Raw genomic sequence first — 41908 nt, forward strand, 5'->3', positions numbered from 1 at the left:
CAGATATTGCAATAGTTTATCAGCCCATTCCCGAACTACAATAAAAGTATATGTGTGAATATGTGAATATTTTTGCTTTATGTCAGTTTTAGCAGCGATCGCAGTTTTGGCTATTTTGATCTTAGTGCATGAGTTTGGGCATTTTATCGCCGCACGTTCTCAAGGGATTTACGTTAACCGATTTTCCTTGGGTTTTGGACCAGTAATTTGGAAATATCAAGGATCACAAACAGAATATGCTATCCGTGCCTTTCCCTTGGGTGGCTTTGTCGGCTTTCCTGATGATGATCCAGATAGCGAAATTCCGCCCAATGATCCCAATTTACTGCGTAACCGTCCGATTTTAGATCGAGCGATCGTTATCAGCGCCGGAGTAATCGCCAACTTAATCTTTGCTTATTTAGTTCTAGCTCTACAATTGGGTATCGTTGGTGTACCAGAATCATTTCAATATCAACCTGGTGTAATCGTCAAACCAGTTAACGAACAATCAGTAGCTTACCAAGCCGGAATTAGAGAAGGAGACATTATTCTGGCTATAAATGGTCAGGAACTACCTGCAAACAAAAATTCTACCTCATTGCTGACCAAAGAAATCCAAAATAACCCAAATCAACCAATTAGTCTCAAACTCCAACATCAAAACCAAGAATTATCCCTGAAATTAACACCAAAACTCGGTGCTGACGGCAAAGGTGTAGTAGGGATTGAACTTGGACCCAATGGAAAAGCAGTTTATCGTCGTCCCCAAAATACTGGAGAGATTTTTAGCCTTGCAGCTAATCGCTTTCAGCAGTTATTCGTCGGCACACTCCAAGGTTTTGGCCAGTTAGTAACTAATTTTGGACAAACAGTGGGACAAGTTTCTGGTCCAGTTAATATCGTCAAAATTGGCGCGAAATTAGCTGCTGATAATAGTGCTAACTTATTATCCTTTGCCGCAATCATCAGTATTAATCTAGCAGTGATTAATATTTTGCCTTTACCTGCTTTAGATGGTGGACAATTGGCTTTTTTAGTAATTGAAGGTTTACTAGGCAAGCCTTTACCTACCAAGATTCAAGAAGGTGTAATGCAAACTGGTTTAGTGCTAATCTTAGGATTAGGCATTTTTCTAATTGTTAAAGAAACCACCGAATTAACTTCCCAGTTAGAATGGGTGCAAAAATTGTTGCAGTGAGCGTAAATCGTAAATCTTTATCTAAAAAGCAACGGGCTACAGAAATTCTTAAACGCCTAAAGCTGCTTTATCCAGATGCAACCTGCTCTTTAGATTATTCAACACCTGTGCAGTTGCTGGTGGCAACTATTCTTTCCGCTCAATGTACTGATGAGCGAGTGAATAAGGTTACACCAGCATTATTTACTCGGTTTCCTGATGCTGAGAGTTTAGCCAATGCTGATTTGACAGAATTAGAAGAATTGGTGCGTTCCACTGGATTTTATCGCAATAAAGCCAAGAATATCCAAGGCGCTTGTCGGATGATAGTCAGGGAATTTAACTCAGTAGTTCCCAACCAAATGGAACAACTTTTAAAACTTCCTGGTGTCGCCAGAAAAACTGCTAATGTAGTTTTGGCTCATGCCTATGGTATTAATGCTGGGGTGACAGTTGATACTCATGTTAAACGCCTTAGTCAACGTTTAGGTTTAACTAAATATACTGAACCAGTCCCGATTGAGCAAGACTTAATGAAATTATTACCCCAACCAGACTGGGAAAATTGGTCAATTAGCCTAATTTATCACGGTCGGGCTGTGTGTAAGGCACGTTCTCCTAGTTGTGATATTTGTGATTTGGCTGATTTATGTGCGATGAATAGGGAAATTACTTAATAGTCTGTCAAGAACCAATTGACGGGTAAATAAATCTTCTTTCTTCTTTCTTCTTTCTTTCCCTCCGGGACGCTACCGCGGTAAGCGGAGCTATGCCGTAGGCTTTACGCGCTCTTTGCGTCCTTTGCGGTTCATTTCCTCTTTATCCCTCAAAATGTATTTGAGAGACTACGAGTTTCAGGAATCCTATATTAGTCCGGTGCGTCAGATAGAGAAAATCTGTTGTCTGCTTAATTATCGGGTCTGACGCACCCTACCAGAGATAAAATAATAATCCTTATGCAATAGATTCTGTCAATGCGTAACTCCTAAACTCATCTAATTTTTGGTTGAGAACCATGAGGAAATTACTGATAGGCTTAACCTGCATAGTAACTAAAAATTAAGATTTTTTAAAGATCCTGGTTAATTCCTGTAACGATAAGTATTATATGATGTGTCACTATAGTGAGTTAAGCTAAATTGTGGTTTCTCGCTGAACTTCAACATTTAGGCATCGAAGCTAATAGAATTTACTGGTGGGCAGATATTAGAATGAAATATTTTTATAGTAGGTTAATTGCTTCTAAGTCAAAAAGTTGGCATAGACACCTCTTATATTTGATTATTTTTACAATTGTATTGAGTGGTTGTTCCATAACTTTTTCAGAGGAAGACGAGGAAGTTAATACTCCTCAAAGTCCATCATCTAATTCTACGAATACTAATTCTCCTACTCCTACTCCTACCGATTCTATAACTGAAACTGATCCAGAAAAACAAATATATTCTAAGTCAACAGAGCTAAAATTACGTTGTGGTCAAACTTCTAATTTTCAAAACTTTGAAATAACTAGCAAATGCCCTTCACAAAAAGATGGTAGACGCGATAAATCAATTGTGACTTTTTCATTTCTGAATAAATCTCCCCAACATTCATATCTAACCTTTGAGGGAACTGTAAGTATTTCTTTTAATTCAGGTGTTGTGGATAAAGACTACAAAAATTATACATACTTTAATAGCAAAGAAGCATCTGTATTTCATAGTACGGCTAAACTTAATCCCAACCAAGCAATCAAAATAGATACAGTTATCAATAATGTTAATGATGAGTTTACTTTTAAACTAGGAATCGGAAAAGTAAAAATTGATTTTGCTGAATCTAAAACAATTAGTCTCAAATGCCCCGATTACGGAATTGCTGGAGATGCAGCTTATGGTGTTGGATTTCAGTTATCTTGTTTACGCGATATGGCAAGAGTGCATTTTGTGAATTTTGACAATAACGCAAGTCAAGCAAGAAGTGTGAAATTAGAACAAGTTCAAAGGGGAATATTATGGATATATACTAAAACTAATTTTCCTCCAGGAACTTATGGTGGTGTAGGTGTAAATTTATTACGCAGTTCTCGCGGAGAATCTGGTAATTATCAAGCTCAAATATTTTCTCCTTAATTATTAACAAAATTTAGGCACAGAGTTTGATATTACTTCTCAAGCGTCTTTGAGAATTTAAGGAATTATTAATTCGTTGTATAATGTAATGATAATTATCATGATTTCAAATCAATTGTTAATATTTAATTTTTATGTCTGAATTATTACAAAAAGTAAGAGTAGTTGACCCAGTTTCAGGAACTGATCAAGTAGCTGATGTATTAATTGTTGATGGTTATATTCAAGCGATCGCTCCCAATTTGGCTGATTTTAGTCCTGATACCGTAATTCGAGATTGTCGAGGATTGGTTCTGGGTAATGGATTGGTGGATTTGTATAGTCATTCTGGTGAACCGGGTTTTGAGGAAAGAGAAACCCTTGATTCATTTTTACAAGCTGCGGCTGCTGGTGGATTTACGAGAGTGAGTGTTTTACCAGATACGTCTCCACCAATTGATAATCCGGCAGTTGTGGCACAGTTGCAGAGAAAAAGTTCATTAGAAGGGGGTTTACCTTCACCTAGCTTGCACATCTGGGGGGCAATTACCCTAGATTTAGCTGGTAAGCAGTTGGTGGAAGTAGCAGATTTAGCGGCTGCGGGGGTTGCGGGTTTTACTGATGGTCAACCTTGGGAAAATTTGGCTTTGCTGCGACGGGTATTAGAATATTTCCAGCCCTTTGGTAAACCTGTAGCTTTTTGTCCATGCGATCGCTCACTGATGGCTAATGGGGTGATGCGGGAAGGTGCGGAGGCTTTGCGTTTGGGTTTACCCCCTGTCCCAGCTATTGCGGAAACTACGGCTATTGCCGCTTTATTGGAATTGGTTGCTACCATTGGCACACCTGTACATATTATGCGGGTGTCTACAGCCCGGAGTGTGGAATTGATTGCTACGGCTAAGTTCCAAGGTTTACCTATCACCGCCAGCACTACTTGGATGCACTTGTTACTTGATACCAAAGCTGTTAAGAGTTATCATACTGCGTTGCATTTAAACCCACCTTTAGGTAATCCCAGTGATGTGGCGGCTTTGCGTGGGGGGGTACGTGGGGGAGTGATAGACGCGATCGCTGTTGATCATGCACCGTACACTTATGAAGAGAAAGTCCAGGCTTTTGCAGAATCACCAGCCGGGGCTATTGGCTTGGAGTTGGCGTTACCTTTATTATGGCAAAATCTGGTGGAAACGGGAGAATTTACTGCGTTAGAATTATGGCGGGCTTTGAGTAATCAACCGGCGATGTGTTTGCAGCAAAGTATGAGGGCGATCGCTGTGGATGAAAAAGCTGAATTAACTTTATTTGATCCTCAAGAAGTTTGGCAAGTTAATCGAGAAAATCTTTTTTCTCTTTCTAGTAATACTCCTTGGTTTGGTGAAGAAGTTATTGGTCGGGTGATTAAGGTTTGGTGTTGAGTTATAAATAGGACTCGGAATAAACGAACCACAGAGGCACAGAGAACACAGAGGAATAGTTTTATAGCTGACAAATTGCTTTGAGGACTTGCAATAATTGTGTTGAACGTTCTCTTTCCATGAAGTTTAATAATGGCATCATCTGGTAAGTTGGTGATTCTTTTTGGTGAATATGGACAAATTGATAATATTGTCCGTTTGTCACTAATCCCCACACTGAATTTTGTTTTTCTAAACTTTGATAAGCATAAGTTAGTAATTGAGGTAAGCCAACTGATGGTGCAATACTACTATTTTTAGATTCAATCAAAAGAATCCAAAAGTGAGCATTAGCTTTGTTGGTTTTAGCTTTAGTTACAGCTAAAATGTCTAATCTGCCTTTAATGATTTTATCTTCGTCTTCAATTTCAATTTCTTCTATATTTTCTTCTAAAATTATCTCGATAGGATAGCGATAAAATCCAGCTAATCTCATTAATGGTGCAAGTACCAGAAATTTCACCTGTCCTTCAGATACCTTACCTGCTGTTAGGTAATGCCGAAAGTCGTCTCGTATTTCTGTAAGTTCTTGTTGTTCGGTTTCTGTAAGTGGTTTTAGAGATAATAAAGGTGTGAAAGATTCTGCATATTCCTCTTGAAAATCAAACAGACGTTGTACTTCTACCAGTGATAAATTACGGACATTAAGAATTGTCATAATGTATATTTTTTCCTTGAGGGACTTCCAAACAAAAAACACTCAACCACCTAACGCAAAAAACCTCTCAAATCCTCATTCCTCTGTGTTCTCTGTGTCTCTGTGGTTCGTTAATCCGGCTTATTTGTTTATGATATCTCTATTTTTACCCAATGTAAATTATACAAACTTAGATGTAATGTTTTTTAACAACGAGAAAAATATTTTCTCAAACAGATAAAACATAATGTATGATATTTTTGGGATTTTAAATTATGTCAATAAATATCAATATAGCTGGTAGATTTTTCGAGTAAGAAATAATGCTGAAAAATAGCCATATTTGATACAAGTTGAATTTTACAAAATAGCGTTTTGATTACAACTTAAAAATAAATTAAAAGCGAGAATGGGGGCAGGAAAAAACACTGTTTATTTGCGCTCGGAGACGAATGATGGTAGCGATCTCAGAGAACGTTCAGCATCGGTTAACTATACAAACTGTAGAAATTGCTCCTAACACTACGGCGATTCGCTCTCTTGATTGGGATCGCGATCGCTTTGATATAGAATTTGGACTGCAAAACGGCACAACCTATAATTCATATTTAATTAGGGGCGAACAAACTGTTTTAATTGACACTTCACATCAGAAGTTTCGTGAACTGTATTTAGAGACTCTCAAAGGTCTTGTTAACCCCAAAACAATTGATTACGTCATTGTTAGCCACACAGAACCAGACCACAGTGGCTTAGTAGAAGATGTATTACAATTAGCACCAAGAGCGACTGTTTTAGCTTCTAAAGTAGCCCTTCAGTTTTTAGAGGGTTTGGTACATGATCCTTTTTCTAAGCGGATTGTCAAAAGTGGCGATCGCATAGATATTGGTAAAGGACATGAAATTGAATTTGTCAGCGCACCTAACCTACATTGGCCTGATACCATTTTCAGTTTTGATCGCAAAACCCAAATTCTCTACACCTGCGACGCTTTTGGGATGCACTTTTGCGACAATCGCACCTTTGATGAAGATTTAGAAGCCATTGAAGCCGATTTCCGCTTTTACTACGACTGCTTAATGGGACCCAATGCGCGTTCATTGTTAAATGCAATGAAAAGAATGGGAGATTTAGGCAAAATCCAAATTATTGCTAACGGACACGGACCCTTATTACATCACAACCTAGATGTTTTAACCGACTGTTATCAAAGTTGGAGTCAAAGACAAACCAAAGCCGAAACTATAGTTGGTTTATTCTATGTTTCCGATTATGGTTATAGCGATCGCCTAGTTCACGCAATTTCTGAAGGTATCCAAAAAACCGGAGTTGGTGTAGAACTGGTAGACTTAAATACTGCTGGACTACAAGAAATTCAAGAAATAGCCGGAAGAGCCTCTGGGATTGCCATTGGGATGCCCCCCACCACCTCCACTGTAGCCCAAGCAGGGATTAGTTCACTATTATCTGTCACCAAAAATAAACAAGTAGCAGGTTTATTTGAATGTTACGGTGGCGACGATGAACCCATTGATACCTTGCGACGGAAATTTATCGACTTGGGTGTAAAAGAAGCCTTTCCAGCGATTCGGATTAAAGAAGTTCCTAACGATTCCACCTACCAACTGTGTACAGAAGCCGGTACAGACTTGGGACAATTGCTGATGAAAGAACGCAACATCAAGCAGATCAAGTCCCTCGACGTGAACATGGAAAAAGCCCTGGGACGGATTAGTAGCGGCTTGTATATTGTCACAGCCAAAAAAAGCGGCGTTAGCGGGGCAATGATCGCTTCTTGGGTGACACAAGCCAGTTTACAGCCTTTAGGGTTCACCATTGCGGTAGCCAAAGATCGCGCCATTGATAACTTACTACAAATAGGCGATCGCTTTGTCCTCAATGTCCTGGAAGAAGGAAATTATCAAGACCTGAAAAAGCACTTCCTCAAGCGTTTACATCCCGGTGCAGACCGATTTGCTGGTGTAAAAACCCAAACCGCCAAAAACGGTTCTCCCATCCTCACCGATGCCCTCGCATACATGGAATGCGAAGTAGTCAGCAGCATGGAATGTAGTGACCACTGGATTTTATACTGCATCGTCGAAGATGGCCGTGTATCTAAACCAGATGGAATTACAGCAGTGCGTCATCGCAAAGTAGGTAACTACTACTAAGGATGATTGGTGATTAGAAAAACTTCCATCCATTAGACATCTTCTAGAAAGAATGTAGAGACGTTTTCTAGAAGAAATGTAGAGACGTTCCATGGAACGTCTCTACAAAGGTTGTTAATTCTAAAGGTATGTCATCTCTACAAGGGTTGTTAATTCTAAAGGTATGTCATCTCTACAAAGGTTGTTAATTCTGAAAATATGTCAAAAATCAGGACAATTACCAATCACCAATTACCAATCACCAATCACCCATCACCCATCACCATGAACAGATATTTCACAATTTATATGAAACTATGAAACCGCTAGATTCTTTTTCTGACATTCTTACATCGGCTAAAAATTGGTTTTCTCAAGTATTCTCTTCACCAAAAAAAACTATGAGCGATTCCAAACCACGGGACGTACAAATTTTACCTATTGCTACTAACACAAAAGTTCTCAGAGCGCGGAGTTGGTCACGTCTACGGTTTGAAATTGAATATGCACGATTAAGAGGAACTACTTCCAACTGCTATTTAATAGAAGCCGATAAAACTGCACTGATTGATCCTCCAGCCGAAGGCTTTACAGCAATTTACCTAGAAGCATTAAAAAACACAATCCAGTTTAAAAAGTTGGATTATGTGATTCTTGGTCATTTTAATCCTAACCGTGTACCCACACTAAAAGCGATTTTAGAACTTGCACCTCAAATCACCTTTGTTTGTTCTTTACCTGCTGCGGCTAACTTACGAGCAGCTTTTTTAGACCAAGATATCAAAGTTTTGGTAATGCGCGGTAAAGAAACATTAGATTTAGGCAAAGGTCACGTTTTAAAATTCTTACCTACTCCTAGTCCTCGTTGGCCAGAAGCGTTATGTAGCTACGACCAACAAACCCAAATTTTGTTTACAGATAAATTATTTGGCGCACATATCTGTAGCGATGAAATATTTGATGAAAATTGGGAAAGCTTAAAAGAAGACCAACGCTACTACTTTAATTGCTTAATGGCTTCCCAGTCCACCCATGTAGATGCAGCCTTAGAAAAAATCTCCGACTTACAAGTGAGAATGTATGCTGTTGGTCATGGACCCGTAGTGCGTACTGGTGTCATTGAACTGACAAAAGCTTATGCTCAGTGGAGTGATGCTGAAAAAAACCGGGAAATATCTGTGGCGTTACTTTACGCTTCAGCTTATGGAAATACTGCCATTTTAGCACAGGCTATAGCTTTGGGTTTAACTAAAGGCGGGGTTGCAGTTCAGTCTATTAATTGCGAATTTGCACCACCTGATGAAATCCGCACCAATTTAGAAAAAGCGGATGCCTTTATTATTGGTACTCCCACCATTGGAGGCCATGCACCGACTCCTATTCATACTGCTTTGGGTATTGTCCTTTCTACTGGTGACAATAGCAAATTAGCCGGGGTATTTGGTTCTTACGGTTGGAGTGGTGAAGCCTTAGACATGGTGGAAGGTAAACTGCGGGATGCTGGATATCGCTTTGGTTTTGACACCTTGAAAGTGAAATTTAAACCTGACGAAGTGACTCTCAAATTGTGTGAAGAACTTGGTACAGATTTTGCACAAGGCTTGAAAAAGGCGAAAAAAGTGCGTGTACCTCAACAATCTGCTACTCCTGTAGAACAAGCAGTGGGACGGATTATTGGTTCTGTGTGCGTAGTTACCGCCAAACAAGGAGATGTTTCTACAGGTATGCTGGGGGCGTGGGTTTCGCAAGCTACATTTAATCCACCGGGAATTACAGTAGCGATCGCTAAAGATCGAGCAGTAGAATCTCTCATGTATCCCGGCGGAAAATTTGCCTTGAATATCCTCCCTGAAGGCGTTCACACAGAATACATGAAGCATTTCCGCAAGCATTTCGCCCCCGGAGAGGATCGATTTGCTAACTTCCAAACCGCAGAAGCCGACAACGGTTGTACTGTTCTCACCGATGCCTCTGCATACTTAGAATGCTTGGTTAGTGAACGGATGGAATGTGGCGATCATTGGGTAATATACGCAACAGTTGATAATGGTAAATTGCTCAAACCCGATGCTGTAACTGCTATTAATCATCGCAAAGCAGGTACACATTATTAATTCCTAAACATTATAAATTATCCAACCGTCTTTGAGCATATTCAAGGCGGTTTTATTTTGTTTTTTATTGAAGATATGAATTTAATTAGAAGTGGGTAATCTAAATCCAAGAGCAAATCAAGCCAAGTTTGCAGGTATATTCCCTTAGAAGTTCTATAAAATTGCTCCTTCCTAAATATCGTAATACTCAATACTTACCTACTAAGTTTTAGAGCCATGAATCCAGAACAATCCCAAAAAATCATCAGCTACTTTGTTGAAGAATCACAAGAATATCTCAACATAATTCACAGAGGTTTAGTGAATTTACAAAATACAATTGATGACAAGGAGGAATTAAATATCATGTTTCGGGCTACTTTTAGCCTCAAAGGTATGGCAGGAATGCTAGGATTTACTAGCATCATGGAAATTGTATATCCTTTAGAAGATTGTCTAAGATTACTTCATTATCCGATTATTGCAGACGAAGCACTAAAATTATTCTTCTTGTATATTTATCATACAATCAAAAGATTAGTCCTCACAATTAAAACAAATGAGGGTTTAACAGCAGAAAAAGTAGCTGATATTACTTTCAATCTTGATGCTATTTTTACCATCCTCAATTCTCATTTACTTCTACTGATTGATAAATCAAACTACAAAGCTAAGATTAGCAGCATAAATACCTCACACACCTGGGGTTATGACATACCATTAAAAATAATTTTACTAGACACTAAACCTTTTTTATGTAGAACCTTTGCCGATTATTTTGAAGGCTTACCTAATGTACAAATAGTCAATGGTACTTTTGAAGATTTGCCTTTCTTTGATTGTGTAGTTACTGCGGCTAGTTCTTTAAATTCCGCTAATAAAATTGATGGAGCAATTCTCAACTTTTTTGGAGAAGATGTAGTAAATTCATTACAAAAAAGCATCCATGAAGAATATTTAGGAGATCAACCGATAGGTACATCCTTAATTGTCGAAACAAATCATCCTTTACACCCGTTTCTTGCTCACGCTCCAAGTTTGAGAATGTCAATATCTATGGCTGGAAATGATCATGTTTATCAAGCTATCTGGTCAACATTATTAGCAATTCGTAAACATAATCAATACTGTAATTGTTTACAAAAGCAGATTAATATAGTTGCTATTCCTGGCTTGGGTACAAGTATGGGTAGCGTTCCCATTGATGAAGTAGCTAGACAAATGTCTATGGCTTATCAAAATTTCCTTTTTAGTAATCATTCCTCACAGTCTTATACCCAAAAACAATTTCAGGATTCACTAACACTTTATTAACATTTGCCTAAACCTTCAGGAAATGTAAAAAAGACAATAAAACAACTCTCAAAATTAGGCGTTGGAATCCAATAACATCCTGTAAATCCTCAAATCCTGGTTATCCTGATTCAGACAAATAAAAATCACCAATTCCCCACCAGAAAATCATCCAATAACATCCTGAAAATCCTAAAATCCTGGAGATTTTTGTTGCTTTTAAATTAGTAATTTCTAGGGTGTGTTAGCGACAGCGTAACGCACCTCATATTGACTAAATAATTTACTTTATTATCTTTTTGTAATTTTTTAAATTTAGAAAGCCTGTAAATATTATAACTCTACTTGTTGCTATTTTAAAATAATTATGATAATATTATTTGGTTTTATTTGAGTTAAAGATGATACAAACTGGTCAAATCACCCAATTTAGTTACGCAGCACAGCACAAACCCAACCAGTTGATTTATGGAAATGGGCAAACAGCAGTAATTACAGGGTGGACGGTGAAACAAGCCCTCTCAAAACACCTCCAACCATTAGAGTATGCTGTAATTGGGCAGTTATACTCACCCACCAGAGGCATAAATTTACTAATTCGCAACTTATTATTAAATCCTCATGTTCGTTATTTAGTCATTCTCAACGCCACCAAAGAAGATCAAAATGCAGGTGCGTGTCAATGCTTGTTAGATTTTTTTCGCAATGGTGTAGAAGAAAGTTTAAGTGATACAGGGCGTAAATCCTGGGTAATTAATTCTGCTATTCCTGGTTATATAGATATTGATATTGATATCAACGCTCTAGAAAAATTGCGTCATTCTATAGAATTTCAAGAAGCCAAAACAATTCCCGTAGCAGTAGAGCAAATTAAATATTATGCCCAACAGGAAGCACTGCCAGCATGGGGTCTACCGTTAGAATTTCCCTTAGCGATTATTGAACCCACAGTTTTACCGGGAACACGCTATGGTCACAGAATTGAAGGTAAAACCATTGCTGAAACTTGGGTAAAAATCATTCATAGAATTAAGACAACGGGAACAATTAGACCAACTGGTTATGATGGCAAATGGCAAGAATTAATAGATTTAATGGCAGTTGTCACCGACGAACCTGATGATTTTTATTTTCCTGAACCGAATTATTTACCAATAGATAGAAGCTTTTTAGAGGAATACGTTTCGCAAATTTTAGATGATGCACCCAACCGGGAAGGGTTGAAATACACCTATGGTCAACGTTTACGTTCTTGGTTTGGACGAGATCAAATTCAGCACGTAATTGATAAATTAATAGTTGATATTGATTCAGCTAGAGCGGTAATGTCTTTATGGGATGCTAGTCAAGATAATAATGATAATCCACCTTGTCTAAATCATATTTGGGTGCGAATTGTTGAAAATGAATTATCTTTAACAGCAACTTTCCGCAGTAATGATATGTTTTCAGCTTGGCCAGCAAATGCGATGGGTTTACGAGCTTTGCAACGATATATTTATGATTCTATAGTTAAAAATTCTGATCACAATTTGAAAATGGGTTCATTAATTACTATTAGTCAAAGCGCCCATATTTATGATGATTGTTGGGAAAATGCCGAAAATGCGATAAAATCTCAATATACTAAAATTTGTCAGAAAAGAAACTATTTTGATCCTGCGGGTAGTTTTGTTATTTATATTCAAGATGATAGCATTATTGTAGAACATACAACTCCTGGTTCTGGAGAAGTAGTTAATTGTTATTCAGGTAAATCTGCAACTTCAATCTATCGACAAATAGCGGCAGATTGTCCAGGTTTAGAAGTTGATCATGCTTTGTATTTAGGTGCAGAGTTGCAAAAAGCGGAAATAGCTTTCTTAATGAAAGAACAGTTTATTTATGAACAAGATAAAAGTTTAATAAAATTAAAGCTATAGTCAAGATTTAATACTAAGTAGGTGGACGGGAAAAACAGAAATATGTAACGAAAAGTAAAATTGGCTCAAAACCTCTTCTCTGTTCCCTGTTCCCTTCTCATAACGACAATTTTTAATGCCAACCTACTTAGTACAGCACAACGTAAATAAACCCACCATTAAATTTGCTGAAAAATCTGTGATTTGAAACCCTTGTAAAAGGTATACATATTTACGCTACTGTTTAATAGTACCATTATTTATATGATATAGTAATAAAATTAAGTAAGTAAGCACAAATAAACCTAACTATGTAACAAAATGTAAAATACTCAAAACCCTTGCGATTGCTTCACTCCGTTACGCTCCGTATGGCTAAAGCCGCGCTCCGCGAACGCAATGACATACCTTTAAATTTTTCTGTTAACCTACTCACATACCAATTAACACATTATGAGTACATTAAGTGATATAGATATTAAACGAGAATTAGGTATTAACATTTATATATATCCTTATAATAAGGGTAATCTTAAAGGTGCAAATTACAACTTAACAGCTAGTGAATTTGCTTGGAGCTTATCAACTAAGCAAAGAATTTATAACAGTCAAAACAAAAAAATTATTATTGAGCCAGGAGATACTGCTTTAATAGAAACTAATGAAACTATTTGGGTGTCAAAAAAAATAATGGGAACTTACCATTCCAGGGTTACTCAAGTATCACATGGTACTGGTCATATTGGTACTACTCTTGATCCTAATTACATTGGTCCTTCTTTGATAGCTGTACATAATCATAGTAATGATCCAATTGAATTAATTCCAGAAGAAACTCACTTTGTAACCCTAGCTTTTCAATATCTTTCTTCAGAGTCAAGTAAAGATAAACACGGGAATAATCATGGCAGACTAGAAATCCTTAGCAAAGTGGGTATAATACTCACAACAGACGAGGAGAATGCTCTTAATAAAGATTACATGATCGAGACAGAAGCACTATTGTCAAAACTAGAAGAATGTCAAGATTATCAAGTAATAAGGCAAAGTCGTCAAAACAAAATTAAAAAATTTTCAATACGGAAGTTTTATTGGGGACTTAGTTTCATTATAATTTTACTCATAATTACCAGCACAATCCTATCAGTTAATAAAAAAAAGCTAGAAAGCAATAATTGGTATCAACCAGCTACTTATGCTATTGAGAAATCTATAGAAGCTATTATTGTAGTTATTATAACTTTAACAACAAATAAATTATTAAACCAAGACCAATAAACTATACTTGATAAGGCTATAACTTGGGTTTTTAGATCAATATATCCCCTTTAAGCAAAAGCTCAAATTGTAACCTTGAGAAGTATATAACCAACAAATCAGACATAACAAAAGATATGATGAAATTAAAAGTAGTTAAACTTATCCATTCAGCAATAATTCCTAAATATGAACATTCAAATGATGCTGGATTAGACTTAATATCTATAGAAGAACTAGAACTTCTTGCTGGAGAAAGCAAATTAATTCACACAGGTATATCAATAGAATTACCTCCAGGAACTGAAGCTCAAGTTCGTCCTAGAAGTGGTTTAGCTCTTAAACACCAAATTACTGTTTTAAATACTCCAGGTACGATAGACGAAGGTTATCGAGGAGAAATAGGTGTAATTTTAATAAATCATGGAAAAAAACCTTTTAAAATATCAAAAGGAATGAAAATTGCTCAGATGGTTATTGCACCAGTAATTCGTGTTGAAATTGAAGAAGTTGATAGCTTAACTGATACATCTAGGGGAACTGATGGTTTTGGCTCAACTGGAATTACTACAAATATATAAACGTGCATACTATTTGAACATACGGAAGCCAGTGTGACAACCTCTAACTAATATTGATATTTAACCTGACGAGCTTTATAAGTAGTCATGCAAAATTATTTGCACATCCTATTTGCATCTGAGGCGTAATTTTTATATTTTAGTAAGATTGCAAATATTCTAACAATAATAACCGCAAGTAATCCAACATCCTAATATAATTTTTTATCTGTTCATACTTGCCATTACTACTAAAGTAAAATTTACCAATTGGGGATACACTAAAAACTCGCATTGCTTGTAATTGAGAAATTACGTTTTCCTGATTAACTATTTTACCTGTAGCTGCAATTTGACTGGCATAACCTCTTAAATTTACTGTGAAAAGTTCAATTTCTTCTAACAGGGAAAACTCTTCATTCTCTGGGGAAAACTCAGTCAGAATTTCTTTTCTTTCCCTGCGGGTATTTTGATAAGTATTAGTCAATTGTGACAATAATTCAATAATGTTTCTTTTTGTTACTTCTTGCTGATTTAATATTGCTTCAGTCATCGTTAACTCCATAAGTAACTATCTTTTCGCTGCCATATTTATCTGGTCTGATAATCAGATATTCATTACCTTTACGATATACTGCCGAACCATCTCCACGATATCCAGTTTTTGGAACTCTGACTGCTCCTTTTTTATTAAAGTTATAAGCTTTACGGAGATATTTTAATGGGTCAATTCCTTTTCTAGCAGCATGATCTAATATACTCTGAGCAACACTTGTATAAGTAGCAGCATCCCACTCGTTGATGTATTTATGAATCTCAGCCACCTCTGCTAAAGTATAGCGTTCTAATAGCTGTATCAAAAAGGGATCAGAGATTGGCTCTTCTTCTGGCATGATTATCTAAGTGTATTATGGCAAACCTGACTTCTCTAAATACGAGCAGGAGTTACTTTCTCTAGCTGATCTTGATATTTTCCCCGTCGTGTTTCATAACTAATATCACAGGGTTCACCTTCCAAAAACATTAACTGTACAATCCCTTCACTAGCATAAATACGACAATCAGCACTGGAGGCGTTAGATAATTCTAAAGTTAAGTAACCACGCCAAGCAGCTTCGGCTGGAGTTATATTAGCAATTATACCGCATCTTGCATAAGTGCTTTTTCCTATACAAATTACTGTAATATTGTCTGGTATTTCTAATTTTTCCAGTGCAACCCCAAGTCCATAAGAATGTGCAGGTAGGATGAAATAAGTGCCATTGTTATCTCTGTGGAGTTTTGTTGGTTCTAAGTTCTCAGGATTAAAGTGTTTAGGATCAACTACTGTACCTGGAATATGCTTAAAAATTAGAAACTCTACTGGTGATAATCTAATGTCATAACCAAAGCTGCTAAGACCATAAGAAATTGCAGGTAAACCTTCAATATTACGAATTTGCTTAGACTCAAAAGGAGAAATCATGCCTTTTTGAGCCATTTCGGTGATCCAGATATCGTTTTTAATCATTTAATTACAAATTAACAGGTAATTCCCACAGAATTACTAGGATAGCGTGAAGTGGTAATTTATTTAAGCCTTATGGTTGATGACTGCGACGAATTTCTGTGATTTGGTCTGCTACATCTAACAACGATTTTGGCATCTCTGGACCGGTGAGAATGATATCTATGTGGGGAGGACGTTTGGATAGGAAATCTAAAACCTCAGTTTCGGGAATTAAACCAAATTTAATCGCTAAACTTAATTCATCTAAAACCACTAGAGAATATTTACCTGCGGATACTATCTGTTGGGTGTGCTGCCATAATTGCTGTAAGGCTTGATTTTCCGCTTCGTCTAAGTCTGGTGTATCAATATATCGGGGTAAATCACAACGTATCCAATCTAGATGTTGTCCCATTTGCATGGGTCGATTTTGTCCTTGATTAATCCCACCTTTGAGAAACTGTACTATTAACACTGGTGTACCTTGACCCGCAATTCTCAGTGATTGCGCCATCACACTTGTAAAAAAGTTGCGGTTTGGACTGGTAAAAACTTGTATCAGTCCCTCAACTGCATAGGGTAAGGTGAGAGTCGAATTTAAAGTAGGTGTTTCTAGTTGGACTACCATAAAGTTAATGTAAAAATCAAAATATAGCATTTGCAGAGGCTTTGCTCTTTCATCATCCACTAAAATATGGTATTTTTGTACCCAGTTTCCGATTTCCTCAGTTATCCCATTCCCTCCACAGAACCCAATTATTTCTATCAAGGTTATTCTCCCCAAACTCGTGAACTGCTGAAATTACCGCGTACACCCTTCGTTGAAGCTATAGCCCATAGTTTAATGCAACGTTTGCAGGAAGATGATATCTATGGACGTGAAGGAAAAATGTATGGTGTTTTATTGGTTGAATTACCTAATGGTGAACAACGGGTAATTAAGGCTTTTTCCGGTCTTTTAAATGGCCGTAGCGTCGTTGAAGGTTGGGTTTCACCTATCCCAGGTCGTGAGGAAGTCGCTTTAGCAGAAACTCGGACTTTGACTGAGTTGGAAGCAATGAAACAAGAAATCATCACTTTGCAGCAAATCCCAGAAAGGCAGCATTATCTGACATTGTACGCTGAATTTGCCCAAAAGTTAGAAGAAATGAATCTGCGCGATCGCTCTACCAAAAACCAACGACACCAAAAACGTCAACAACTTGGCGAAAATCTCACCCCCGAAATCCTCGCACAACTGGAAGCAGAAAGCCGTCAAGAGGGAATCGAACGCCGCAACCTCAAACGTCTTAAAAATCAAATTTTGCAGCCACTCCAGCAGATAATAACGGACGCTGATCAAAGAATCAGTGAACTCAAACAACGGCGTAAACAACTATCCCGACAACTACAAGCACAGATGCACGCGGCTTATAGTTTAACCAACTTTGCTGGACAATCTCTATCATTACAACAATTATTACCTGGAGGTACACCCACCGGCACGGGAGACTGTTGCGCCCCCAAACTGCTACACTATGCCGCAAGCAACCAATTAAAACCCCTAGCAATGGCTGAATTTTGGTGGGGTGATTCCTCTGGGGATAAAATTCAGGGAGATTTTTATGGTGCTTGTATTGAACGCTGTCAACCGTTGATGGGATTTCTGTTATCAGGATTAAAACCAGATATTAACAGCTTACCAATTATTTATCAAGACGAATGGTTAATTGCTGTCAATAAACCTCCAGGATTACTTTCTGTACCTGGCCGTTATAGCCACAATCAAGACAGTGTTCTTAGTCGTTTACGTCTGATGTATGGGGAAGAAATTAGGGCTGTGCATCGCCTAGATCAAGAAACTTCTGGTATTCTCTTATTGGCGCGGGATTTCTCTACCTATTCCCATCTTAGTCAACAATTTCAAAACAGGCAAATTCAGAAAACTTATGAAGCCTTACTTGCGGGTTCTTTGACCACAAACAATGGTGTAATTGATTTACCTTTGTGGGGAAATCCAGAAAATCGTCCTTATCAACAAATTAATATAGAAAAAGGCAAACCTAGTGTAACACATTTCCGGTTAATGGCACAAGAAGGGAACTACAGTCGTGTAGAGTTTACCCCTATCACAGGACGCACCCATCAATTACGAGTTCATGCGTCGGAAGGATTGGGAATAGCTATTTTAGGAGATAAACTTTATGGTTGTAGTGCTGTTGCTAGTCGATTACATCTACACGCTAAAGAATTGAGTTTTCAGCATCCCCAATCAGGAAATAACCTAAACCTAAAACTAAACACTCCATTTTAACTCAATACTGTTCGGTTAAGAGTATTTGTAGTTAAGCGACAGCGCAACCCAACAAAAGCCCGTAAATGTTGGGTTTCCTAACGTCAACCCAACCTACCTGATTTAATGTTTTTAGCTTAACCGACAAGTATTGGGGTCTGACGCACCCTACAAGAGACAGAATTGATAATGCTTATTTAATAGATTCTGTCAATGGGTAACTCATAAAGTCCATAAAAAAACACTCAAACCCTCATTCCTCTGCGTTCTCTGCGACGGCAGTCGCTCATGGGGGAAACCTCCAAGACCGCGCTGCCTTGTCTCTGCGGTTAGTTAATCCAGATAATTTATTTTTTAGAAGTTCCCAAAGCAACGGATCTCCAAGCTACTTACCTATTTTTGACAAATTTGCGAGATAATTGGCGTATAAAGGTTAGTATTATTAAAATGTACCGTTGAATTAGGAAAACTATTAGAACTTTGTGTACCATTATTTTGAAACGTGCTAACAATTAATCCGGCACGGGAAGGTTGAGAACAGTCTACACCCGTAACATTGGTTTTAGTCACAGTTAATAATGTATTTTTCACAGATATTTCTGTCAACTGTACATTTTTATTTGAGTTATCTGGGTTGGGAGTTGCCACTCCTTGTATAATTGACGAGCCGTTAGAAAATTGATAGGTTTTTTCTGGTACAGCCAAAGCCGCTTGAGGGACTGTAATAACTACAGCAGCAATTAAGCATGAATTAAGAGTTTGTTTCCACATATTTTTTAATAAAGCGTATAAATTACCTTTCTATAATATATTACACATTCCCAATTTTGGCTGAAAATCAGTTATACTCGTGTGTGCAGTTAGCGATCGCTATTACAAGGAATCAATAATTATGTGCAGAAAACATTTATTAATACTGAGTCTGTTTTCTCTGCTGGTGATTAGTTGTAACGAAAAATCTTCCTCTGAAGCAACTGTCAGCAATACACCTATCCCCACATCAAACAGTCAAAGCCCAACTCAAGCAATACCAGCAGTCTCAGCCAATGTTAATTTGAGTAAATCTGGCAAATTTGTTTCTGGGGAACACACAACTACAGGTAAAGTTACTTTAATTACCAAAGATGGTAAATCATCCTTAGTATTTGATCCATCTTTTAAAACTTCTGAATCAGGACCAGATTTAGTAGTAGTTTTACACCGTTCCAATAACGTTATTGGTTCAACCCGTCCACCAGCCCACCCTTTAGAGAAAGGAGATTATCTTTTTCTAAGTCCCTTAAAAAAATACAGTGGTAGCCAAACATATTCTATCCCTAGCAACATCAAATTAGAAGACTACAAATCTGTAGCTATTTGGTGCCGCAAGTTTAACGCGACATTTGGCGCTGCTAGTTTAATATAATTAAAACGTTGAAGTGTTGAATGTAAAGATTTGTGTAAAAAAGACAAACTTAAATTATAACCTTCATCAAAATTTAACAATATCGTTGTAAATATCAGGGATTGATGAAAATTGAATGATCTTCTCTGCTTAGAAAACGGTAAATAAAGGTGATTACATCCATTTTTTCATAAAATCTGCAACCGATTGAAATTCAACTTAACATTCCCTACCCTCCTCATCTGTTAAGTGTCAGTTAGAATCTAGAGATAAAGTTACTGTTGAGTGCTGTTCTGAATAGTTGTTAGATTTTCAAATCTATCAGCACTGAAGACCTGATGACACTAGCTGAAAACATTCTCTGTAGGTTCTGTACCAGCGTCAAATTAACGATTAACAGGTAAAGGTTAAAAGGAGTTAAAAATATGGAAACCAAGTCAATTAGCCCATTATTGGCAGTAGAGGAAATTCCCCCTGGACATCTCAACATCATGGGTTATGTCGATAAATCAGAAGTTAACGGGCCTGGTTGTCGTGCTGTAGTTTGGGTGCAAGGATGTCCCCGTGATTGTCCTGGTTGCTTCAATCCTGACTCCTGGACATTTGAGATTAACCAACTTATTTCCGTTGATACCCTAGCGGAAAATATTCTTAACAATCCCCACAACACTGGTGTAACTTTTTCTGGTGGTGAACCATTTTGGCAAGCGCCAGCATTAGCAACTTTAGCCCGTAAACTCAAAGCTGCTGGTTTAAATGTGATGGCTTTTACTGGTTTTACTCTAAAACAATTACAATCTGAATCTGCACCTCCTGGATCTCAAGAATTATTAGAACAATTAGATATCTTGGTAGATGGGCCTTTTGTTCAATCTCAGGCTATTAATTCTCCTACTTCTCCTGTTTCTTCCACAAATCAACGGGTTCATGTTTTAAATCCAGAATTTGCAGATCAAATTAGTTGGGCTAGTGATCAAATAGAAGTTCATGTTCTCAAAGATGGAAACCGGATTGTTACTGGTTATCAAGGTTGGTTAGAATTGACTTAATTAAAATATAATTTCCAGGCTGAAACAATCTTTTCAGCCTTTTTTTAAAGAAGTATAAAAATTTAGTGTTGATGAAACCAAGCATGAATTTAGGTGTTAATACAAAAAACCTCTCAAAATCTCATAACTCTGTGTTCTCTGTGCCTCTGTGGTTCGTTTATTTGGATTAGATTCCAATAATGTTTCTAAAGAATCGCTTTTTGTGGGCTGTTTTGTTGTTAATTACTGCTTTGGTAGTAACTTTTTTTCTATCCCTTTCTCAAGGTGCAGTTCCTTTGAATCTGGGGGAATTTTACGAAGCATTACTGCGCCAAGGTGATCCGGTAAAACAAACTATTTTGTGGGATTTGCGACTTCCTCGAATTGTGGCGGCTTTGGTTGTGGGTGCAGCCTTGGGAATGTCTGGCGCACTTTTGCAGGGAATGTTACGCAACAGTTTAGCAGATCCATTTATTTTGGGTATCTCTGCGGGTGCGGGATTGATTGTAATTTTGATGATTGTGTTGCAGATTTTCCCTTTAGCGATTCCTTTGGCGGCCTGGGTAGGGGCAATTTTGACTTCGGCTTTAGTAATTTTTTTGGGACGTGCTGGGGGAGGGATTTCTGTTGAACGGTTGATTTTAGGCGGTGTGGCGGTGAGTGCTTTATTTGGTTCTGTCCAAAGTACATTATTGTTATTAGCAGAAGATGGACAGGTGCAAATTGCTTTGAGTTGGTTGGTGGGAAGTTTGAATGGTCGGGGATGGAAAGAGGTGACGACGGCGGGACCTTATATTATTGTCGCTTTGCTAGGGGGATGTTTGTTAGCGCGATCGCTGAATGTGTTAGCTTTGGGTGATGATTTAACTGTGGGTTTAGGTGTTTCTTTAGGGCGATCGCGTTTATTAATTGGCGGTATTGCTACTTTATTAGCTGCCGGTGCTGTCAGTATTAGCGGTTTGATTGGTTTTGTCGGTTTGCTTGTTCCTCACGGTGTCCGTCTCATTGTCGGGACAGATCATCGCTTTGTTTTACCTCTGTCGGCCTTGGCTGGTGCTTGGTTGCTGATGTTTGCAGATTTACTTTCTCGACTCGGTGCAGTAGAACTACCTGTAGGTTCGGTGACGGCTTTGTTGGGTTCACCGTTATTTATTTGGTTGCTTTATCGCCGTTCTGGTAGTTTGGGTAAGTTGTAAAAGAAGCGACTGGAAGTCGCTGCTAAACAAACAAAGTCCGCCTGCGCGGACTAATGGAAAATTGAGGAATTTGAAACTCTAAACAATCAACTACTTTTAATTCCTAAAATGCCTCTAGAATTACAACATCTCACAGGTGGTTACTCAGCTTTACCAATTATCCAAAATGTTAATCTATCTTTGCAAACTGGAGAATGGTTAAGTTTGGTTGGTGCTAATGGTTCGGGTAAATCTACTTTACTCAAATTAATTAGTCGTCTGCTATCTCCCCAGCAGGGAATGGTATTATTAGATGGTAAGGAGATTCACTCCCAACCTCCTAATTTAGTTGCTCAAAAATTGGCACTTTTACCACAACAACAAACTCTTCCTGTTGGTTTAACGGTCAGGCAATTGGTTAGTTTAGGGAGAACACCCCATCAACCTTGGTGGCAATGGGAATTAACTGTTAAAGATTGGCAAAAGGTTGAGGCAGCAATTAAAAAAACCCAACTGGAAAATTATAGCGATCGCTTAGTGGAAGAACTCTCTGGTGGTGAAAGACAACGGGCTTTTTTAGCTTTGGCTTTGGCACAAGAACCCAAGGTTTTATTATTAGATGAACCGACTACTTATTTAGATATAAATTATCAATTACAATTATTAGAGTTATTAAAAAATCTCAATCAGCAGCAAGAATTAACTATAGTTACAGTTTTACATGAATTAAATTTAGCCGCCCGCTACAGTTCCCGGATTGCTTTATTAAAACAGGGTCAAATTTGGGAAGTTGGTACGCCGGAAAATGTGTTAACTTCAAATAATATTGCTCAAGTTTTTGGTGTGGAATCTGTGATTATTTCTACTCCTGTGGGTTTACAAGTTTGTGCAATTTCTTCTGTTTAATTAACCACAGAATAAAGAAATGTTATACCAAATGAAATAATTGTAGCTTGCTTCCCGTAGGGTACGCAGATGGACGCAGATAAACACAGATAAAGATCAAATATTCAATGAATTTCAGGATTTTGTGCAGCCTCACATAAAATTGGCATTACATCTACATTAACATTAACCGCAGGGAATCTAAACGTACATACCAAGGAAACGGTTGATCTGCTATATTTGTCCATTTTTCTTTATAAACTTCGGCTTGTAAGTCATAATCATGAGAATTTGTTGGTTCAGAATGTAGTTTTAAAAATAAGGTGACGCGGTGGGGTGTTTCACTTGTTCTGACTAACCAACAGGGAAAAGTATTTGTTTGCTGAGGATCTTTGGTAAAATTAATTTGATGGGCGCGAATACCAATGTGGGATAATTGTTTAGGAACTTTTTGATCAACTTGGAGAACACAACCCCAATCAGTTGCTTGTATTTTTTGAGATGACAACAAAACAGCTTTGGAAAAGTTTTTACAACCAGTTAATTGAGCTACACTAACAGAAGCAGGTTGTTGAAAAATATCATATTTAGAACCATGATGAGCAACTTTACCACCTTCTAATACTAATAAATTGGGACAAAGCCGATAAGCTTCTTCCATATTATGAGTAACGAATAAAGTCACACCTGAATAATCAGCTAAGGTTTCGGTCATTTGTTGTTCTAATTGACTGCGTAAATGTGTATCCAGGGCAGAAAATGGTTCATCTAAAAGTAATACTTCTGGTTGACTTGCTAAAGCCCTGGCTAATGCTACCCGTTGTTGTTGTCCCCCAGAAAGTTGATGTGGATAGCGATCGCCTAATCCTTGTAATTGCATAGCTATTAATTGCTGTTCTACCTGTACTTTTGCACTTCCAGCCAATCCCTTGGGTAAACCGAAAATGATATTTTCTGCTACTGTTAAATGGGGAAAAAGGGCGTAATTTTGGAATAAGAAACCTATATGGCGATCGCGGCTAGGAAGATTAATACCTTTTTCCGAATCAAATAATACCCTACCATTCAAAATAATCCGCCCTTGAGTTGGTGTTTCTATCCCCGCAATGCAACGCAAAATCATACTTTTTCCCGCCCCAGAACCTCCCAATAATCCCAAAGTTTGGTTATCGGTATTAAAGGAAATTTGCAGATGAAAGTTTGAAAGCCGTTTTTCAATATCTATGAGTAACGCAGATGTGGAAGACTCTGCAACTATGGGAATTTCTAATTTTGTTGGTTTTTCTTGTCTTGTTGTGCGTTTGTTTTTGTGCTTGAAATCTTGCCAAAAATTCGCTAAAATGATTGCTGATAGGGATATAATAACAATAGCGATCGCCCAAAACCAAGCCTCATTAATCGCCCCCGCTTCCACCGCAAAATAAATCGCCATGGGGATAGTTTGGGTTTGTCCAGGAATATTACCCGCTAACATCAAAGTCGCCCCAAATTCGCCCAATGCACGGGCAAAAGTCAAGGTCGTAGCTGCTACAATCCCAGGGAATGCTAAGGGTAAACTAATCCGCCAAAAAATTGTAGATTCCTTTGCACCCAATGTTCTAGCCACTCGCAGCAAGTTTGCGTCAATTTGGGCAAATGCTCCCAGTGCAGTTTTATACATTAATGGAAAAGAAACCACCGTAGCAGCGATCGCTGCACCATACCAAGTAAAAACAATCGACAAATCAAACCGATCCATCAATTTACCAACAGGACCATTTTTCCCAAAAAATAATAGTAATAAAAATCCCACTACTGTCGGTGGTAAAATCAAGGGTGCAACAAAAATACCCTCAATCAAAGATTTTCCCTTACCTCTATATCCCAACATCCAATAAGCAGCAGCAATACCCAAAAAGAAAGTGATAAACGTCGCTAGTAACGAGGTTTTCAATGATATCCACAGAGGTGATAAATCCTGGGGCATAGTATATTTCAAATAATTTATCCAACTTAGTTGGTATTATAGCCTTTCCCACTCTAGTTAGATACAAAATTACCCCTCCCAACCCTCCCTACGGTGTACACACAAGTTCTGTTAACATTAAATCGGCGGTTAGAAACCGCACGCTAGTTGCTTTAAGTCGGCAGAGCCGCCCAACGCACTGGCTCAACTACACAGGCAAAACCCACACTTCGGCAAGCTCAGTGACCGCCTCCGTGGATTGAAAATAAGTGGTTTTTCTTCAGTCCACGCAGGTGGACTTTGTTTGTGTAGCCGTGATTTATAATCGCCAGGGCTTGTTTTAGGTAATCAGATCACTTGTGTGTACACCGTAGCCTTGGCAAGGGGAGGATGCGCGACAGCGCGGGTGGGGTGTATTTCATGAGCTTGGGAATTGCTATATAACTTAAAAGATACATGATTGCTCAACATAGTGGTAAAATTTACGCAGATGAAGAGAACGAGTTAAGTAGGTGGGTGGGAAAATTTCAAGGTATGTCATTGCGTTCGCGTAGCGTCTCGTAGAGATGTGGAACGGAGTGGAACGTGGCAATCCCAAGGGTTTTGGGTAATTTACAGTTGGTTACATAGTTCGGTTTATTAGCGCCTACTTACTTAAATAGAGACTTTTGCAACTCACTCAAACGCTCAAAACTGGCATCTAATACCAACACCATCCCCACATTTTCTAATACAGTACGGCATAAATAAACCAACAATTTTAAATTGCTAAAAAGCCTATACTGTCTTCCTTTTGACTTTTGACTTTTGATTTCCGCCTTGCGGTACTAGTGCGGTAGTCCTAAAATTTTAAAGATCAGCGTATTTTTTTTCTATTTCTTGCATTACACTACAAAAATGTGCGTTTTCTTCATCTGTAGACAGTTCTGGTAATTTTGGATATTCAAATATGGCATAATAAGGGATAAAGTCAGGTTCTGACCATCCAGTTTTCCAAATTACTTTTTTATTCGTTAATACAATACCTTTTTTAGCATCATTCCAAAAACTACTATTTCTTAAAGCTAATATTTTCTCGTCAGATTCCATGACAGAAGCTGCGTAGCTAGATATAGCATTTGATAACTTATCTAGGGGAATATTAGGAGCAATAGAAAAGCCCTCAATATATTGCTTATTTAATTTCTGATTAAGGAAGTCAATAAATTCCTTTAGCTTAGGAGGGGTTGGCGTTTCTGTTAAAGTGTACAATCGAGACTCAAGCTGATGTAATATATTTAAATCTCTGCGTTTTTGCCCTTTGAGAAATGACCAGACAACAAAACCAGCACCAAAGGCTATTAAAGATGCTCCTCCTGTAATAACACTAATTCCGCCCAAAGCTGAAATAAGTGAAGTAATAGCGGCTGCTCCAGATAGTGTACCTGCTACACCCAAAGCAGAAGCAGCAGTCCAAGCAATGAGAACAGCACCAGCACCAGCTAAAGTTCCTGTTACTGCTGCAATTCCTAAATTTTTGAAATCTTCTCGATCCATTTGAGAAACAAGAGCAACAGATAATAGTCCAGCCGCTCCAATTAAAGCTGCTCCACCGGTAACTACTGCTAAACCTCCTAGCATTCCTAAACCGCCAGCAGCCACAGAACCTCCTCCCAAAGCCGCTAAAGTCGCTGTAGTAGCTGCTCCTCCAGTCAAACTACTAATAGCTACACCTGTTGCTGTTTCTGCTCCCAAAGCGTTGAGAACACCAGTTCCTATAGGTACAACTGTGCTACCTGCATTAGTAACAAAACGACTAACATTTTGAATTGTACCAAAGTCTTCTCTTGCTGATTCTGCATCTTTATGAAGAAACACGTTCTGAGCCAGTAAATAAACTACTTTGCTGCTATACAAAATATTAGAACTAAGGATAAATGAATTAAGTAATGGCAAAGTTTCTTGATCAGATATTTTTTTTCCATCTCGGATTTCTTTGTAAGTTAACAAATAATTTTCTTTTTCCTGAGAGCTTAACTGTTCACTATTTTCAATTAACTTCACAATAATGATGTCTACAGTAAAGGCTCTAGATTTAGCACTAGCAATTGAATAAGAACGTTTAATAGCAATGGGAATATCCGAACCAGCAATAATAGCTTCTAGTTCTTTCAGATAACCAAAATTGGGGACTGGTTCTGAAGCCCTAACGTATTGATATGTACCTCTAATTAACTTCTTTTTATCTTCAGAAACTTCCGATTTAGCTAAAGCTGATTCAATCGCTTTCTCAATTATGTTTAATTGGCAATTTTGATAGGCTATTTCATATTTTTGCTTAATCTGTTCATCTAATTCTGATGAAGCCACAAGATATTTCAACAAATCAAGAGAAGCAATATCTTCTATAACTTCGCCATCTTCAAGTAACTCATAAGTCTTTTTAGCTTTGTCTTTCGTAGCATATTTACGAATAAAATCGGCTTGGTCAATTTCTTGGTAAATTTTGTCAGCGATTCTAATTTGCGAATCGTATAATGTATGCAAAATCAAAGTAACATCATTACCTTGCAAGCCAACTTTAGAAACGGAAATTTCATCATTTTCTATGATTCTAGCAGGAATTTTTACCTGACAGGTATCTCCAGACCTTAAAGCAACTCTTTGAATGCCACCTCTTTTAGCAATTTCGTAAGGTATAAAGACGTGATATTTTTCATTTATGTTATCATTATTAGCACTAGCAATTTCTGGATATATCAAATCTTTAGTAAGATAAATCATAACACCTGAAGCCATCAGATTTAAAAACATCCGACGGTTTATATTATGGCTACCTTCTGTTACAACTGCACGTTCAAATTTTTTAACAATACCCCCAAACAAGCACCCCATAATATCTTCCCATCCTTTGATAGCTCAATAGAAAATAGATACAAGTAAGTGTAACATAGTTATTTAAGTGTGTCTATAAAACTTTTCTGTGTATCAGATTTTCCGTAAAATATATGTTAAAAATACTACTTTTGTAATTTGAATAGGATTGCTATAAAAATTTATCCGGGATTTTTTTGGATTATGCCTTCGGCAAACTGCATGAACGAAAAGCCTCGACCCAACCTTGGGTAAGTGTTTCATCAATGGGTAACATTTGTCCTTCCGTCGTCATAAATTTATGGTCTTTTGTAGCGCGAATTGTTGAACCATCATCTAAAAGATATTCAAATACTTCTTGTTGTCCTCGATTATGCCATTGCGCGATCGCTTGCGTATATGTGTTGCCATTACTACCGATCCTAAACATAATACACTCAGTATTTTTCTCTACAATTTCCCCAATAGCTAAAAAACCAAATCCTGTAACCAGAGAAAAATTCTATTAACTAGAAGCGCTCGTATAAAACCGCAACGCAAACCGCCAAAACCAAGTAGAAACCCAAAATAAGAACCCAGCTAATAATCCCGCACCTAGTAACCAACTTAATTGACCTTGACCTAACATCGCTTGAGCAGGAACCGTTGTTAAAAAGGCTACTGGTACTACAAAGGTAAAGAAAAAGCGGTAAGTGGCAGGATAGGCTACAATTGGATATCTGCCAGCTTCTAATAAACCTCGTAGCACTTCTGTAGCGTTGTATATTTTTACAAACCAAATGCTCGTCGAGCCTAGCATAAACCACAGGCTGTAAAGAATTACTAAACCGCAAGCCAAGGGTAGTACACCAAGGAGATAGTTGTATATTTCAAAACCGAGACGTTGACCTGCATAGCCAATGATCAGACAGCCAAAGATTAAATCTGGTATTCCCCAAGGGGAAAGGGTGTGAGTTGATAGCCAAAACTGACTGCGGATAGGTTTTAATAATACAAAGTCTAAAGTACCTTCCTGGACATGACGGACTATGCGATTTAAGTTAGGGGCAAGAAATGTGGCTGCGTAGCCTTGGAGTAAGGTAAAAATTCCGACAACAATTAATGCTGCTTCCCATGACCAGCCAGCAAAGTTGTAATCTTTACGGTAAAATAGGTATAGACCAAAAATGCTACCCGCTAAATTACCTAAGCTGGTTAGGGCTGCTAATATAAAATTAACACGATACTCCAATTCCGCAGCGATCGCTGTAGTCCAAAATAATCCTAACAACTTTAAATACCTTCGCATATTTATTCACCCCGATACAGCGTAAATATAACTTTATCCAAATTTAATCTAATTTCCCATGCAGGAAAATTGTAGAGGGTTAGAATGTTGAATGCAACTTGTTGAGTATTTATGGCCAAACTGTCTAGCGAATTACAACGTTATTTTTTTGAAGAAGAACGCCCTTTAACAGTAACTCTAGCAGATATTTTACTGTTAGCTGAGGAACGGATTTTTGGATTTTTACTGGTGATTCTCTCCCTCCCCTCCGCTTTACCAGTCCCCGCACCTGGTTACTCAACTCCCTTTGGTGTACTGATTTTTTTGTTGGCCATACAGTTAATTGCAGGTGCAAAAACCCCGTGGCTACCTCAGAAAATGGTAAATCATCCCCTTAAACTCTCTACAGTCCAGGGATTCCTGAAAGCGGGTCTACCTTGGTTAAGACGGATTGAAGCCATTGCTAAACCACGTTTAAGCTATATCTGCACTACTTTACCAGGAAGAGTGACTTTGGGGATAGCGATCGCTCTCATGGCAATTTCCATGATGATTCCTATTCCCGGAACTAACACCCTCCCAGCAATGGGTATTTTCGTCACCGCTTTTGGTTTATCAGAAGATGATGGTGCGATTAGTTTAGGTGGTTTAGTTATGTGTTTAATGGGAGCAATTTTAACTACCTCAATTCTTTTAGCTTTATTGTGGGGTGGTTCAAGTCTGCTAGATGTCATCAAAACTTGGTTAGGACGGTAGAAAATTCAAGATCCTTCTAAAGGAGAATGAACAAATAAAAGCAAAGATTGATAATATTTCTATGAATATCAACCTCTATTTATTTCTGGAAAATCTCCTTTTTTTACTCCTATCCACAGCCTTTTTTGTGATTGTAGCTTGGGGATGGAAAAGCGCCAAACCCTACTCTCTACCAGAACCTTTACCTGGGTGGTTTAAATTCTGGTTTGGGGGAGTGCAATTTTTAGGAATACTCTTACCACTGGTATTCATGGTTTTTTGGGGTGTGAAGTGGGGTTATACTCCAGCGTTAAGTGTTTTAACTTGGTTCTTTGTGATGATCGGCTTTCAAATATTAGGAGAAAGTCTAGCTTTAAGACAATTCCATAACGTTGTTTGGGTAATGATTCCTTATTTATATGTACCTTACCGTCTCTGGCAATTGTATGAAGGTTTGACTTTTGTAAGTGCAGAAACCGATTTTTTCTCAGTCCGCAATTTGTTAATTTTACAAATAATTGTGTGGTTGATCAACTATTGTTTAGATTTATCTCAATTACCAAGGTTACTACGTTGGGAAATTAAAGAAGATTAATTTACTGATTTCTCCAAAATCTTCTTTAAATATCTAGGCAATCACGGTATTTCCACAGAATTAGGTTTGGCAATATGTGGTAGACCCCAACCCAATTTCTCCCGTAAAACACGGAAAAACTCTGGTGATTGTAGACGGATGAATTTGGCACTGTAGAGCGATCGCTCTAAATATACCCGATCATCTGGCAAAACATAACAGCCGCCATTACCATCTACCACCATTACTAACCGGGGTATATTAACGGGGTAAATATTAATCGGTTCACTATCAGGAAACACCAAAGCCCTAGAAGCTAGAGAATGGGGACAAATAGGGACTAATTGTAATATTGGTACACCAGGAGTCACCACTGGACCACCGGCACTTAATGAATAGGCTGTTGAACCCGTCGGTGTAGAAACTATCACACCATCGGCGGCAATATCCACTGCTGCATGATGGCCAATAGCTATTTCAAAATGGCACATCGAGGTTAACGGTTCTCGATGTAACACCATTTCGTTTAAGCATAAGGCCTCCCACAGCACCGACTCACCCCGCAAAACTTTGACGGTGAGCATAGCCCGTTCTTCAATTTGATAATCATCAGCCATGGCCTGTTCCATTGCTTGGGGCAATTGGTTCAGGTAAGTTTCCGTCAAAAATCCCATGTGACCAGTATTTACAGTCAACATAGGGATACCACAGGGAGCAACCAAACGCGACGCTGCTAAAACAGTGCCGTCTCCCCCTAGTACCACCGCAAATTTCATTTCCGAATCAAAACCAGGTGGTGTTAAACCTTCTATTGGCGTGTGACAGACAGGGCTTCCCGGATTGGAATAGCCCAAAATGCCACCAATACTTGCTGTAACACACACATCCCAACCAGCCGAGGTTAGCTGATCTTTTAGTTCGATAGCGACACGACCCGCTACCGGCTTAATGTCGTTGTATATAATGCCTGCTTTCGGCACACTCAAGATCCAGTTTTAGGCGATGCTTTAGATTTACTTAATGGTGACACATTTTTGGCTCATGTAGTCATTTATGTGAAATTTATCCACAAAGATTTTAGCCTTCTGGAGAAAAACCCCTTCTAACTATTGACCTTTGAAGACTGTTTCATGGGACTTTTTTTATTTTTCTGCTTTTTGTTCTTAGCTTTGTCGTAGTCTAACTCCTTGAGCTTTTTCATAATCCGTCCGAAGTATTCTTGCAAGTAGCTTTCTAGGGTGGTGGTTTGTTCTTGCTCTAGTCCAAAAACCGTATAAACTTGCTCCATGGAAGCATTTAACGGTTTACCACTAGCTACGACTTCTGTAAAGGCTAGTCTATCGGCAACATTCCAACCCCACTGAAAGAAACGCAGGAAGCCTTGGACGGCACGTAGTAAGTTGATTGGCATCCGTGTGATTTTTGCCTCTTTTCCAGAGAGACGCTCACACAGATTAATGATTTCTTCGGCACTCCAAGCGCGAGTTCCCACTAAGGGGTAAGCTTGATTTTGAGTTTCTGGAACATTTAAAGCCCGCACAGCAAATTTAGCAATGTCTAAAGTATCCATGTAGGCAACGGGGGAAGATGCACCTGTCACCCAAACCGGTTGATTTTCTAAAATGGGTATACCGTATTGACCAATTAACCCTTGTAAAAAGCCAGCTAGACGTAAAATAGTGTAATTTAAACCAGATTCTGCTAAATAGAGTTCTGTACAGCGTTTAATTTCCATTAGCGGTACATCTTGATACTTTTCGGCATCTAAGATCGAAAAGAAAATAAAACGCTCTACACCTGCTGCTTTTGCTGCTTGAATCAATGCTACTTTCCCATCCCAGTCCACTTGCTTAATAGTCAGTGAATCTGTAGGACGAGAGGTGGCAGCATCAATGATTGCGGTTACACCTGTTAATGCTTCTGTTAGGGTTTCAGGTTTACACAAGTCTCCCCGCACCAGTTCAGCACCCCATTCTTTGAGAAAAGCAGCCCTTTTGGTACTTCTAACCAAACAGCGTACTTTATATCCCTCGTCAATTGCCCGACGAGCCACTTGTCTTCCTAAGGTGCCAGTGGCACCGACTATTAATAATGTCATGGGGGTCGAAATAAATCTTTATGTCTTATGAGAAGAATCTTAACAGAATTATCTAAATAAACAAAAGTTTACATTTATTTTATAAATCTGGGGGCAGCGGTATGGCTACACTCACCGACCGGGGGCAGGGAAAAGAGGCAATTTTTGGCAATTGTGTTCAACATTATGCCTGATTTCTGACACATAGTCAGCTTGATCAGATTTAGATTTTGCATTTGCTTATCTCAACGAAATTGCCTAGTTTTGGGCTTTTGGAATCCCATATTAGTGCGGTGCGTCAGATAGAGGAAGTCTGTTAGATGCTCAATTATCGGGTCTGACGTGGTTGGTGAGCTTGCCGAACCACACCCTACAAGAGATAAAATCCATCATCCCTATTTAATAGATTCTGTCAATGCGTAAGTGCTAATCTCTATAAATCAGTTATTAATCTAGCTTTTCTCAGCAAAAATCTGAGTATAGTCTCTTCTTTCGAGATAATATCGGCTGTTACTTCCATCCCGGCTTGAATTGGATACTTGTAACTAGATTTTTCTAAATAAAGTTTCTCCGGTTCAATAGTCACTTCATAGTAAGGTGCTACTGAAGAAATCAGATGGTTTTGCGGTATAGCGTCAGCACTTATTTTTCTGACAGCACCTTTAATATGCCCATAATCTGGATAAGGATAGGCATAAAATCGCAAATGTACTTTTCCTGTTTGACAATTGACAACTTTTATGGTATCGCAAACTAGAACTTTACCAATATCGGCAGTAGAAACACGGGCTTTAATAATTAAAGGGGCATGACTAGGGGAAATTTGAGCGATCGCACTTCCAGAATTTACCACCTGTCCGGGATTTCGCAATTCCAACTTCAAAATAGTACCTGTTTCTGAGGCACGAATTATAGTCTTTTTCAGTTCCCCAGAGATTTGCTTGAGTTCTTGCTGAATATTGTTAACTTGATCTTGAATGCCAATTCGTCCTTGAAGTAAACCTTCTCTTTCTTGCTGTAACCTAGCTAGATTACTGCCAGCCGCAGCCCGTTCAGAAGCAATTTTCTCCTGAGCAATGGAGATGAAAGCATCATGGGGATTGAGGACAGAAACAGCTTTTGTGCGTCTAGCTTGTGCTGCTGTCAAAGCTTGATGTTTTTGTAGAATTACTTGATTTTGAGCCTCTAAGGTGGCTTTTTGCGACTCTACAACCTGTTCTTGTTGAGTAACTAATAGTTCCGCTTCTTCTAGTTGATTTTGGGAAATTGAACCAGATTCAGCAATGGCTTGATAGCGATCGCGCTTGACAATTGCCGTCTTTAATGCTGCCTGGGAACTTCTCACATTAGCTTGTGCCGATTTTAACTCTGCTTCTCCTTGCCGTAATTCATTCCCAGCAATTTTGATATTAGCTTCTGCCTCTAGCCATTCACTACTAACAGCAATTTTTTTGTCCTGATAATCCCGTTGAGTACGATTCAGTTCAGCCGTAGCTGAAGCCACAACACGATTCCAACGTTCAGTTTCCGTGGCAATTTGTCTTTCTATTGCCCGAATTTGAGCATCTATTTGGGATAGTTGGAGTTGAAGTGTCTGAATATTGCCTTGAAGTTGAGTTTTTTTAGTTTGCAGTGGGGTGTCATCAATTATCGCTATAGTTTCTCCCTGTTGTACAAATTGATTTTCTGTAACAGAGATATTTTTGACACTTCCAGCCATCGAAGCCTCAACTATGCGTAACTCACCAACAGGACGAACAGTAGCAGGTGCTTTGACTTTCTGAGCATATCGAGTCAACGCCCCAATAGTGAAAACAACACCAAACACACCCACCAAAAAAAATCCTCCTAACCTTGTCCAGATAGTAATACTAGGTAAATATTCATCAGATTTGGCAATGGGAAGAAAAACTGGGCTGGTATTGTTCATAAGGATAGCAGGAGGCAGGGGGCAGGAGTCAGGAAAGTAGAGGTATAGCAAAATACACCTCTACTAGAAAATTGATGATTGGAAGAGGTCTAATTTTCCCTTTCCCTCTTCATACTCTTCAATTAGAGACTAAGTTCTCCAAATTCGCCAAATACGGGTTTGCACGCAATTACTGGTGTGTGGAGAGGATTACCACAAGTTGTACATCCACCAGAAACAGATGACATATCCTCGTCGCTTAATTCAATCAACCCTGCTGGGTTTGCTGGTAGTTCTTGCTGCTGTTCAACGCTGAGACTGTGACGATATTCTTCGTCTTTCCAAGCCCGAACGATATCTACATTAGACATAATATACCTCTATTTGGTAAAAATTGACAGTGAAAAATGCTGCGTGTTCCCTAGCAGAAGCCGATATAACTTCCGAGGGAAACCGCAGTTTAACCAGTATTATTGATGACAATTGCATCAATATAATAATAATCATTCTCGTATTTATAGTCAAGAAATTAATCAACTAGCTTTATTCTCTGCCAGCAACTTAGGTTAAAAATTCTGAGTGATTACCCGGAAGTTTGAGCAGGTCTGAGAGTGTACCTTGTAGCTGAAGTTGTCCTGCTTCTAGCAGCACAATCCAATCTGCCCGTTGAATTACTCTGGGACGATGACTAATGAGGATAGTAGTTTTACCTTGACGATAGGCCAACAACTGATCTAACACTAGAGATTCACTGATGGGGTCTAGACCAGCAGTAGATTCATCTAAAATTAAAATGGGTGGATTAGTAATAATACCCCTAGCGATCGCTAATCGTTGTCGCTGACCACCAGAAAGATTAGCGCCAAACTCACCCAAAATGGTTTGATACTTTTCTGGTAACTTGCTAATAAAACCATCTGCATCTGCTACTTGACAGGCTATAACCACTTGCTCAAAACTAATTTGGGGATTACCAAGACATAAATTATCTAAAATAGAACGACTCCAGAAATGAGCATCTTGAGGAACTAAAACCATCTGTTGACGTAAGCAAGTAGGGGCGATGTCTTGGAGGTTGTAGTGGTGAATGCGAATATTCCCAGATTGGGGACTGTACAACCCAGCCAGAAGTTTAGCGAGGGTACTCTTACCACAGCCAGATTTACCAATTACCGCAATCACTTTTCCTCCGGGTAGGGTCAGGGAGAAATCGCGCAACAAATCGACTCGACCGGCATGATGAAAATTCAGATGGCTGCAAATTATATCCCCATTGTCAGGAATATTCACAACAGGTCTTTGATTCACCTCTGGAAATTCTGGGGTAGAGTTAATGACCTCATTTAAACGCTCAGTGGCAGCTTGGGCGCGGGTAAATTCAGTAACAAAAGTAACAACCGTATTAACTAAAGTCAAGATATTGGCATTTAAACTATTAAAAGCTAATAATTGTCCAATACTGAGTTCTCCGGTAATAACTAAGGTACTGCCAAACCACAGCAATAGCATTCCTCCAGCAGTAGCTATCCAACTAGAAAAAATATTGTTTGTAATAACGATTTGCACCGTGCGAAACATCAAATTTGCTTGCCGACCATAGCGGGTTTGAAATTCTTGCCACAATTCCGGGGCAGCGTTGGTAGTTTTGACAACTAATGCACCTTTGAAGGTTTCTACTAAGATGCCTTGATTTTCTGCGGCCAACCCCAAGACACTACGGATTTTTTGCTGTAATGTCGGTAAAAAAACTACAGTCACCAACGGCATCAACAAAGCAATTAATAGTGAGGAGAGAGTCAACTTAGTGCTATAAAATAGCATGAGACTTAAAGAAGCGATCGCTATTAATAATTGACTGGGTAAAGTCACACCAACCTGGGAAATCAATTGATTAATCGTTTGAATATCCCGTAATCTACTTACAACCTCACCACTGCGACGGGACTCATAATAAGACAAGGGCAAATGTAAAATTGTCCTACCAAATTCCAGGACTAGATCTAATTCCAGACGATGGGCAAAATGTGCCACCAAGTTTCCTTGTATCCATTGCAAAGAACTACTCATCACACTCATCGCCAGTATTCCCAAGGTAATCCCTGTGAGTAATTGGGTATCTCCCCGTACTAACACATCATCCGTGAGTAGTTGAATCAGAAACGGCGACAGTAGAGAAATTAAGCCCACCACAAAATTAAGTAATAAAGCTTCAGCTAAAATGTGGCGGTAGTTAAACAAACGCTGTAGAAAACGTTTAAATCCTCCCACCCGATGTCGATCATCTGGTTGGGCTAGAAAGTCAGGACGTGGTTCTAGCAGCAACATCACGCCATTAACCCAGCCAGCTAACAGCGCCTCCTTATTTAAATAACGCACACCAACCAGAGGGTCAGCAACAATATATTTTTTACCTTTGCGGCCATATAAAACTGTCCAGTGGTTGCCCTTCCAGTGAATAATAGCTGGTAGAGGTATTTGTTGGTGATTCACTAATTCTAAAGTTGCCTTTACGCCCCGCGCTTGGAAGCCTAACACCTGCGCCCCCTGTTTAAGGTTGAGCAGAGTTGTTCCCAAATGTCCAGTTCCAGCCGCTTCACGGGTGTGGTTAATAGTAAAAATCTGCCCGTAGAATTTCGAGATTGTAGCTAAACAAGCAGGGCCACAGTCTTCTTCATTGTGTTGTAAAACTACAGGATATTTCATGGGCGTGGCGGTTCTAGAAGTAAAATAGAGGGAACAAGGTCAGGATATGCCAGACGCAAACATCCATAACCAATACCAGCTAACCCTGTCATCAATCCTGGAGTTTCCATGCCCAGAGGGACACCACAACGAAAGGAATCCTGGTGGATATCATCTAATATCTTAGTAGCTATTGTCGAGGTATACGCAGAGATATCTGGCTGGTGGAGAATCTCACTGGCAACTAACAACAAGTCGATGTTACCTAAATCTCCATGACATAGACATTGATTATCACCAAATCCTTGATTGATTGTAGTTTGGATGGCGGTAGCAATTTCTGTTTGGATAGTGGATTCATTCCAGTATTTTAAAACCCGCAAACGTCCTAAACCAATACCAGGCGCACCGTGACACCAAGCGGTCATGCAAGCGTTTTGTGTCTCACTCAACCGTAAATCCAACCAGTTACCAACGGAGGGGGAAAAGCGACTGCGTTCGTAGTAAATCGCCCCAATTGCCGCCAGGGAAAATTCCTCTTTTCCTGTTACTGCGGCTAATTCCCACAGTACGGACGCAAAACCCGCCGCCCCATGTGCAAATCCTGTTAGGGGTTGTTGTCCACCAGATAGGGACATCCAGCCCAGTCCAGGATTGATAATTTTGGCTTTTTTCAGGAGATGTTGACCACACTGAGTAGCTACATCCAGAATCACATCCGCCGGAAAAACTTGGTATAAACTCAGCAAACTAGCAATACAACCTGCTGCACCTGCGATGATATCCAACTGTTCATCTTGGTCAATTAACGGGGGAATTTTCGCAATTAAGGCAACTGCATCGGCAATTAAATCAGGGCGATGCCATAGTTTTCCCAGATGGGTTAGGGTGTAAATTATGCCGCCCCAGCCACTAAAGCCACCAATAAATTTGATTGAGGCTGAATCTCTGATGATTTGTTGTTTGAGGGTTGTGAGGGCAGTTTGTGCTAGATGGGTGTAAGTCGAATTTTTGGTTACTGCCCCCAAATAAGCTAAAAATAAAGTTACTCCTGGTACACCTGCATATAAATCTGTACCCATTGGGGCTAGTGTCCATTGATGATGGGTGGTGAGAGTTAAACCCATCCAGTTAACCGATGTACCGTTATTGTGAGCAAGTAATTCTAAACGCTGGGCAATGATATGGGCTGTTTCTAGTAGTTGGGTTTGTATATTTGATGTTGGGGGTGTAATGAATATCTTGCTAGATGGTGGTTTGAGTTGGACTTTGTGTATATCTGTGTTATTACCCATTTCTAGGGTAGCTAAAGCCGCTTTAATAAACCATTGTTGACGTTGTAAATCTTCTATGCTCAAATGCTGGAGTCGCTGGTGAACTAATTCCATCCCTGATTGGGCAAAGAAATTAGGTAAATGTAGGTCAGTGTTTTGACTCCATAGGTCACGGGTGTGGGGATAGGTTGTGAATAAAGGAATATCACCTTGCCAAAGTGCTTGAGATTCGGAGTGAATAATTTGGCTGAGGATAGGGCGATTCTGCACATCTACCCATAGTTTATCAAATAAGCGATCGCGCTCTAGTCCATCTCGTAGAACATCAGGATGATAGCTTTCTCGCAGTAGCAAGGCATAGGTTCGACTGGGACGCATCACCACACGCACCTCATCTTCAGCAAACCGAGCTAAAATATCCACTAATTCCCGGCGATGCTGTAACAAAATCAGGTAAACTCCAGAATATCCCTCTGTGATAGCTTTTGTATATTCTTGTACATTTACTTCTTTGTCATTTAGCTGGGGGCGATTATGGCTACCTGCTAACACTACTTGTTGACGCACAACTTGCATAGTATCTGTGCCTATCTGAGCTAGTTTGGGAACGCGCTCTGGTGTCAATTGTCCGGCTGCACCACCTAAACCACTTAAATCTATTCCGGCTGATTCCGTATTTCCCCAGACCAATTGAGGTAATAAACCTACTCGCAAGACAGAATTAGCCATCATCTCTCTATCTAATCGGTCTGCGGCTGTTGCTGTCAATTCATCACTGCGGGGGTGAAATAAAGACTCTAAATCAATTAAAATCGGATGTTCTCCAACCGCAATCAGGTTTTCAAAGTGAAAGTCTGTAGCCGATAAAGTGGATAATAAAGACAAGTAACCACCTTGACGCTGATAAAATCTCTCAACTTCATCTGGAGATTTACATTCTTGGGGACTAACAAATTCCACCCAACCATAATCACCACGATTGATTACCTGTAAGGTTTTAAAGGCAGGATAAGCGCCTTTTTGATTTAACCACAGCAGTAGTTCTTGAAAATGTCCCTCTACCGCTAATGATCTAGGTTTATAAACTATTTGCCAACCACTGGTAAATTTGAGGATCAATACAGACCTGCCACCATTGTGTCTATCACCTACTCCCCTGTGAATTTTCACTAGCTGGCCGGGGTTTGTTGACGGATTAAATTGGCTACATAAGACCTGCCAATCATTACATAGACGCTGGAGAAACTCCTTGCTAGTTTTCACCCAGCGATTAATTTCCGCCATGACTTGACGTGCTAAAACCGGGTATTCTTGCCACAGTTTCCGCCGCATTTCTGAACTTTGCAGACGTTGAATAAAATTGAAAAATCGCTCTTCGGCATTATCACCTTTTAACAATCCTTGCAACCGTGCCACATTCAGTTCTAATACAAGGGTGGAATTAAGCATTAATAATAGTTGTTCTGGTAGTCCAGCCAATAATATCTTGTCAATATTCCCAAGATCAAAAGGTGCTTCTAAGTGATAAATAGCTCTAATATCTGCCCTGAGTCTGATCATACCTTGATCTATCAACGGCGCGATCGCTTTTAAAAAACCAAGCTGAGGATACTGAGATAAGCTGTCATTAGATAACAGGCTTGTCATATCTTCATCCCCTAATTGATCAAAGGCTTGCTCAATTTCTTTTGCCCAATTCAAGGGTATTCCCGTAACTGTTTGGCCTAGCAGAATGCACAGTTCAGACTCAGTAATTCCATCTGTTGTTAATCTTTGGGTAAAAAGAGCATCATCTGTAAACGGAGATTGTTCTCGCCAACGCTGGAGTCGTCGCAGTCCCAAATCTAGGTCATATTCTGGAGTTTCCGACATCAGCGCCATTCTTTCTGTTAATGACATTCCACGATACCAGGCTGAATTTTGCCAGTTGAGTTGCTTCATTTTTCCGTAACTTCCACTTTACATAACTTTCTGAGTATGATAATTATTATCAAAGCATAAAGCAGATAGAAACGCGCAAAGTTTCTAGTCAAGGGTGTATATATTTCAGTGAGGTTGTGATGTTAAAAGGTTTATGGAAGATGCTGTTAGCAGCACCAATAGTGATCATTTCTCCCTTCATATCGGCTAATAGTTCTTCAGCACAAGTAACCTCTGTATCTCAGTTAGCTGATGTACAGCCGACAGATTGGGCTTTTGGTGCTTTGCAATCTTTGGTGGAGCGGTACGGTTGTATTGCTGGCTATCCCAATGGTATATTTAGGGGCGATCGCTCTATGAATCGCTATGAGTTTGCAGCCGGCTTAAATGCTTGTTTAGATAGAGTCAATGAGCTAATTGCTACAGCTACGGCTGAGATGCTGCAAAAGGAAGATTTAGCTACCCTCCAACGGCTACAAGCCGAATTTACAGCAGAACTGGCAACTTTACGGGGAAGAATAGATGTAGTAGAAAACCGGACAGCAATTGTAGAAAATCAGCAGTTTTCCACAACTACAAAGCTTTCTGGTGAAGCAATTTTGGCCGTAACTGATGTTTTAAGTGGGGATAGCGATCCCTTTGGAGTTGGAGTACCTCGAAATAGCACTATTTTAGCTAACAGAGTCCGTCTTAACTTAATCAGTAGCTTTACAGGAAAAGACGAGCTAAAAATTAGACTGCAAGCTGGTAGCACTCCTCACCCCCAAAGGGCTGGCGGTTTTCGGTATGGTGCAGATCCCGTATTAGCTCAATTAGGAAGTAGACAAACAACACCGGAAGGTGGACAAACATTTAACCAAGAGTTTCCCGATAATGCAGGTAGTGTAGAATTAGGAACTGTTAGTTATAAGTTTCCCGTAGGTAATAAATTACGGGCGGCTGTGTTTGCAAACCGGGGTGAACACGTAGACTATTTACCAAATGTGTTTAGTACAATTGGTGACGAAGATGGCGGTTCCGGTTCACTTTCTACCTTTGCTCAATATAGCCCGATTTATCGTATTGTTTCACAAGGTGCGGGTTTAGGGTTAAATTATGAATTGAGTCCGGCTGTTAATTTGAGTTTAGGTTATTTAGCCCCAAATGCCAGTAGTCCAGAAAATTTAACTCCCGATAGCGGCAATGGTACAACAGCCGGAGGTTTATTTAATGGTCGTTATTCAGCTTTGGCGCAATTAAGTATCCAACCGACAAAAAATTTAGCTTTCGGGTTCACTTACGTCAACGCTTATACCGCAGGAACACCCACTTTTCTTAACGATGTGGGGACAATTTCGGCAAATTCTCCCAGTTTAATTTCCGATAATTCCCGACGAACGATAAATTCCTATGGTGTGGCGGGATTGTGGCGAGTTTCTCCCAAATTTGCTATTAATAGTTGGTTTATGTATACTAATCAACAAGGTAGATCAACGGGGACAGATAATGAGAACGCAGATGTTTATAGTTATGCGATCGCTCTAGCGTTTCCAGATTTGGGTAAACAAGGTAATCTAGGAGGTATCGTGGCAGGTGTTCCTCCCCATGCTACTCGTTCTGGTGTTATTCCTCTATATAGACCATTTTTTGGTGGTACAAGTGATTTAATCAGCAGTATTCCTAATCGTGCCACCCCCATACATCTAGAGGCTTTTTATAAGTATAAATTAAACAATCATATCTCAATTACACCGGGGGTTATTTGGCTAGTAGCTCCTAATCAAACCAGTAATAATCCAGATGTGGTGATTGGCACAATTCGGACTACTTTTACATTCTAAGCACTCCAGTCAAGGA

33 protein-coding genes and 1 pseudogene are annotated in these 41908 nt (G+C 39.1%); 18 read left to right on the top strand and 16 right to left on the bottom strand.

Annotated features, from left to right (window positions below; genetic code table 11):
• Positions 1-79: 79 nt before the first annotated feature.
• From rseP to VB711_RS05155, 4 genes are all read left to right on the top strand, one after another.
• Positions 80-1180 (top strand): RIP metalloprotease RseP, encoded by a 1101-nt coding sequence (rseP, locus tag VB711_RS05140; protein ID WP_323284665.1) that lies wholly within the window; start codon positions 80-82, stop codon positions 1178-1180.
• A complete protein-coding gene (gene nth, locus VB711_RS05145) occupies positions 1156-1836 on the top strand; it encodes an endonuclease III (protein WP_323284666.1) in 681 nt (226 codons plus the stop codon). The genes rseP and nth overlap by 25 nt, the downstream gene beginning before the upstream one ends.
• Positions 1837-2370: 534 nt before the next feature.
• Entirely contained in the window at positions 2371-3273 is a 903-nt protein-coding gene (locus VB711_RS05150; protein WP_323284667.1) for a hypothetical protein, read from the top strand.
• Between the two features lie 134 nt (positions 3274-3407).
• The gene (locus tag VB711_RS05155) at positions 3408-4670 is read left to right on the top strand and encodes a dihydroorotase (protein WP_323284668.1); all 1263 of its coding nucleotides are present in this window, start codon (positions 3408-3410) and stop codon (positions 4668-4670) included.
• A 61-nt stretch (positions 4671-4731) separates the two neighbouring features.
• Here VB711_RS05155 and VB711_RS05160 read toward each other — a convergent pair whose 3' ends face one another.
• Entirely contained in the window at positions 4732-5367 is a 636-nt protein-coding gene (locus VB711_RS05160) for a restriction endonuclease subunit R (RefSeq protein ID WP_323284669.1), read from the bottom strand.
• A 434-nt stretch (positions 5368-5801) separates the two neighbouring features.
• On the opposite strand from VB711_RS05160, the gene VB711_RS05165 reads away from it, so the two are divergent.
• The 6 genes from VB711_RS05165 (at position 5802) to dut (ending at position 14624) form a co-directional block, all read left to right on the top strand.
• The gene (locus tag VB711_RS05165) at positions 5802-7520 is read left to right on the top strand and encodes a diflavin flavoprotein (RefSeq protein WP_323284740.1); all 1719 of its coding nucleotides are present in this window, start codon (positions 5802-5804) and stop codon (positions 7518-7520) included.
• 380 nt (positions 7521-7900) lie between these two features.
• Positions 7901-9613 carry a diflavin flavoprotein gene (locus tag VB711_RS05170; RefSeq protein ID WP_323284741.1) on the top strand — a complete coding sequence of 571 codons (1713 nt, stop codon included), beginning with the start codon at positions 7901-7903 and terminating at the stop codon, positions 9611-9613.
• 216 nt (positions 9614-9829) lie between these two features.
• Entirely contained in the window at positions 9830-10906 is a 1077-nt protein-coding gene (locus VB711_RS05175) for an Hpt domain-containing protein (RefSeq protein WP_323284670.1), read from the top strand.
• Positions 10907-11286: 380 nt separating this feature from the next.
• Positions 11287-12807, top strand: a complete 1521-nt coding sequence (locus VB711_RS05180) for a thymidylate synthase (protein ID WP_323284671.1) — start codon at positions 11287-11289, stop codon at positions 12805-12807.
• A 432-nt stretch (positions 12808-13239) separates the two neighbouring features.
• The gene (locus VB711_RS05185; protein WP_323284672.1) at positions 13240-14064 is read left to right on the top strand and encodes a dCTP deaminase domain-containing protein; all 825 of its coding nucleotides are present in this window, start codon (positions 13240-13242) and stop codon (positions 14062-14064) included.
• Positions 14065-14183: 119 nt separating this feature from the next.
• Positions 14184-14624 (top strand): dUTP diphosphatase, encoded by a 441-nt coding sequence (dut, locus tag VB711_RS05190; protein ID WP_416233562.1) that lies wholly within the window; start codon positions 14184-14186, stop codon positions 14622-14624.
• Between the two features lie 139 nt (positions 14625-14763).
• On the opposite strand, the gene VB711_RS05195 is transcribed toward dut, so the two are convergent.
• The 4 genes from VB711_RS05195 to VB711_RS05210 all read right to left on the bottom strand — a co-directional run bounded on the left by VB711_RS05195 (position 14764) and on the right by VB711_RS05210 (position 16720).
• The gene (locus VB711_RS05195; protein WP_323284674.1) at positions 14764-15156 is read right to left on the bottom strand and encodes a hypothetical protein; all 393 of its coding nucleotides are present in this window, start codon (positions 15154-15156) and stop codon (positions 14764-14766) included.
• Entirely contained in the window at positions 15149-15496 is a 348-nt protein-coding gene (locus VB711_RS05200; RefSeq protein ID WP_323284675.1) for a hypothetical protein, read from the bottom strand. Before VB711_RS05200 ends, VB711_RS05195 begins: the two co-directional genes overlap by 8 nt.
• A 35-nt stretch (positions 15497-15531) precedes the next feature.
• On the bottom strand, positions 15532-16113 hold the full coding sequence (gene dcd / locus VB711_RS05205) for a dCTP deaminase (protein WP_323284676.1): 582 nt from the start codon (positions 16111-16113) through the stop codon (positions 15532-15534).
• Positions 16114-16183: 70 nt separating this feature from the next.
• A complete protein-coding gene (locus VB711_RS05210) occupies positions 16184-16720 on the bottom strand; it encodes a P-loop NTPase family protein (protein WP_323284742.1) in 537 nt (178 codons plus the stop codon).
• 66 nt (positions 16721-16786) lie between these two features.
• Between VB711_RS05210 and VB711_RS05215 the strand changes: the two genes are divergently transcribed.
• Entirely contained in the window at positions 16787-18385 is a 1599-nt protein-coding gene (locus VB711_RS05215; protein WP_323284677.1) for an RluA family pseudouridine synthase, read from the top strand.
• Between the two features lie 372 nt (positions 18386-18757).
• On the opposite strand, the gene VB711_RS05220 is transcribed toward VB711_RS05215, so the two are convergent.
• A complete protein-coding gene (locus VB711_RS05220) occupies positions 18758-19135 on the bottom strand; it encodes a hypothetical protein (protein ID WP_323284678.1) in 378 nt (125 codons plus the stop codon).
• Positions 19136-19256: 121 nt separating this feature from the next.
• On the opposite strand from VB711_RS05220, the gene VB711_RS05225 reads away from it, so the two are divergent.
• From VB711_RS05225 to VB711_RS05240, 4 genes are all read left to right on the top strand, one after another.
• Positions 19257-19769 carry a DM13 domain-containing protein gene (locus VB711_RS05225; RefSeq protein WP_323284679.1) on the top strand — a complete coding sequence of 171 codons (513 nt, stop codon included), beginning with the start codon at positions 19257-19259 and terminating at the stop codon, positions 19767-19769.
• Positions 19770-20173: 404 nt separating this feature from the next.
• Positions 20174-20797 carry a 4Fe-4S single cluster domain-containing protein gene (locus VB711_RS05230; protein WP_323284680.1) on the top strand — a complete coding sequence of 208 codons (624 nt, stop codon included), beginning with the start codon at positions 20174-20176 and terminating at the stop codon, positions 20795-20797.
• A 179-nt stretch (positions 20798-20976) separates the two neighbouring features.
• Positions 20977-21972, top strand: coding sequence for an iron ABC transporter permease (locus tag VB711_RS05235; RefSeq protein ID WP_323284681.1), 996 nt, complete (start codon positions 20977-20979; stop codon positions 21970-21972).
• A 108-nt stretch (positions 21973-22080) separates the two neighbouring features.
• The gene (locus VB711_RS05240) at positions 22081-22857 is read left to right on the top strand and encodes an ABC transporter ATP-binding protein (protein WP_323284682.1); all 777 of its coding nucleotides are present in this window, start codon (positions 22081-22083) and stop codon (positions 22855-22857) included.
• A gap of 154 nt (positions 22858-23011) precedes the next feature.
• Here the strand turns inward: VB711_RS05240 and modB are convergent, their stop codons facing one another.
• From modB to VB711_RS05260, 4 genes and pseudogenes are all read right to left on the bottom strand, one after another.
• The gene (gene modB, locus VB711_RS05245) at positions 23012-24802 is read right to left on the bottom strand and encodes a molybdate ABC transporter permease subunit (RefSeq protein WP_323284683.1); all 1791 of its coding nucleotides are present in this window, start codon (positions 24800-24802) and stop codon (positions 23012-23014) included.
• An 828-nt stretch (positions 24803-25630) separates the two neighbouring features.
• Entirely contained in the window at positions 25631-27655 is a 2025-nt protein-coding gene (locus VB711_RS05250) for a hypothetical protein (protein ID WP_323284684.1), read from the bottom strand.
• A gap of 181 nt (positions 27656-27836) precedes the next feature.
• Positions 27837-28127, bottom strand: a pseudogene (locus VB711_RS05255) (trans-splicing intein-formed DNA polymerase III subunit alpha N-terminal partner DnaE-N); the annotation flags it as partial.
• A gap of 12 nt (positions 28128-28139) precedes the next feature.
• Positions 28140-28922, bottom strand: coding sequence for an ABC transporter permease (locus tag VB711_RS05260; RefSeq protein ID WP_323284685.1), 783 nt, complete (start codon positions 28920-28922; stop codon positions 28140-28142).
• Between the two features lie 111 nt (positions 28923-29033).
• Here VB711_RS05260 and VB711_RS05265 point away from each other — a divergent pair, with 111 nt between their 5' ends.
• Positions 29034-29657, top strand: a complete 624-nt coding sequence (locus tag VB711_RS05265) for an exopolysaccharide biosynthesis protein (protein ID WP_323284686.1) — start codon at positions 29034-29036, stop codon at positions 29655-29657.
• A gap of 61 nt (positions 29658-29718) precedes the next feature.
• Complete coding sequence (locus tag VB711_RS05270; RefSeq protein ID WP_323284687.1) at positions 29719-30231, top strand: hypothetical protein; 513 nt, start codon at positions 29719-29721, stop codon at positions 30229-30231.
• 41 nt (positions 30232-30272) lie between these two features.
• Here the strand turns inward: VB711_RS05270 and VB711_RS05275 are convergent, their stop codons facing one another.
• The 6 genes from VB711_RS05275 to VB711_RS05300 all read right to left on the bottom strand — a co-directional run bounded on the left by VB711_RS05275 (position 30273) and on the right by VB711_RS05300 (position 40093).
• The gene (locus VB711_RS05275) at positions 30273-31190 is read right to left on the bottom strand and encodes an NAD(+) kinase (RefSeq protein ID WP_323284688.1); all 918 of its coding nucleotides are present in this window, start codon (positions 31188-31190) and stop codon (positions 30273-30275) included.
• 122 nt (positions 31191-31312) lie between these two features.
• Positions 31313-32308, bottom strand: a complete 996-nt coding sequence (locus VB711_RS05280; protein WP_323284689.1) for an SDR family oxidoreductase — start codon at positions 32306-32308, stop codon at positions 31313-31315.
• A 412-nt stretch (positions 32309-32720) separates the two neighbouring features.
• A complete protein-coding gene (locus VB711_RS05285; RefSeq protein WP_323284690.1) occupies positions 32721-34217 on the bottom strand; it encodes an HlyD family efflux transporter periplasmic adaptor subunit in 1497 nt (498 codons plus the stop codon).
• A 122-nt stretch (positions 34218-34339) separates the two neighbouring features.
• Positions 34340-34567 (bottom strand): mersacidin/lichenicidin family type 2 lantibiotic, encoded by a 228-nt coding sequence (locus VB711_RS05290; RefSeq protein WP_323284695.1) that lies wholly within the window; start codon positions 34565-34567, stop codon positions 34340-34342.
• A 190-nt stretch (positions 34568-34757) separates the two neighbouring features.
• Positions 34758-36899 carry a peptidase domain-containing ABC transporter gene (locus VB711_RS05295; protein WP_323284696.1) on the bottom strand — a complete coding sequence of 714 codons (2142 nt, stop codon included), beginning with the start codon at positions 36897-36899 and terminating at the stop codon, positions 34758-34760.
• On the bottom strand, positions 36896-40093 hold the full coding sequence (locus VB711_RS05300) for a type 2 lanthipeptide synthetase LanM family protein (protein ID WP_323284698.1): 3198 nt from the start codon (positions 40091-40093) through the stop codon (positions 36896-36898). The genes VB711_RS05295 and VB711_RS05300 overlap by 4 nt, the downstream gene beginning before the upstream one ends.
• Positions 40094-40212: 119 nt before the next feature.
• Here VB711_RS05300 and VB711_RS05305 point away from each other — a divergent pair, with 119 nt between their 5' ends.
• Positions 40213-41892, top strand: a complete 1680-nt coding sequence (locus tag VB711_RS05305; protein ID WP_323284699.1) for an iron uptake porin — start codon at positions 40213-40215, stop codon at positions 41890-41892.
• Positions 41893-41908: the final 16 nt, after the last annotated feature.

Source organism: Cronbergia sp. UHCC 0137, from assembly GCF_034932285.1.
In the GTDB taxonomy this organism is placed as follows: domain Bacteria; phylum Cyanobacteriota; class Cyanobacteriia; order Cyanobacteriales; family Nostocaceae; genus Cronbergia.

Excerpts from the sequence above, each read along its gene's own strand:
- rseP (WP_323284665.1), top strand. The coding sequence starts at position 80 with ATGTCAGTTTTAGCAGCGATCGCAGTTTTGGCTATTTTGATCTTAGTG.
- nth (WP_323284666.1), top strand. The coding sequence starts at position 1,156 with ATGGGTGCAAAAATTGTTGCAGTGAGCGTAAATCGTAAATCTTTATCT.
- VB711_RS05150 (WP_323284667.1), top strand. The coding sequence starts at position 2,371 with ATGAAATATTTTTATAGTAGGTTAATTGCTTCTAAGTCAAAAAGTTGG.
- VB711_RS05155 (WP_323284668.1), top strand. The coding sequence starts at position 3,408 with ATGTCTGAATTATTACAAAAAGTAAGAGTAGTTGACCCAGTTTCAGGA.
- VB711_RS05160 (WP_323284669.1), bottom strand. The coding sequence starts at position 5,367 with ATGACAATTCTTAATGTCCGTAATTTATCACTGGTAGAAGTACAACGT.
- VB711_RS05165 (WP_323284740.1), top strand. The coding sequence starts at position 5,802 with ATGGTAGCGATCTCAGAGAACGTTCAGCATCGGTTAACTATACAAACT.
- VB711_RS05170 (WP_323284741.1), top strand. The coding sequence starts at position 7,901 with ATGAGCGATTCCAAACCACGGGACGTACAAATTTTACCTATTGCTACT.
- VB711_RS05175 (WP_323284670.1), top strand. The coding sequence starts at position 9,830 with ATGAATCCAGAACAATCCCAAAAAATCATCAGCTACTTTGTTGAAGAA.
- VB711_RS05180 (WP_323284671.1), top strand. The coding sequence starts at position 11,287 with ATGATACAAACTGGTCAAATCACCCAATTTAGTTACGCAGCACAGCAC.
- VB711_RS05185 (WP_323284672.1), top strand. The coding sequence starts at position 13,240 with ATGAGTACATTAAGTGATATAGATATTAAACGAGAATTAGGTATTAAC.
- dut (WP_416233562.1), top strand. The coding sequence starts at position 14,184 with ATGAAATTAAAAGTAGTTAAACTTATCCATTCAGCAATAATTCCTAAA.
- VB711_RS05195 (WP_323284674.1), bottom strand. The coding sequence starts at position 15,156 with ATGACTGAAGCAATATTAAATCAGCAAGAAGTAACAAAAAGAAACATT.
- VB711_RS05200 (WP_323284675.1), bottom strand. The coding sequence starts at position 15,496 with ATGCCAGAAGAAGAGCCAATCTCTGATCCCTTTTTGATACAGCTATTA.
- dcd (WP_323284676.1), bottom strand. The coding sequence starts at position 16,113 with ATGATTAAAAACGATATCTGGATCACCGAAATGGCTCAAAAAGGCATG.
- VB711_RS05210 (WP_323284742.1), bottom strand. The coding sequence starts at position 16,720 with ATGGTAGTCCAACTAGAAACACCTACTTTAAATTCGACTCTCACCTTA.
- VB711_RS05215 (WP_323284677.1), top strand. The coding sequence starts at position 16,787 with ATGGTATTTTTGTACCCAGTTTCCGATTTCCTCAGTTATCCCATTCCC.
- VB711_RS05220 (WP_323284678.1), bottom strand. The coding sequence starts at position 19,135 with ATGTGGAAACAAACTCTTAATTCATGCTTAATTGCTGCTGTAGTTATT.
- VB711_RS05225 (WP_323284679.1), top strand. The coding sequence starts at position 19,257 with ATGTGCAGAAAACATTTATTAATACTGAGTCTGTTTTCTCTGCTGGTG.
- VB711_RS05230 (WP_323284680.1), top strand. The coding sequence starts at position 20,174 with ATGGAAACCAAGTCAATTAGCCCATTATTGGCAGTAGAGGAAATTCCC.
- VB711_RS05235 (WP_323284681.1), top strand. The coding sequence starts at position 20,977 with ATGTTTCTAAAGAATCGCTTTTTGTGGGCTGTTTTGTTGTTAATTACT.
- VB711_RS05240 (WP_323284682.1), top strand. The coding sequence starts at position 22,081 with ATGCCTCTAGAATTACAACATCTCACAGGTGGTTACTCAGCTTTACCA.
- modB (WP_323284683.1), bottom strand. The coding sequence starts at position 24,802 with ATGCCCCAGGATTTATCACCTCTGTGGATATCATTGAAAACCTCGTTA.
- VB711_RS05250 (WP_323284684.1), bottom strand. The coding sequence starts at position 27,655 with ATGGGGTGCTTGTTTGGGGGTATTGTTAAAAAATTTGAACGTGCAGTT.
- VB711_RS05260 (WP_323284685.1), bottom strand. The coding sequence starts at position 28,922 with ATGCGAAGGTATTTAAAGTTGTTAGGATTATTTTGGACTACAGCGATC.
- VB711_RS05265 (WP_323284686.1), top strand. The coding sequence starts at position 29,034 with ATGGCCAAACTGTCTAGCGAATTACAACGTTATTTTTTTGAAGAAGAA.
- VB711_RS05270 (WP_323284687.1), top strand. The coding sequence starts at position 29,719 with ATGAATATCAACCTCTATTTATTTCTGGAAAATCTCCTTTTTTTACTC.
- VB711_RS05280 (WP_323284689.1), bottom strand. The coding sequence starts at position 32,308 with ATGACATTATTAATAGTCGGTGCCACTGGCACCTTAGGAAGACAAGTG.
- VB711_RS05285 (WP_323284690.1), bottom strand. The coding sequence starts at position 34,217 with ATGAACAATACCAGCCCAGTTTTTCTTCCCATTGCCAAATCTGATGAA.
- VB711_RS05290 (WP_323284695.1), bottom strand. The coding sequence starts at position 34,567 with ATGTCTAATGTAGATATCGTTCGGGCTTGGAAAGACGAAGAATATCGT.
- VB711_RS05295 (WP_323284696.1), bottom strand. The coding sequence starts at position 36,899 with ATGAAATATCCTGTAGTTTTACAACACAATGAAGAAGACTGTGGCCCT.
- VB711_RS05300 (WP_323284698.1), bottom strand. The coding sequence starts at position 40,093 with ATGAAGCAACTCAACTGGCAAAATTCAGCCTGGTATCGTGGAATGTCA.
- VB711_RS05305 (WP_323284699.1), top strand. The coding sequence starts at position 40,213 with ATGTTAAAAGGTTTATGGAAGATGCTGTTAGCAGCACCAATAGTGATC.